The 56,907-nt window shown below is 60.3% G+C and carries 48 protein-coding genes and 5 pseudogenes (2 of these 53 running past the window's edge); 27 read left to right on the top strand and 26 right to left on the bottom strand.

The window, feature by feature from the left end; genetic code table 11:
- Both poxB and FHX09_RS29880 read right to left on the bottom strand, forming a co-directional pair.
- Positions 1–1,441 (bottom strand): annotated as a pseudogene (gene poxB / locus FHX09_RS13635) (ubiquinone-dependent pyruvate dehydrogenase); it reaches 291 nt to the left of the window's first position.
- A 204-nt stretch (positions 1,442–1,645) separates the two neighbouring features.
- A pseudogene (locus tag FHX09_RS29880) lies at positions 1,646–1,833 on the bottom strand (sulfite exporter TauE/SafE family protein); the annotation flags it as partial.
- Positions 1,834–1,907: 74 nt separating this feature from the next.
- Between FHX09_RS29880 and FHX09_RS13630 the strand changes: the two are divergent.
- The 10 genes from FHX09_RS13630 to FHX09_RS13585 all read left to right on the top strand — a co-directional run bounded on the left by FHX09_RS13630 (position 1,908) and on the right by FHX09_RS13585 (position 12,269).
- Entirely contained in the window at positions 1,908–2,057 is a 150-nt protein-coding gene (locus FHX09_RS13630; RefSeq protein WP_184450202.1) for a hypothetical protein, read from the top strand.
- Between the two features lie 527 nt (positions 2,058–2,584).
- Positions 2,585–3,793 carry an acyl-CoA dehydrogenase family protein gene (locus FHX09_RS13625; RefSeq protein ID WP_184450200.1) on the top strand — a complete coding sequence of 403 codons (1,209 nt, stop codon included), beginning with the start codon at positions 2,585–2,587 and terminating at the stop codon, positions 3,791–3,793.
- A gap of 37 nt (positions 3,794–3,830) precedes the next feature.
- Positions 3,831–4,664, top strand: a complete 834-nt coding sequence (locus tag FHX09_RS13620; RefSeq protein WP_184450198.1) for an enoyl-CoA hydratase-related protein — start codon at positions 3,831–3,833, stop codon at positions 4,662–4,664.
- A 34-nt stretch (positions 4,665–4,698) separates the two neighbouring features.
- A complete protein-coding gene (locus tag FHX09_RS13615; protein ID WP_184450196.1) occupies positions 4,699–5,925 on the top strand; it encodes a CoA transferase in 1,227 nt (408 codons plus the stop codon).
- A gap of 32 nt (positions 5,926–5,957) precedes the next feature.
- Entirely contained in the window at positions 5,958–6,743 is a 786-nt protein-coding gene (locus tag FHX09_RS13610) for an enoyl-CoA hydratase-related protein (protein WP_184450194.1), read from the top strand.
- 31 nt (positions 6,744–6,774) lie between these two features.
- Positions 6,775–7,683, top strand: a complete 909-nt coding sequence (locus FHX09_RS13605; protein WP_184450193.1) for a 3-hydroxyacyl-CoA dehydrogenase — start codon at positions 6,775–6,777, stop codon at positions 7,681–7,683.
- A gap of 23 nt (positions 7,684–7,706) precedes the next feature.
- On the top strand, positions 7,707–8,675 hold the full coding sequence (locus tag FHX09_RS13600) for a 3-hydroxyacyl-CoA dehydrogenase NAD-binding domain-containing protein (RefSeq protein ID WP_184450191.1): 969 nt from the start codon (positions 7,707–7,709) through the stop codon (positions 8,673–8,675).
- A gap of 213 nt (positions 8,676–8,888) precedes the next feature.
- Positions 8,889–9,830 carry a 3-hydroxyacyl-CoA dehydrogenase NAD-binding domain-containing protein gene (locus FHX09_RS13595; protein WP_184450189.1) on the top strand — a complete coding sequence of 314 codons (942 nt, stop codon included), beginning with the start codon at positions 8,889–8,891 and terminating at the stop codon, positions 9,828–9,830.
- 77 nt (positions 9,831–9,907) lie between these two features.
- A complete protein-coding gene (locus tag FHX09_RS13590) occupies positions 9,908–11,572 on the top strand; it encodes a fatty acid--CoA ligase (RefSeq protein ID WP_184450187.1) in 1,665 nt (554 codons plus the stop codon).
- 460 nt (positions 11,573–12,032) lie between these two features.
- On the top strand, positions 12,033–12,269 hold the full coding sequence (locus FHX09_RS13585; RefSeq protein ID WP_348649169.1) for a response regulator: 237 nt from the start codon (positions 12,033–12,035) through the stop codon (positions 12,267–12,269).
- Positions 12,270–12,385: 116 nt separating this feature from the next.
- On the opposite strand, the gene FHX09_RS13580 is transcribed toward FHX09_RS13585, so the two are convergent.
- Positions 12,386–13,375: an alpha/beta hydrolase gene (locus FHX09_RS13580; protein ID WP_246699437.1), complete on the bottom strand. Its 990-nt coding sequence runs from the start codon at positions 13,373–13,375 to the stop codon at positions 12,386–12,388.
- A gap of 68 nt (positions 13,376–13,443) precedes the next feature.
- The gene (locus tag FHX09_RS13575) at positions 13,444–13,671 is read right to left on the bottom strand and encodes a DUF1127 domain-containing protein (protein WP_184450183.1); all 228 of its coding nucleotides are present in this window, start codon (positions 13,669–13,671) and stop codon (positions 13,444–13,446) included.
- Positions 13,672–13,924: 253 nt separating this feature from the next.
- On the opposite strand from FHX09_RS13575, the pseudogene FHX09_RS29875 reads away from it, so the two are divergent.
- The 3 genes and pseudogenes from FHX09_RS29875 to FHX09_RS30345 form a co-directional block, all read left to right on the top strand.
- Positions 13,925–14,092: pseudogene (locus FHX09_RS29875) on the top strand (glyoxalase); the annotation flags it as partial.
- A pseudogene (locus FHX09_RS29870) lies at positions 14,086–14,454 on the top strand (IS30 family transposase); the annotation flags it as partial. The pseudogenes FHX09_RS29875 and FHX09_RS29870, both read left to right, overlap by 7 nt.
- A 146-nt stretch (positions 14,455–14,600) precedes the next feature.
- A complete protein-coding gene (locus tag FHX09_RS30345) occupies positions 14,601–14,729 on the top strand; it encodes a hypothetical protein (protein ID WP_274533069.1) in 129 nt (42 codons plus the stop codon).
- A gap of 41 nt (positions 14,730–14,770) precedes the next feature.
- On the opposite strand, the gene FHX09_RS13570 is transcribed toward FHX09_RS30345, so the two are convergent.
- Complete coding sequence (locus FHX09_RS13570; protein ID WP_184450181.1) at positions 14,771–16,555, bottom strand: APC family permease; 1,785 nt, start codon at positions 16,553–16,555, stop codon at positions 14,771–14,773.
- A gap of 243 nt (positions 16,556–16,798) precedes the next feature.
- Between FHX09_RS13570 and FHX09_RS13565 the strand changes: the two genes are divergently transcribed.
- Positions 16,799–19,168 (top strand): DUF1989 domain-containing protein, encoded by a 2,370-nt coding sequence (locus FHX09_RS13565; protein WP_184450180.1) that lies wholly within the window; start codon positions 16,799–16,801, stop codon positions 19,166–19,168.
- A 4-nt stretch (positions 19,169–19,172) separates the two neighbouring features.
- On the opposite strand, the gene FHX09_RS30340 is transcribed toward FHX09_RS13565, so the two are convergent.
- From FHX09_RS30340 to FHX09_RS13495, 14 genes are all read right to left on the bottom strand, one after another.
- Positions 19,173–19,772, bottom strand: coding sequence for a PAS domain-containing protein (locus FHX09_RS30340; RefSeq protein WP_184450178.1), 600 nt, complete (start codon positions 19,770–19,772; stop codon positions 19,173–19,175).
- 115 nt (positions 19,773–19,887) lie between these two features.
- Positions 19,888–21,225 (bottom strand): NAD(P)/FAD-dependent oxidoreductase, encoded by a 1,338-nt coding sequence (locus FHX09_RS13555; protein ID WP_132589723.1) that lies wholly within the window; start codon positions 21,223–21,225, stop codon positions 19,888–19,890.
- 68 nt (positions 21,226–21,293) lie between these two features.
- Positions 21,294–22,334 (bottom strand): DUF3445 domain-containing protein, encoded by a 1,041-nt coding sequence (locus FHX09_RS13550; RefSeq protein WP_132589725.1) that lies wholly within the window; start codon positions 22,332–22,334, stop codon positions 21,294–21,296.
- A 27-nt stretch (positions 22,335–22,361) separates the two neighbouring features.
- The gene (locus FHX09_RS13545) at positions 22,362–23,327 is read right to left on the bottom strand and encodes a PDR/VanB family oxidoreductase (RefSeq protein WP_184450176.1); all 966 of its coding nucleotides are present in this window, start codon (positions 23,325–23,327) and stop codon (positions 22,362–22,364) included.
- On the bottom strand, positions 23,324–23,929 hold the full coding sequence (locus FHX09_RS13540) for a dimethylamine monooxygenase subunit DmmA family protein (RefSeq protein WP_184450174.1): 606 nt from the start codon (positions 23,927–23,929) through the stop codon (positions 23,324–23,326). Before FHX09_RS13540 ends, FHX09_RS13545 begins: the two co-directional genes overlap by 4 nt.
- Positions 23,930–23,939: 10 nt before the next feature.
- On the bottom strand, positions 23,940–25,073 hold the full coding sequence (locus FHX09_RS13535; protein WP_132589730.1) for an aminomethyltransferase family protein: 1,134 nt from the start codon (positions 25,071–25,073) through the stop codon (positions 23,940–23,942).
- A 111-nt stretch (positions 25,074–25,184) separates the two neighbouring features.
- Positions 25,185–26,084 carry a bifunctional methylenetetrahydrofolate dehydrogenase/methenyltetrahydrofolate cyclohydrolase FolD gene (gene folD / locus FHX09_RS13530; protein WP_184450173.1) on the bottom strand — a complete coding sequence of 300 codons (900 nt, stop codon included), beginning with the start codon at positions 26,082–26,084 and terminating at the stop codon, positions 25,185–25,187.
- Between the two features lie 3 nt (positions 26,085–26,087).
- On the bottom strand, positions 26,088–26,972 hold the full coding sequence (gene purU / locus FHX09_RS13525; RefSeq protein WP_184450171.1) for a formyltetrahydrofolate deformylase: 885 nt from the start codon (positions 26,970–26,972) through the stop codon (positions 26,088–26,090).
- Between the two features lie 100 nt (positions 26,973–27,072).
- Entirely contained in the window at positions 27,073–28,380 is a 1,308-nt protein-coding gene (glnT, locus tag FHX09_RS13520; RefSeq protein WP_007788174.1) for a type III glutamate--ammonia ligase, read from the bottom strand.
- 79 nt (positions 28,381–28,459) lie between these two features.
- Positions 28,460–29,788 (bottom strand): FMN-binding glutamate synthase family protein, encoded by a 1,329-nt coding sequence (locus tag FHX09_RS13515; RefSeq protein WP_007788172.1) that lies wholly within the window; start codon positions 29,786–29,788, stop codon positions 28,460–28,462.
- Between the two features lie 15 nt (positions 29,789–29,803).
- Complete coding sequence (locus tag FHX09_RS13510; protein ID WP_132589736.1) at positions 29,804–30,490, bottom strand: GXGXG domain-containing protein; 687 nt, start codon at positions 30,488–30,490, stop codon at positions 29,804–29,806.
- 32 nt (positions 30,491–30,522) lie between these two features.
- A complete protein-coding gene (locus FHX09_RS13505; RefSeq protein ID WP_132589738.1) occupies positions 30,523–31,431 on the bottom strand; it encodes a glutamine amidotransferase family protein in 909 nt (302 codons plus the stop codon).
- Between the two features lie 91 nt (positions 31,432–31,522).
- Positions 31,523–32,206, bottom strand: coding sequence for a helix-turn-helix domain-containing protein (locus FHX09_RS13500; RefSeq protein WP_132589740.1), 684 nt, complete (start codon positions 32,204–32,206; stop codon positions 31,523–31,525).
- A gap of 76 nt (positions 32,207–32,282) precedes the next feature.
- The gene (locus FHX09_RS13495) at positions 32,283–33,242 is read right to left on the bottom strand and encodes a GlxA family transcriptional regulator (protein ID WP_184450169.1); all 960 of its coding nucleotides are present in this window, start codon (positions 33,240–33,242) and stop codon (positions 32,283–32,285) included.
- Between the two features lie 88 nt (positions 33,243–33,330).
- On the opposite strand from FHX09_RS13495, the gene FHX09_RS13490 reads away from it, so the two are divergent.
- From FHX09_RS13490 to FHX09_RS13475, 4 genes are read left to right on the top strand one after another with little or no spacing between them, the layout of a single operon-like run.
- Positions 33,331–34,581 (top strand): sarcosine oxidase subunit beta family protein, encoded by a 1,251-nt coding sequence (locus FHX09_RS13490; protein WP_184450167.1) that lies wholly within the window; start codon positions 33,331–33,333, stop codon positions 34,579–34,581.
- Positions 34,582–34,593: 12 nt separating this feature from the next.
- A complete protein-coding gene (locus tag FHX09_RS13485; RefSeq protein WP_183719565.1) occupies positions 34,594–34,872 on the top strand; it encodes a sarcosine oxidase subunit delta in 279 nt (92 codons plus the stop codon).
- A complete protein-coding gene (locus FHX09_RS13480) occupies positions 34,869–37,802 on the top strand; it encodes a sarcosine oxidase subunit alpha family protein (protein WP_184450165.1) in 2,934 nt (977 codons plus the stop codon). The genes FHX09_RS13485 and FHX09_RS13480 overlap by 4 nt, the downstream gene beginning before the upstream one ends.
- Entirely contained in the window at positions 37,795–38,367 is a 573-nt protein-coding gene (locus FHX09_RS13475; protein WP_184450164.1) for a sarcosine oxidase subunit gamma family protein, read from the top strand. The genes FHX09_RS13480 and FHX09_RS13475 overlap by 8 nt, the downstream gene beginning before the upstream one ends.
- Before the next feature lie 83 nt (positions 38,368–38,450).
- Here FHX09_RS13475 and FHX09_RS13470 read toward each other — a convergent pair whose 3' ends face one another.
- The 3 genes from FHX09_RS13470 to FHX09_RS13460 all read right to left on the bottom strand — a co-directional run bounded on the left by FHX09_RS13470 (position 38,451) and on the right by FHX09_RS13460 (position 40,757).
- A complete protein-coding gene (locus FHX09_RS13470; protein WP_132589752.1) occupies positions 38,451–38,693 on the bottom strand; it encodes a hypothetical protein in 243 nt (80 codons plus the stop codon).
- Between the two features lie 79 nt (positions 38,694–38,772).
- On the bottom strand, positions 38,773–40,128 hold the full coding sequence (locus FHX09_RS13465; RefSeq protein WP_183719573.1) for a GntP family permease: 1,356 nt from the start codon (positions 40,126–40,128) through the stop codon (positions 38,773–38,775).
- Positions 40,129–40,208: 80 nt separating this feature from the next.
- Entirely contained in the window at positions 40,209–40,757 is a 549-nt protein-coding gene (locus FHX09_RS13460) for a gluconokinase (RefSeq protein WP_132589756.1), read from the bottom strand.
- A gap of 181 nt (positions 40,758–40,938) precedes the next feature.
- Between FHX09_RS13460 and FHX09_RS13455 the strand changes: the two genes are divergently transcribed.
- The 3 genes from FHX09_RS13455 (at position 40,939) to FHX09_RS13445 (ending at position 43,482) form a co-directional block, all read left to right on the top strand.
- Complete coding sequence (locus tag FHX09_RS13455) at positions 40,939–41,955, top strand: LacI family DNA-binding transcriptional regulator (protein ID WP_132589757.1); 1,017 nt, start codon at positions 40,939–40,941, stop codon at positions 41,953–41,955.
- 295 nt (positions 41,956–42,250) lie between these two features.
- Positions 42,251–42,484: an AbrB/MazE/SpoVT family DNA-binding domain-containing protein gene (locus tag FHX09_RS13450; RefSeq protein ID WP_007788156.1), complete on the top strand. Its 234-nt coding sequence runs from the start codon at positions 42,251–42,253 to the stop codon at positions 42,482–42,484.
- Positions 42,485–42,711: 227 nt separating this feature from the next.
- Complete coding sequence (locus FHX09_RS13445) at positions 42,712–43,482, top strand: SDR family NAD(P)-dependent oxidoreductase (RefSeq protein ID WP_132589759.1); 771 nt, start codon at positions 42,712–42,714, stop codon at positions 43,480–43,482.
- Positions 43,483–43,598: 116 nt separating this feature from the next.
- Here FHX09_RS13445 and FHX09_RS13440 read toward each other — a convergent pair whose 3' ends face one another.
- A complete protein-coding gene (locus FHX09_RS13440) occupies positions 43,599–45,182 on the bottom strand; it encodes a Na+/H+ antiporter (RefSeq protein ID WP_184450162.1) in 1,584 nt (527 codons plus the stop codon).
- Between the two features lie 338 nt (positions 45,183–45,520).
- Here FHX09_RS13440 and FHX09_RS13435 point away from each other — a divergent pair, with 338 nt between their 5' ends.
- Complete coding sequence (locus tag FHX09_RS13435; RefSeq protein ID WP_184450160.1) at positions 45,521–47,176, top strand: Na/Pi symporter; 1,656 nt, start codon at positions 45,521–45,523, stop codon at positions 47,174–47,176.
- Positions 47,177–47,447: 271 nt separating this feature from the next.
- Here the strand turns inward: FHX09_RS13435 and FHX09_RS13430 are convergent.
- The 3 genes and pseudogenes from FHX09_RS13430 to putA form a co-directional block, all read right to left on the bottom strand.
- Positions 47,448–48,044, bottom strand: a pseudogene (locus FHX09_RS13430) (mobile mystery protein B).
- Positions 48,041–48,502 (bottom strand): mobile mystery protein A, encoded by a 462-nt coding sequence (locus FHX09_RS13425; protein ID WP_183719581.1) that lies wholly within the window; start codon positions 48,500–48,502, stop codon positions 48,041–48,043. Before FHX09_RS13425 ends, FHX09_RS13430 begins: the two are co-directional and overlap by 4 nt.
- A 422-nt stretch (positions 48,503–48,924) precedes the next feature.
- A complete protein-coding gene (gene putA, locus FHX09_RS13420) occupies positions 48,925–52,638 on the bottom strand; it encodes a trifunctional transcriptional regulator/proline dehydrogenase/L-glutamate gamma-semialdehyde dehydrogenase (RefSeq protein WP_210301548.1) in 3,714 nt (1,237 codons plus the stop codon).
- Between the two features lie 121 nt (positions 52,639–52,759).
- Between putA and FHX09_RS13415 the strand changes: the two genes are divergently transcribed.
- From FHX09_RS13415 to FHX09_RS13395, 5 genes are all read left to right on the top strand, one after another.
- Positions 52,760–53,230: an Lrp/AsnC ligand binding domain-containing protein gene (locus tag FHX09_RS13415; protein WP_132594629.1), complete on the top strand. Its 471-nt coding sequence runs from the start codon at positions 52,760–52,762 to the stop codon at positions 53,228–53,230.
- 140 nt (positions 53,231–53,370) lie between these two features.
- Positions 53,371–54,255 (top strand): dihydrodipicolinate synthase family protein, encoded by an 885-nt coding sequence (locus tag FHX09_RS13410; RefSeq protein WP_132594627.1) that lies wholly within the window; start codon positions 53,371–53,373, stop codon positions 54,253–54,255.
- Positions 54,256–54,260: 5 nt separating this feature from the next.
- Positions 54,261–54,938 (top strand): GntR family transcriptional regulator, encoded by a 678-nt coding sequence (locus FHX09_RS13405; protein ID WP_183719583.1) that lies wholly within the window; start codon positions 54,261–54,263, stop codon positions 54,936–54,938.
- Between the two features lie 52 nt (positions 54,939–54,990).
- A complete protein-coding gene (locus tag FHX09_RS13400; protein ID WP_132594625.1) occupies positions 54,991–56,322 on the top strand; it encodes a sugar ABC transporter substrate-binding protein in 1,332 nt (443 codons plus the stop codon).
- Positions 56,322–56,907, top strand: partial view of a sugar ABC transporter permease gene (locus tag FHX09_RS13395; protein ID WP_132594623.1) — the 5' portion only. It continues 356 nt past the right edge of the window; the window shows 586 of its 942 coding nt (coding positions 1–586); the start codon lies at positions 56,322–56,324; its stop codon lies beyond the right edge, outside the window. Before FHX09_RS13400 ends, FHX09_RS13395 begins: the two co-directional genes overlap by 1 nt.

Raw genomic sequence — 56,907 nt, 5'->3', positions numbered from 1 at the left:
CTCCAGGAGGCCGGACGCCTTCATCTCAAGTGCAACGAAGCCCAGTACGGAGTTGTTGAAGATGACGATCTTCACCGGAAGGTTCTGCTGAGCGAGCGTAAGAAAATCGCCCATCAGCATGGCGAAGCCTCCGTCGCCTGAGAGACTGATGACTTGCCTGTCTGGGAAAGGCAGCCTGCGCGCCTATTGCCTGCGGCAATGCATTCGCCATCGACCCATGCACCAGGGAACCTATCATTCTGCGCCGACCATTCATCTTCAGATAGCGTGCGGCCCATACCGTCGGCGTACCCACGTCGAACGTGAATACCGCGTCGTCGGAAGCGAGTTCGCTCACCAACTTGGCGAGATATTGCGGATGAATCGGCTTGCGGCCCGGCGTGCCGGTTGCGAGATCGTCAAGTCCTTCGCGAGCCTTTATATAATTGGACAGGCTTGTCGCCAGGTGGACCCCATCGGACTTCGGTTCGAGTTTGGGAAGTAGCGCTGACAGCGTCGCCTTTACATCGCCGACCAGGCCCATCGTCAACGGTGCCCTTCTCCCCAGATTTTCAGCCCGGAGATCGATTTGGATAATTTTGACGCCAGTCGGATAGAACTGCCGATATGGAAAATCCGTCCCGAGCATCAGCAAGGCATCGCAGGTGAGCATCGCATCGTATCCGGAAGAAAAGCCAATGAGTCCGGTCATGCCGACGTCGAACGGATTTTCCCACTCGACATGCTCCTTGCCGCCGAGCGCGTGAACGACCGGAGCCTTCAGACGTTCGGCCAGCGCCACCACCTCATCGTGTGCGCCCTCGCATCCTCGCCCGCATAGGAGCGTGGTGCGCTCGCTCTCGGCCAGCACACTTGCGAGCCTGTCCAGATCCGCATCCTGCGGAAGTATTACCGGCTCAGGTATCCGGATTCCCGCCGGATTGGAGATTGGAGCGGCGTAATCGGCAAGCGCGATGTCCCCCGGAATGACCACCACGGCGACGCCGCGCTTGGAAATCGCAGTCCGAACCGCGGTCTCGATCACGCCGGGAAGCTGGGCGGAATTGGAAACGAGTTCGCAGTAGTGGCTGCACTCTCTGAAAAGTTGATCGGGATGCGTCTCCTGAAAGTACCCGCGTCCGATTTCGACCGAAGGAATCTGTGCCGCGATCGCCAGGACCGGTACTCGGGAACGATGGGCGTCGAAGAGGCCGTTGATCAGATGAAGGTTTCCGGGACCGCAACTTCCCGCGCACACGGCAAGCTCTCCGGTAAGATGAGCCTCCGCTCCCGCGGCAAACGCCGCCGTCTCTTCGTGCCGCACATGAATCCAGTCGATGTCGCCGCGTCGGCGCATGGATTCGGTGATGCCATTCAGGCTATCTCCAACGACGCCGTAGATACGATGGACGCCGACGGAATGCAGGACCTCGGTGATGATGTCTGCTGCCTTTCGTGCCATTGCAGTCTCCTTGTCGTGCTTTGGTATTGACTGGGTTTCAACTGGCGACCGAATCAAGCGGGCAAGGCCGGCGACGGTCAGTCTGTTTGGAACTTAGGAGTTTCGTGGACATCGCCACCAGATCGACGATCGTACGTGCATCCATCTTCCGCACCATATGCCCGCGATGCCATTTGTTCTTGATTTCACTTATACCCGGGACAATCAAGCCAGATACCCGGCGAAACCGTCCCACAGAAGCTTCACAGCAGTCACCGCAAGCAGTACGTCGCATGCGCGGAAGATCTGGCGTTGATCGAGAAGTCCATGAAGTCGCCAGCCCATTCCGACACCACTCGGAATCGGAGCAAGCATATGGCCATTAGCACCAGGTCGGCGCCTTCCGGCCGCACCGGGCCGAACGAAACCGCTTCTGAATTACTATAGCGAGGCGGTGATCACGTCCGCGTTTGAAGCAGGCGGTAATATGCGAAAGCTGATCGGCGATGGAACGCTTGCCATCTTCAAGGTCTCACACGCGGAGGAATCCTGTGCAGCACCCTTGCGAGCCTACCACACGCTCCACAAGAACCTCTCCTCATCAACGACCGTCGCCATATCGAGGGCAGACCAGTGACAGATGTTTATCTCGGGCTGCATAACGGCGAGGTCCTATGGCAAGATCGGAAATCCTGTCCGACTGAACTTCACAGCGGTTTGCGAACCCTGAATGACGCCAGCCGGATTGCGAGTCTGTGTCATTCGCGCTCAAGCACGTCCTGATGTCGTGGAGAGTTTTCCAATCGCCCGATCGGTCCGATGACACCAATGTCTTGACGGGCTGCCACGGATTGCGCGGCTGTTTCGACAGCACATCATACAAAGTTTTGTTCCGAGATCGCGGAACGCCATAGGCCGCACTAATTGCCCGCGAGGCGAGGAGGATGCTCCCGATTATCGCGGCCCACCTCCGAAGGGCGCAACTATAGGGGACTATTGTTCCGAGTAAAACTGACACCTTGGTATCGATAGCGGAGGTTTTATTATGGATACCAAAGTGTAGTTGCCTCTCAAATCCCGCGTATTACTTTCAAGTCAAGCGACGCACTCATGCAAAGGTTTTTCTAGTGTCGTTTCCTGAAAGCAACCGAAAGGGATCATGATATGACCAACGCCCTCTCTCTCAAGCCTTCTACTCCCAAGCCACTTCCGGTAGCGAATGGCGATTTCTATGACATTGAGCATACGCTCAAGGCAGACGAATACGAGATTCTCATGAAGGTCCGTGCCTTCATGGAAGAGAAGGTAGCGCCGATCATCAACGATTATTGGGTCCGGGATGCGTTCCCGTTCGAGCTGCTCCCAGCGTTGAAGCAGCTCGACGTCGGTGGCGTCGGCATCGGCCGCGGTACCGCGACCCCTCATCTCATCGGCATGCTGATTATGGAAATGACCCGTATCGATCCGTCCTTCGCGACCTTCTTCGGCGTCCATACCGGCCTGTCGATGGGCTCGATCGCATTGTTGGGCTCGGAGGAGCAGAAAGAAAAGTGGTTGCCGGCCATGACGGCGTTCGACAAGATCGGCTGCTTCGGCCTGACCGAACCACTGGTCGGTTCGGGAACCGGCGGCGGTCTGCTGACGACGGCAAAACGCGACGGCGACACCTGGATTCTCAACGGAGAAAAAAAGTGGATCGGCAATGCCACCTGGTGCGACATCTCAATTATTTGGGCGCGGGATATCGATGACAACCAGGTGAAGGGCTTCATCGTCGAGAATAAGACGACCCCGGGTTTCAGCGTAGAGAAGATCGAAAACAAAATGGCGCTGAAGGTCGTTCAGAACGGTCACATAACGATGAAGGATTGCCGTATTCCTGAAGCGAACAGGCTCCAGAAGGCGAACACATTCCGCGACACCGCCTATGTCCTGCGCGAAACACGCTCGGGCGTGGGTTGGATGGCGACAGGGCTGCAGATGGGCGCCTTTGAGGCCGCCGTGAAATATACGCAGCAGCGCTTGCAGTTCGGCAAGCCGATCGCATCGTTCCAGATGGTCCAGGACCTGATAGCGAAGATGTATGCCAACCTCACCGCGTGCCAGTCCATGATGCTGCGACTGGCCGAAATCGAGGCTTCGGGCAGGCTCGAGGACAAGCATGCCTCAATGGCAAAGGCCTTCGCGACCCAGCGGATGCGCGAGACCGTCGCCTGGGCACGCGAGGTGCATGGCGGCAACGGCATCATCGTCGACTTCAACGTCGGCCGCCTCTTCTCGGATGCCGAGGCACTCTATTCCTACGAGGGCACGTTCCAGATGCAGAATCTGATCGTCGCCAAGGCTGCTACGGGGTTCAGCGCGTTCGTCTGAGCGCGCTCCACACCCGAACATTCACAGGAGATTTGATATGGTTACGCTCTCGGTGTCACCCCGGGCCGAGGACGCTCGTCCCTACGCCCTGGAACTTAGCAACCTGATCTACCAAAAAGAAGACGGCATCGCGTACGTGACCGTCAACCGTCCGCAAGTTCTCAACTCCCTTAACGGTGCCACATGGTCTGATTTGCGCAGCGCTTTCGAAGACGCCCGGGATGATCTTGCCATCCGTGGCGTCATTCTCACGGGGGCTGGCGAAAAGGCGTTCATTGCCGGCGCCGACATTGGCGAACTTGCGACACTGAGCGCGGTACAGGCAGAAGCCTCAAGCCGGTTTGGCCAAGGCGTGCTCGATCTGATCGAAACCCTCGGCAAGCCGGTGATCGCCGCGATCAACGGCTTTGCGCTCGGAGGTGGCTGTGAGACCGCAATGGCCTGCACAATCCGCATCGCGGTCGAAGCCGCACGCTTCGGCCAGCCCGAAGTTCGGCTGGGGCTGATCCCCGGCGGCGGCGGCACACAGCGGCTGCCGCGACTCGTCGGCAAGGGACGCGCGATGCAGCTCGTCCTCACCGGCTCGATGATCGACGCCGCAGAAGCTCGTCAAATCGGCCTGATCAACGAAGTTGTGCCAGCGTCAGAGTTGATGAACCGAGCCAAGACAATCCTGCGCCAGATCGCAGCCAATGGCCCGATCGCGGTCCGTTACGCTCTCGACGCCATAAACAAGGGGCTTGAGGCTGGTCAGGACGAGGGGCTCGCCATCGAGGCTGCATATTTCGGTCTCAGCGCCGGGACCGAGGACAAGAAGGAGGGCACCGCAGCCTTCCTCGAAAAACGCACGCCGCAGTTCCGCGGGCGTTGAGCCCGGTGCCCGCTACCCAATCAGGAGAAATCCAATGACTACCGACAATATCTTTTCGGGCTTGAAGGTCGTCGACCTGTCGAGCTTCATCGCAGGCCCTAGTGCCGCGGTCATCCTGTCGGATTTCGGCGCCGACGTGATAAAGGTCGAGCCGCCGCACGGTGATCCGTGGCGCAATGGACACAAGCTACCCTTTCAGCCAAAGTCGGACGCTGCTTATCAATGGCACCTCGCCAACCGCAATAAACGCAGCCTGACACTCGATCTCAAGAACCCCGCTTCCCATCAGGTCCTGCTCAAGTTGGTAGGCTGGGCCGACGTGCTGATCGTCAATACACCGCACGCAGCACGCAAGAAGCTTATGCTCGAATATGATGATGTTATCAAATCGAACCCGCGGCTGATCTATGCCGATCTTACCGGCTTCGGTGAGAAGGGACCGGATGCTGGCCTGCCGGGTTTTGACATCACGGCCTATTGGGCCCGCAGCGGTCTGTTGTCTTTGACCCGGGACGAAGGCGCGCCGCCGACCTGGCCAGTCAGCGGCAGCGGCGACAATGCGACCGCGGTTGGTCTTTACTCGGCAATCGTCACAGCACTCTATCGCCGTGAGCGCACGGGTAAGGGCAGCTATGTCACGACTTCGCTGCTCGCCGAAGGCGTGTGGTCGGCGAGCGTGTCACTTCAGGCCGAGTTGGCCAAGGCAGCATTCCCACCGCTGCACGACCGAGAGCATCCCTCCAACGCTGCGACGAACGTCTATCGTGCTGCTGACGGCACCTGGTTCATGCTTATCCTTCGCCCTGGTCAATTCGCCCCCGTGGCCGCGGCGATCGGCCGACCCGATCTGCCGAGCGACCCGCGCTTTACGGATCCCGAGCAGCTTATCGCCAACACGAGCGCGCTGACCGCAATCTTCGATGAAGTTTTCGCGACGAAGCCAATGTCGCACTGGCATTTACTATTCACCGAACTCGACGTCACCTTCGGCGAGGTCCGTGGGCCAAAGGAAGTCATCGCAGATCCGCAGCTTGTGGCAAACGAGATCGTTGTTCCGCTGGAAGGTGCTGGCGATGGGCTCACCGAGACCATCAGCAGCCCGATCAAGGTGCACGGCATCGACAAGGCGCCTGCCAGGCGCGCGCCTGCTCTCGGCGAACATAATGACCAAATCCTTCATGAGCTCGGGTTCGACCCCAAGACCGTCGCCAGCCTGCACGATAGCGGCGCGGTGTCCGCAGTCGAACAGCGCGCGGCCTGACGGTTCGAGGACACCAATAGAGGATGCAGGTAATGACCAACGTCAACACCGAATTAGCGAATGGCGTTCTTCGGGTGGAACTCAATCGCCCCGAAAAGAAGAACGCTCTTACCGGAGCAATGTATGATCGTCTCGCGCAAATATTGACCGAGGCGAATAAGAACGACGCCGTCCGTGTGATGCTCTGGCACGGAGCTGGTGATTCTTTCTGCGCGGGCAACGACATCGGCGATTTCCAGAAGAACCCGCCCCAGGCCGGCGGATCGCCACAGGCCAGGTTGACCGAAGCCTTCATCGGTTTCGAAAAGCCTGTCGTTGTCGCCGTCCACGGCGCGGCGGTGGGTGGCGGCACCACGATGCTGGCCCATTGCGATATCATCTATGCCGGCGAGAGCTCAAAGTTCCGCCTGCCATTCGTCGATCTCGCTCTGGTCCCGGAGTTCGCCTCGAGCTACTCGATCCCTGCGCTCGCAGGTTACATCCGTGCGGCCGAACTTTTCCTGCTGGCCGAGGCGTTCACGGCGGCACGGGCCGCCGAGTTGGGCTTGGTGACGCACGTCGTGGGGGATGAGGAAGTCTTCACCATGGCCGCGCTGACAGCAAAGAAGCTCGCAGCAAAGCCGGCCGGAGCCCTCATGGCAACGAAGCGGTTGACCAAGCGAGCGGCGCTCGACGGATACCGCGAGGCCGCGCGGGCGGAATCGAAGGAATTTGTTGAGCGTGTCCGCTCCGACGAGGCGCGAGAGGCTTTTGTGGCCTTTCTCGAGAAACGCACGCCCAATTTCAATCGCACGCCGCCGGCAGACGCAGCCAAATAGCACCGTGTTGCACCGACAAAAGGAGTTCCCCATGACTGAGCAACTAACGCGGACCGCACAGATCCACACGCTGACTGACCGGCTCTTTCTGCTCGAACTGAGCGGTGGCCGGATCCACACGCTAAACACTGACGGCTCAGACAACAAGGTCCTCGTGACCGGCGCCCGCAATCCCGACGGAATCGCCGTTGATGTCCAGGCTGGTCATATCTACTGGACCAACATGGGAGTACCCAAGAGCAACGACGGCTCGATCGAGCGCGCCGATCTCGACGGCGGCAATCGCAAGGTGATCGTGCCTTCCGGCGTCACTTTCACGCCCAAGCAGCTTCATCTCGATAAGCCTGGCGGCAAGCTCTACTGGTCCGATCGCGAGGGTATGCGCGTGATGCGCTCCAATTTGGACGGCTCGAATGTCGAGACTTTGGTTGAGACCGGGCGCGGCGACGTCGATCGACGCGACCAGTCGCGCTGGTGTGTCGGGATTACCGTCGACCCCGTCCAACGCAAATTTTACTGGACGCAAAAGGGTGGTGACAACGCCGGCGTCGGCCGCATCTTCCGCGCTGGTATCGACATGCTCCCGGGCGAAACTCCGACCGAACGCTCCGATATCGAGCTATTATTCGACGACCTTCCCGAACCGATTGATCTGGAGCTCGATCTCGACAATCGGGTCCTTTACTGGACCGACCGTGGCGATCCACCAAGCGGCAACACGGTGAACTGCGCCCCCATAGACGAGACCAATCCGCAACCAAAGATTTTAGTCACTCACTTGATGGAGGGGATCGGTCTTGCGCTCGACCTCCGTGGAAAGCGCATGTTCTTCACTGATCTTGGCGGCTCGCTCTACGCCGCCAAGCTCGACGGATCGCACCGGCGCGTCCTCCTCTCCGCGCAGGGCAATCTCGCCGGCGTCGCCCACGCCATAATCTGATTTCCTAACCTGGAGAAACGGACATGACCTACGACAAACCCATCAAACGCATCGCCGTCGTTGGCACCGGAGTCATCGGCGCTAGTTGGGCCGCGCAATATCTCGCTCGCGGCTTCGATGTGGTCGCGACGGACCCTGCGCCTGGAGCGGAAAAGCGTCTGCGCGATTATATCAACCGCGCGTGGCCCGACCTGAAGACGATCGGCCTGGCTGCAGGCGCGTCGCAAGATCGGCTCAGCTTCACCGCCGATATGTCGGCCGCACTCGTCGATGCGGACTTCGTCCAGGAGAACGGTCCCGAGCGTCCCGAATTCAAGCAGAAGCTGTTCGCCGAAATGGACGTGGCCGCGCCAATCGATACGATCATCGCGTCGAGTTCGTCTGGGCTGACGATGAGCAGTGTCCAGGTCGATTGCGTCCATCCCGAGCGCACCGTCATCGGCCACCCGTTCAACCCGCCCCACATCATCCCGCTCGTCGAGGTGGTGGCGGGCGCGAAAACCGCGCCGGATGCTATTGCGCGAGCAATGCGTTTCTACGCGGAAATCGGCAAGAAGCCGATCCTGCTGAAAAAGGAGTTGCCCGGCCATGTCGCGAACCGACTTCAGATCGCTCTATATAAGGAGATCACCTATCTCATCCAGGACGGTGTCCTTAGCGTCGCCGACGCTGACGATGCTGTAAGCTACGGCCCCGGTTTGCGCTGGGGCGTGATGGGGCCGAACCTGCAGTGGCACCTTGGCGGTGGCGAGGGCGGCATCCAGCACTTCATGGAGCATCTGATGCCACGAATGGTCGAGTCGATGAAGCATCTTGGCTCGCCCGATTTCGGTCCCACATTGGCCCAGACGATCGTCGATGGCGTCCTGGCCGAAGCCGCAGGCAAATCGGTCGATGAACTTGCGGCGGAGGAAAACCGCACCCTTATCGGACTCCTGGCGCTTCGGAACGTCTCTAAGGCGCGAGCTGCATCGGCTGTCGCGGCGGAATGAAGCGACGGTTGATGAGCATGACTTGGATCTCGCCGGATCTACCGGCGAGGCAGCCACGTTGCCGGCCGCGCCCGACGTAGATGAAGACAGCAAACCTGAGAAGCTGGTCGGGACCAGGGCGCCGATGATCGCCGCTGCGCGACAGCGCGTGCGATGGCATCACGTTGGACCTGTTGAGCGGCAATTTTTGCCTGTCACAGAGGAAGTATTCACATGTCCCATATCAAACCTATTCGCCAGGTTACAGTCATTGGAACAGGAGTGATCGGTGCTAGCTGGGCGGCACTCTTCCTGGCCAAAGGACTCGATGTCATCGCGATCGATGTTTCGCTGAACGCTGAATCCTCGTTGAGGAAGTTCGTACTTACCGCCTGGCCAGCGCTCGAAAGACTAGGGCTGACGCCCGGCGCCTCACCCTTGCGGCTGTTCTTTACGAGCGACCTTGCGGAGGCTGTGAAAGATGTCGACTTCGTCCAGGAGAGCGGACCTGAACAGCTCGATTTCAAGCAGGAACTGTACGGTCAGCTCGATGCTTTGTTGCCCCCAGACGTGATTATCGCGTCCAGTTCCTCCGGCCTCCCCATGAGCCAAATCCAATTGGGCGCAACCATACATCCCGAACGATGTGTCATTGGCCATCCCTTCAATCCGCCGCATCTCATGCCGCTGGTCGAGATCGTCGGCGGTCCACTTACCTCGGAAGCTACGATCCGGCGTGCGCAGGACTTCTATAGGTCGTTGGGCAAGCAGACGGTCCGCATCAACAAAGAAATGCCGGGCCACGTCGCAAGCCGCCTCCAGGCTGCGCTAGCACGCGAGGCGTATTATCTGGTTGCCGAGGGCGCGCTGAGCGCAGCCGACGTCGACACCGCACTCACCGCCGGCCCTGGCCTACGTTGGAGCGTCATGGGCAACATGATGCTCGACCACCTCAGCGGCGGGCCTGGCGGTATCGAGCACTTTTTGCAACATTTCGGAGCCCCGTTGACAGCATCTTGGAAGTCCCTTGGCTCACCAGAGCTGACACCGGAAGTACAAAGGAAGCTCAGCGAAAGCGTTCGTGCTGAAGTCGGAACGCGCACAATTGAGGAGCTTGAGGCTGAGCGCGATGACCGCTTGCTTGAGATCCTTGAGCTGCGCGCGAACGCCATTTGAGAAGCGACCCGCACGTCCTCGGCGATAATGCCCGGACCTGCCTTCGCTCCGTCATCGAGTTACAAAGGATAAATGCCATGCCAGGAAGGCTAATGGAGGGCACCAAGTCCGCATATCAGTATCCATTGCTTATTAAGCAGCTATGGCACGCACCGCTCCAGCAGGCGCCCGATCAGGTGATCGTATATCGGGACAGGAAGCGCTTCACCTATCGGCAATTACGTGAGCGCGTCGGTCGGCTGGCATCCGCTCTTGCGAAGCTTGGCGTCGACGCCGGCGACACCGTCAGCGTGCTGGACTGGGACAGTAACCGATTCCTTGAAGCCTACTTTGCCGTTCCGATGATGGGCGCGATCTTGCAGACCGTAAATGTCCGCCTGCCGGCAGAAGAGATCGCTTACACGATCAATCACGCGGGCTCGTCAATTATTCTGGTCAATGATGACTTTGTCCCGGTTCTGGAAGGCATAAGGCAACAACTGCCCAAAGTGAGAACATTGATCCTAGTATCGGATCGGACAACACCCCAAGAAGGCAGACTGACATTTGCCGGCGAATACGAGGCTTTGCTGGCCGCTGCCGAGTCCGACTACACTTTTCCCGACTTCGATGAAAACACCCTTGCCACCACTTTCTACACGACGGGCACAACTGGCTTACCGAAAGGCGTTTCTTTCAGCCACCGCCAGCTTGTTCTCCACACACTCGCCCAAGCAGCTTTTTCGGGCACGGCCGCAAAACAGGGCCGCTTCTCCCGCGACGACGTCTATATGCCGATCACCCCAATGTTTCATTCCCACGCCTGGGGGTTTCCGTGGACGGCGACTCTTGCCGGTGTCAAACAGGTGTATCCGGGGCGCTATGACCCGACCGTCCTCCTGACGCTTATCAAGGCCGAAGGGGTGACCTTCACACACGGCGTGCCGACGATCCTGCAAATGCTGCTTGATGCAGCCACAGAGGCGAACGTCAACCTCGCCGGCCTGAAGATGGCTATCGGAGGTTCGGAGCTACCGAGAGCGCTTGCCAAAAGAGCGCTCTCGTTGGGCGTCGATGTGTACGCTGGCTATGGAATGTCCGAGACCGCACCTTTGCTCACCACAGCACTCGTCCAGACTGCGGACCTGACCGGGGATCTCGAAAAGGAGATCGATATCCGGACCAAGGCTGGCATCTCAGCACCTCTGGTCGACATTCGTGTAGTCGACCAGAGCTTGAAGGAGGTCCCCCACGACGGCAAGACCAAAGGCGAGATCGTCGCACGTGCACCGTGGCTTACGCAGCGCTACACTGAAAACACCGAAGCATCCGAGCAATTATGGGCTGGCGGTTATTTGCACACCGGTGACATCGGCGTTTTGGATCCGAACGGCTATCTCCATGTCGTCGACAGGATCAAGGACGTCATAAAGACTGGCGGCGAGTGGGTGTCATCCCTTGAGATCGAGGATTTCATTTCCCAATGCAAGGGCGTATCGGAGGCAGCGGTTATCGGCATTGAGGACGACAAATGGGGCGAACGGCCATTGGCTCTCGTGACCAAGGACGAAAAGACGGGCGGCGGTCTCAGCGAGACTGAAATAAAGTCGCATCTGAAGTCCCTTGTCGATAGCGGTTTGATGTCCAGGTTCGGAATACCGGACAAAATCCTGTTCGTGGATTCGCTTCCCAAGACAAGTGTCGGGAAGTTTGACAAGAGGAAGCTCAGGGAAACCTACGGCAAGCCATCGCACCTCCCATAAGCAACCGCGGAGGAGCAACGATGAGTGCTCATATTAGGGCAGATCGCCTCTATCTCGAGATCTCAAGGCGGGTCAGCGCCTCGCCAGCGCCCGTCGTACGATCCATGAAAACACAAATCAGGGCATTTGACGCGCAATTCGATCCTCGTTTCACACAGACGAGGAGACAGGCGAAGGCAATCTCTTCAGAGGGCTAGTGGCAAGTGGTCGAGACACGCTTGAGCACCAATTGCTCGGCGGGGTAGCCGGCCATGAGCATTGATATTTTCGTGCCAGAGCCAGCCATTGACGTCCACGCGGCCCATCGTCTCGTCGTGACAAGTTCAAGAAATAATCACTTGCGGGCGCACATGAACGACGAAGTGACATTCCTGTCATGTCAAGACCGCTGCTGACGCTATCGGTTCTGCTTGTGAAAGCTCACATATAGGAAAGCCGGGATAAACCGATACTTAAGTGCATGGAGGCGCCGTTTACCGCCGTCGATTGCGTGTTGGCGGATATGACAATGGCGGGCATTGGCGGCATCGGCCTGCAGACGGCACTGAAGACCTATGCCAAGCATCCGCCGCTCATCTTTATGGCTGGCGGCTGGGATGAGCGACTGCGCCGCACGGCCATCGCCGGCGGCGCAGTCGCCTTTCTCGAAAACCCATTGACATCGACATTCTCGCCGACTGCCTCGAATCGGCGCTAAAGGCCTGATGGCAGGAGGCGCGGACGGAATGGCCGCACCTCGAAGGATTCTCAATCTCACCCTCACCGCGGCCCGTAGGACTGTGCCGTATCTACATCGGCTTCGGGCCAAGCAATTCAGGCGCGGATGAACGCGAGCAGATCAGCGTTGATCACATCGGCATTGACCGTGGCCATGCCGTGTGAAAAGCCCGGATAGATCTTGAGCGTACTGTTCTTGAGAAGCTTGGCCTGGAGCACGGCCGCATTCTGATAGGGCACAACCTGATCATCGTCGCCTTGCATGACCAGTATCGGCACTGTGATGGCCTTGAGGTCGTCGGTCTGGTCGGTCTCCGAGAACGCCTTTATGCCGTCATAGTGGGCCTTGGAGCCGCCCATCATGCCCTGGCGCCACCAGTTGTCGATGATGCCCTGCGACACCTTCGCGCCGGGCCTGTTGAAGCCGTAAAACGGTCCGGAAGGCAGGTCGCGGAAGAATTGCGGCCGGTTGGTCGCTACGGCCTGCCGGAAACCGTCGAAGACCTCGATCGGCATGCCGCCGGGATTGTTTGCCGTCTTGACCATGAGTGGCGGGACTGCGCTGATCAGGACAGCCTTGGCGGCGCGGCCCTCGGGCTGGCCATACTTCGCTACATAGCGGGCAACCTCGCCGCCGCCGGTGGAATGGCCGATGTGGACGGCGTTTCTAAGATCGAGATGCCTCACGACGGCCGCGGCATCCGCGGCGTAATGGTCCATGTCATGCCCGCTGCCGATTTGTGTCGAACGGCCATGCCCGCGCCGGTCATGGGCGATGACGCGAAAGCCCTGCGCCAGAAAAAACAGGAGTTGCGAGTCCCAGTCGTCCGAGCTGAGGGGCCATCCGTGATGAAACATCAGGGGCTGGGCGTCTCTCGCCCCCCAGTCCTTGTAGAAAATCTCGATACCGTCGACCGTTTTCACGGACGCCATGGCTTCGCCGCTCTGTTTCGGCGATGGCGCGCTCTTCGCCTTCGAGGCCGCATGAGCGGGGATGGCCGAGAGCAGCGGTACGGTTGCGGCAACACTGCCAATTGTCAGCATGTCGCGTCGCGAAATGGTTTTAGGATCGTTATCCGGGGCCATTTTGGATCTCCAATTGGGAATGAATCGGGGCTTCGTGTAGAAAGGGACTTCCAGCGGATCGGGCGCCGTCAAACCTGAAAGCGGCGCTTCATCTCGCGATAGGCATCCGCCCGCGAAAGGGCGAGGTCCTTCAATTGCTCATCGGTGAGCGCAAGTAATGCCACGCGCGAACGGCGCTTTTCCCTCTGCCAAATCAACTGTTCGAGCAGTGAAACGGCAGAGAAACAAATGCCAGTCAATGACAGAGGGCGATGATATCGCCGCTTGCGCGAGTACGTCATCCTGATTGTGGTCATTGTCCTATCCTCGATTTATGGCACCGCCGGGAGGGGCCGGATGGCTGGCCTATGCGGTTAACGTGCAAAGGATGCGCGGTCTATGCTGACGAAACCATAGGACAAAAGTATCGACTATACTTTGGTATGGCCACCACGGGCTCTTTAATACTTGGATTCATTGTGCGACCCACGCCGTCCCGCCAATTATACGACCGCCACACCGGCACCATGTACAATCGACAGTCACGGTAGCCGTGCTTAGGCTCATCTCGGACGGGATCCGGAGAGACGAAGCTACAGGACATACGCGACGTTCAAGGATCCGGACGGAAACGCATGGATCCTTCAGGAGATCACGCAGCGGCTCAAGGGCCGCCAGGGTGGCGAGGTCAAATTCTCGTCGGCCAGCGAAGTCGAAGGCGCGCTTCGCCGGGCCGCATGCGGCTGGAACGTCATCCGATCTCGGTGAGCCATGAAACGATCTACAAGTTCGCAAACTCGGCTGACTGGCCACGCTATGAAGGTCTGGCGGATTTGCCGGAGCAGCGTGCCAGGCGCAGACCATGACACGCCAGACGCAAGCACGGTCAACGCTTTAGCCCGGACTTGAAAATCTGCGCCGCCCAGCACGGTCGAGGAAATGGTTTTCGAGAGAGGTCGATCCACTGTCGGTCACAGACGCAGATCTGATCGAGATCTGCAACCACCTCAACGCGACGCCGCGCAAATGTCTTGGCTATCGAACGCCAGCCGAAGTCTTCCGCAAACAAACTGCTCGCCCGGATGAGACACGCCGGTTAGCTTGGGCAGCCCCGCAAGTCGCGCTTCAGCATGAACTCACACTCTTGCTGGTCTTGGATCGTTGGTAATCGTGCTGACTGGATGCGCGGGCAGTGCCAAAGCAGTTGCCGGGGCGCCCGGCCCTTTTGTGGCGCCCGATAAAGCTTATGACAGCAATGCTTGACCAGATCATTCCCCAGACCGGTGCCGGGGCGGTCATCCCCGGCAACCATTCGCGCAAGATCCCCATCCTCCCCGGTCCGGGCATCTACGAGATGCGCAACTGCCGAGGATAAATCAAGTGACGGGAAGATGCTGGTTCTGCCCTCGCCTTGCGCTATCCTGGCAGTTGGAAAAACCAATTGGCGATCAGCACGATTGCGAGGCCGCCGGCAAGCGCCAGATATGGCAGAATACCTGCCTTCTTCACACCTAGATCCAATCCGACCAGGCCCAGATCCTCCATCGCCCCAGCAGGGAACTTGCCGCCGTCGCGCACATAGTGCCTGTAGGCGAAAACCGGCAGGATCAACGCGGCGAAAGCGAAGCCGATCCAGAGCGCGTTTGCGTAACCCCAGACCTTGGCACCGGCACCGAGGAAGAGCGCATTGACGAAAGCGAGAACGGTGTTGAGGCCGATGAGCCAGGTCGGCGCCTTCCACGGACGCCCGATATGGCCGGAGTCGATGCGGTGGATCCAGCCGGAATTGAGATTGAGGAAGTTGAAGATGATGTAGCCGACGTTGGAGACGGCGAGCACGAAGAAATAGCCGCTGGTGTCAGATGCAATGGCGAGAAGGGCGAGGTTAAAGGCGAAGTCCGTCCACATTGCCCTGGTCGGTGCGCCATTCTCGTTCACATGGTCGAGATATTTCGGCAGCCAGCCGTCCTTCGAGCCCTGATAGAGCGTGCGTGAGGAACCGGCCATCGCGGTCATGATCGCGAGGAACAGCGCCAGGATCATCAGGATGACGAGCAGCTGCGTGACGATCCTGCCGGCGCCGATCAGGCCACCGAGCGCTTCGCCTACACCGGTGCCATCTACGATGCCCGGCGCCAACATGCCGGCATGGCCGAGCACGCCCTGGAAGGCGAAGGGCACGAGGAAGAAGAACAGGCAGCAGGCAAGACCGGAATAGAAAATCGCCTTGAACGTGTCGGTCTTCGGATTCTTGAGCTCGCGCGTATAGCAGACGGCGGTCTCAAAACCATAGGTCGACCAGGCAGCGATATAGAGGCCGCCGAGGAAGAGCGTCCAGCCACCATTGCTCCAGGTACCGTCGGTACCGGCATAGGCGGCTGTCGGCGGCACGAGGCCGGTGACGTTGGAGGCAATGATCTGGCCGCTGACGATCGGATAGACACCGATGATCAGCAACGGCACGAGAACGATGATCGCGAGCCACTTCTGCACGCTTGCCGTCTCAGAAATGCCGCGATGCTGGATCGCGAAGATGATCAGCATCAGGATCCCACCAATGAAGAAGGTGGCGTTGATGTTGGCGGTCGCGAGGAATGGAATGTTGAAGCTGACGAGAGACCAGTTGCGGATGGCTGGCGTCAGCGCGGCAACGCCATCGGCGCTGAGCAACGTGCTTACAGCATCCTGTGGCGACGTGCCGGCGTGAGCTGCAATATATTCAGCAACGCGCGGGCTATCGGCCGCTATAGACGTGGCATGCGCGCTGATCCAGGTGATGACGGCCTGCGAGTCCGCCGCCGGGATCGGGAAAAAGGCATTGAGAATATAGCCGGCTGCGATGGCACAACCCAGTGACAGCACCGGCGACCAGGCAAACCAATTGCACCAGACCGAGAGTGGCGCGATGAACTTCGAATAGCGCAACCAGGCAGTCGCACCGTAGACGGAGGCGCCGCCGGACTTGTTGGCAAACATGCCAGCAATTTCCGCGTAGGTGAAAGATTGCAGAAATCCCATGATCATCGAGATGATCCACACGGCGAAGGCGAGCTTGCCCGTTGTTCCGGCGATACCGCCGATGGAGAAAAGAACGAGCGGCGGCACGCCCGCAGCAACCCAGAACGCGCCCTTCCAGTCGAGCGCGCGTATAAGCTTACCTTCGGTGCCAGCGGAAACGCCGGCGTCCACAATATCAGTCATCGATGAAGTTCCCCGTTTTTGTTCCGAACGTAACTTTCGTACGTCTCCTTGAACGTGCCTCCCATGGCATTTCGGGCTTGCTGGAGGTTTTCGTGAGCCGCGTCTGCACGCGGATTTCCAGTCTAGGCCCTTTATAGAAAGTAAATATATTTTCTTTTTAGTCAACATCCCTTTACTTTCGGGAGGCGTTTTGTCAGCATGATCCGAGTGCCGGGAGGCACATCGTTCCGCCGAGAGGATTGCATGCGAGATCTCCATCCGACGATCGCCGGAGTGCGGCCCCCTTCGGCGAGCATGATCCGCTATCCGGGCATCACGACATTGCCGCCGAATACAGAACGCTACCGCTGCAAGGGTGGCGGATCGCTCGTTATGCGCGTCGAGCCCGGTGATCATATCACGGTGACCGACAGCGAGGGCGGACAGGCCTGCGAACTGTCCTTCCTCGATACGACGGGCAAGTTCCAGGCCGCCGGCTTGGGAACGGCCTTCACCCATGCTGCGGAAGGGCTGAAATCCATCCTCTCTTCCGGCGACGAGAGCGCGGCAAGAACCCGCGCAGCATTGCAACGCCGTGGCGCCGATCTCTCGAAAGCCGGGGCTCTTCGTATCCTTGGAACGGCATCGCCTGCCGGCAGCACGGCCGAGTTCACGATTGCGCTGACAGGCCTGTTGATCGTCACGGCACCGGGCGATGCCATGTCACCGGAGGCACAGGACACCACGACGCCGATCGAGATTAGAATTCGGCGCAGCCAATTCATCCGCGACTATGCCTCCGCCCTGCCGGAACCGCTGGCAGACCCAATCGAGGATATCCGTATCAGGGCGGCCACGGCGTCCGCCTACTTCGTGCGCGCCGGCGAATTCATCCAGATCATCGACGTCTACGGCCGGCAGTGCACCGACTTCCAGGCCTTTGCTGCCCGCAAGGTGGACAAGGGGTTGGATCTCGCGCTCGATGCCACCATCACCCGCACTCTGCTCGGCCGCAGCTATCCCGCGCCCGGCCTGCCCTCGAAAGCCTTCGATCGCGACTTCGAACCGCTGGTGGAGATCGTGCAGGATACGGTCGGGCGTCACGACGCCTTCGCGACCGCCTGCAATTCCCGTTATTATGACGATATGGGCTATCCTGGCCACGTCAATTGCACCGACAACTTCAACGCGGCGCTGGCGCCCTATGGCATTGCCGGCCGCAAGGGCTGGGAAGCGCTCAACTACTTCTACAACACCAATATCTCCCACAATAATCAGCTCTATCTCGACGAACCGTGGTCGCGGCCGGGCGACTATGTACTGATGCGGGCGCTGACCGATCTCGTCTGCGTCTCCTCCTCCTGCCCCGACGATATCGACGCGGCGAATGGCTGGGATCCGACGGATATTCACGTCCGCACCTTTTCCGGAAAAGAGAAATTCTCACGAGCGGTAGCCTATCGCATGACCCCTGACGCCGACGCCGAACTGACGCGCGAAACCGCGTTCCACCCTCGCCTCTGCGCACTGACGCGGGATTACACCGAATATCGCGGCTACTGGCTGCCGAACCGCTTTGCCGCCGAAGGCCCGGTCGAGGAATATTGGGCCTGCCGTGAACATGCTGCCGTCATCGATCTCTCGCCACTTCGCAAGTTCGAGGTGACGGGGCCGGATGCCGAAGAGCTGCTGCAATATTGCCTGACACGCGATGTCCGCAAGCTATCGACCGGCCAGGTCGTCTATTCAGCCATGTGCTATGAAAACGGCGGCATGATCGACGACGGCACGCTCTTCCGGCTCGGCGACAAGAATTTCCGCTGGATCGGCGGCGACGACTACAGCGGCATCTGGCTGCGCGAGCAGGCTGAGAAGAAGGGCTTCAAGGCCTGGGTACGCTCATCGACCGACCAGATGCACAATATCGCCGTGCAGGGACCTAAGAGCCGCGACATCCTGAAGGAGATCATCTGGACGGCGCCGCGCCAGCCGACGATCGGCGAACTGGAATGGTTCCGCTTCGCCGTTGGCCGCATCGGCGACTTCGAGGGCGCTCCCGTCGTCGTCTCGCGCACGGGTTACACCGGTGAGCTCGGCTACGAGATTTTCTGCCATCCCAAGGATGCTTTGACCGTCTTCGATGCCGTCTGGCAGGCGGGGCAACCGCACGGTCTGAAGCCCATGGGTCTCGAAGCCCTCGACATGGTTCGCATCGAGGCGGGACTGATCTTCGCCCATCACGAATTCACCGACCAGACGGATCCCTTCGAGGCCGGCATCGGCTTCACCGTGCCGCTGAAATCCAAGCAGGATGATTTCATCGGCCGCGACGCACTTATCCGCCGCAAGGAGAACCCACGCCACCTTCTGGTCGGGCTAGATGTCCAGGCCAATGAAGCGGTCGGCCATGGCGATTGTGTTCATATCGGCCGAGCACAGGTCGGCGTCGTCACCAGCGCCACACGCTCGCCGATCCTCGCCAAGACGATCGCGCTTGCCCGCATCGACGTGACTCATGCAGGCGTCGGCACCGCGGTTGAGATTGGCAAGCTCGACGGCCAGCAGAAACGCTTGCCGGCCGTCATCGTGCCCCTCTCACACTACGATCCGCAAAAGACGCGGCCGCGGTCCTAATCGGCTACTCCGTTTTGCGCTGCGCATTCGAGATCGCCCGTGCGGCCTCCTCCGAAGAGTTGGCGAGAGAGCGCATCTCCGCCGCCAGCACGGCAAAGCCGGACCCAGCCGTTCCGGCTCTTGCCGCCTCTATGCCGGCATTGACCGCAAGCAATTTCAGGTAGCGCAGAGACTGCAGAATTTCGCCGGTCTTGGAGGCGGTGACCCGCATATCCGCGGTCTGTTCGTCGATACGCCGATAGAGCGATTCGATATTGATGATGCTGCCTTCGAGATAGAGCAGCGCGCCCGCTTCATCCCATACGCCGCCGCCAGTCTCCGTGACCCAGATGAAATGACCGTCACTGTGGCGTATCCGATATTCCATCGTCCAGTCGCTGCGGCTCTCCAACGCCTTGCCGACAACCTCGTCCATGATCGGCACGTCCTCCTCGCACATGATGGAGGTGAAGGTCCGCGTGCGGTTGCCGATGATCTCGTCGGTGCGATAGCCGAAGACGCGCTCGATGCCATCGGTCATTTCCAGCATCGTATAGTTCTCATCGGCGCGGCAACGATAGAGAAAGCCGCTCATGCGGCCGAGAACGCTCGTTTGGAAATCCATGAAGACCATGCCCGAAGAAAAAGAGTTGCAGATCAAGGTGCTTTGTCTTGTTTCAAACACACCGGAAAGGGCCGCGACGAACGGCCCTTTCCGGTTATGAAGTCTTACGAGATCCTCAGTTACGCAGATATTCCTCCATCGAGTCGTCGAGCGCTTCGACCCAGGGCGTGTGATGCTTCGGCGACAGATTGCCGGTCATCAGTGAGCGATAGGCATGGTCGCGGAAACCCATGATGTTTTCCGCCTTGTGGTGCTCCCACTCCATGAAGGTCTTGTTCGTGCCTTCGATGTCAAAGCTCGGATAGTCGGTCTCGGCAAGCAACTCCTTCACATAGTCGCCCTGATACCAGATCATCTGCTCGGCATCTTCCAGCGTCTCCTCGCGGGCACGCCACATATCGAAATTCGCCTTCAGTTCCTCTTCCGGCGGCAGCTCGATGCGGCCCATCATGACATCGCGCGCCCACCAGGCCTGCACGTCGAACATGTTGAAGGTGTAAAACTGGTCCTGCATGCCGATATAGAAGAGCTGCGGATTCTTGTCGAAGATCACGCCTTTGTAGAGACCGTCGGCCCACAGCCGGTTGGCGGTCTTCAGGCGCAACTCGTCCGGCAGGAAAGGAAAATGGTGCTGGTATCCGGTGCACAGGATCAACGCATCGACCTGCTTGCTCGAACCATCGAGGAAATAAGCGGTCTTGTTTTCGAGCTTGGTCAGTAGCGGCCGTTCCTCGAAATTCTCCGGCCATTTGAAGCCCATCGGCTTCGAGCGGTAGCTCGTGGTCACCGATTTGGCGCCGTATTTCCAGCATTGCGAGCCAATGTCTTCGGCCGAATAGCTGCGGCCGACGATGAGGATGTCCTTGCCCTTGAATTCCAGCGCATCGCGGAAGTCATGGGCATGCAGCACACGGCCGTTGAAGGTCTTCACACCCTCGAAATAGGGAACGTTCGGCGTCGAGAAGTGCCCGGTGGCGACGACGACATAGTCGAATTCCTCGTCATACATGCGGTCTTCGACGCGGTCGTGCGCTGTTACCGTGAATTTCTTCGTTTCCTCGTCGAAACGCACCATGCGTACCGGCGTGCTGAAGCGGACCCATTTGCGCACATCCGCCTTCTCGACGCGGCCCTTGATATAGTCCCACAGCACGGCGCGCGGCGGATAGGAGGCGATCGGCTTGCCGAAATGTTCCTCGAACGAATAATCGGCAAATTCCAGGCATTCCTTCGGGCCGTTCGACCAGAGGTAACGATACATGCTGCCGTGAACCGGCTCACCATATTCGTCGAGGCCGGTGCGCCAAGTATAATTCCAAAGCCCTCCCCAGTCCGACTGCTTTTCGAAGCACACGACTTGCGGAATGTCGGCACCCTTCTTGGCAGCCGATTGGAAGGCCCGCAATTGAGCGAGCCCCGATGGTCCGGCACCGATAACGGCAACTCTTGTCATGAAGCATTCCCCTTCTCGATTCTATCGAAGTTCTTATCGCATGCAGTCATTTGGCGCGGCGGCCGGGATCAATCCGGGAAGATGCCGGGGCTTGTGGGAGCCCCGTCGTCATATGTCGAAAGCCAGTCGATCGTCGTCTGGCGGTAGCGCGTCAGGCCCTTGTAGTCGATGAGTTCCGGCGGCAGGGTGCGTAGCACGCGCGGAAAGCGGCGCGCCCACTTCGGCACGGTCACGAGCTCGTTCATGTTCATCAGATAGCAGCGGATGACGAAGAGAATGGCGTTCGAACGCGGCAGACGCCAAAGACTCTGCAACTCGACGCGCAGATGCACCTTCTCGCCGACATTCGCTGGCGTCACGGTCGTGCGGTCAGGACCCCATTTGGGATAGTTCTCAGGACTGGTATCGAGGCGGGGATTGATGGTCATCGTCCAGTTGAAGCGCCGCGTCGGCTTGCCCTGCTGTAGGTTCAGGAGGAACTTCAGCGCGCGGTCGAAGACGCCGATCTGATGGGCAAGCGGCACCGGCCCGTGCCATTCCATGAAATTCATGCCGATGTCGAAATCAAGCGACCAGTCGGCCTGCGTCGTCACCATGCCGGCATCCATCCACAGGTTGCCGTCGCGCTGGTCGACGATGCAGAAGTCACCCTGGGCCTGGCGGGTTATGTATTCGAAGGGCTCGTAGGGCAGCGTTGAAGCATCGCCGAAGGTGAAGCTATCGTCGATGCCGAGCGGCCGGTTGATCCAGCGCCACTGGTCGCCGTTCTTGATCAGCGTGAAATGCTCGGGGTAACCGGCGGCCTGCTCTTCCATCAGCAGCTCCAGCGTATCCCATTGCGCCGTCATCATATGCGGCAGCGCCTGATAGCGCAGCGGATCTTCCTTCAGCACCAGCGCCCGATCGTGCATCTCGGCGACATAATGCTCATCGACATCGATCAGGCTTTCGTAGACGGTGCCCGCCTGCCCCTTCACATGCGGTTCCATGTTGACGGAATACATGTACTCGTCGCGATCGAAGGGGAACGGAAAGCGCCGGATGTTTTCCGGACTGTTCCGGTAGCTGAAATCGTCCCGGAAGGTTTCCTGCTTGAAGGCGATTGCCATGTCCGTTCTCCTGGTTCGGCCCGATGCCTAGAGGTCGAGATGCAGCGTGTTTCCCTCGAAGCGGGAGACACAGATCATCACCTTGCGGCCGGAAGCCTTTTCTTCATCGGTCAGATAGACGTCGTGGTGCAAAAGCTTGCCCTCGCAGGCGGCAACCACCGTCTCGCACTGTCCGCAGGCTCCGCCGCGACAGAGGAAGGGCGCGTCGACACCCGCCGCCTCGATGGCGTCCAGCATGCTCTCGTGATGGCCGACATGCACCGTCTTGCCGGAGCGCGTCAGTTTGATCGAGAACGGCTTGCCGGGTCTTGAGGAGAGGAAACGTTCAGAATGCAGGTTCTGCTCTGGCCAGCCGGCCTCCAGACCCGTCCTTAGCACGCCATCGATCATGCCGGCCGGGCCGCAGACATAGAGATGCGTACCGAGCGGCTGGCTCTCGAGCAGGCGGGCAACGGGAATAAAATTGCGATCGGCGTCGCAATAGATCTTCACCCGCTGCGCGCCATAGCGCGCGACGAGGTCCTGGCAATAGGCTCCGCGATCGAGCGAACGCACCGCATAATGCAGCTCGAAATTGGCACCCTCGCGGGAAAACTGCTCCATCATGGCGATGAAGGGCGTAATGCCAATGCCGCCGGCAATCAGCAGATGCTTGCGGCCACGCCAATCCGGCTGGAAGAGGTTGACTGGATAGCTCACCCCGAGCTCGTGGCCTTCGCTGACCTTCTCATGCATGAAGCTGGAGCCGCCGCGCGAATCCTCGACATGCAGCACGCTGACCTCATAGCCCGAGCAATCATGCGGCGGCGACATCAACGAATAAGCGTTGCGTCTGATATGCCCCTCGTCGTTCATCGAGACGATCACGTGCGCACCGCCGGAGAAATAAGGCATCGGCTTGCCATCGGGGCGTTCGAAGCGGAAGCGTTTGATCCGATGCGCGATCGGCGTCACCTTCGTCACACGGACGGGAATTTCAGTACCACCGCTCATAGGAACAACTCCTCCGGATCAGGGGCGCTGCCCGGCTCTTCCGCATCGATGTTGACCCCCTGAAAGGCTCCGAGCCGGCGCGAATAATGGTCGCGCACCAAGAGCGGAAGCCCGCAGTGACCGCAGGCAAAGGGGCTGTGGGTGACATCCTCGCTAATGCCCTTGCAGTGGACGCACTGCACGCGACGCGCCAGCGAGCCACGATGCTCCGTCATGATCGAGGCATGGTCCATGCCGTAATCAAGCGCCACCATCATTGCCTGGCCGATAAAGCCTTCGGTGCCGGCAATATAAAGTCGCGTGCCCATACGGGCGGTGGCGAGCGAACCTTTGAGGCGAAAGAGCAGCGTCGCAATCGTCGGCGCTGCGAAGAACATATCGACGCCGAGCCTGCGCAGGAGCTCATCATGGCCCTTGCCCTGCGAGCCGCGCGCAACATAGAGGACTTCGCTGCGAGCAAGTCCCGTTTCGTCAAGCGCAGCCTGCTGCTCGATAAGAGCCAGCGCGCCCTCGCCTTCCAGAGCGAAAATATGCTTGCGTGCCGTTGGCTGGATGATCAGGCCCCTGTAGACGGGTCGGCTCTTAATGCCTTCAACAAGCATGGCGCGCTCCCTAACCGATCGCGGTCCGCTTCTTTTTTTCCGGATCGTCGAATGGCAGCGTGTGCGCAATTGCACCGGCTTTGACGTTCTTGCCACGAACCTCGAGCTTTGTGCCCTGCACGGCCTTATCGACGTCGAGACGGGCGATTGCCATGGATTTCCTGGTCAGCGTGGAATAGCTCGTGCAGGTGATGACACCGACCTTCTTTCCGTCGGCAAAGACCTCGTCCCCGAGGTCGGCGGGGCCGTCGGCATCGATCAGCATGCCGAAAATCTTGAAGCGTTCCTTCCCTTTCAGGCGCGCATGTTCCTCAGCGCCGCGGAAGCCGGTCTTGCCGGGGCTGACCGTGAAGTCGAGGCCGAGTTCCCAAAGACTGTCGCCGGGCGGCTGATCGGCAAAGGGATACATCTGAGAATTGTCGTAGGGATAAAAGAGCAGATAACTTTCGACGCGCAGCATGTCGAGGACGCTGAAGCAGCAAGGAATAATTCCCATATCTTCGCCTTCGGCGACGATCCGGTCCCAGACCATGACGGCATCCTGACCGCGCACGAAGATTTCATAACCGCGCTCGCCGGTATAGCCGGTGCGCGAGATCATCACAGGCGCGCCAAAGAGCGTGGTCTGCATATGGTGGAAATATTTGAGATCGCGAATGCCAGGTACATATTTGGCGAGATAATCGACCGCGACCGGCCCCTGCAGCGAAAGATCGTGCAGGTCGTCGTCGAAAAGCACGGCGCAATTGCGACCTGCCGCCTGCTTGACGATCTCTTCGTGGCCGGAGCCCGAGCCATGCACCAGCATCCAGGAATTCGGGCCAGTGCGATAGACAATGCAATCGTCTGTGAAATGGCCGCGGTCATTCAACATCGCGGCATAGACCGAGCGGCCGGGATAGATCTTCGTCATGTCGCGGGTGGTTATGTAGTCGAGGACGGCGATGGCATGCGGGCCGACGAGATGAACCTTTTTCAGCCCCGAAACGTCCATGATGCCGGCTTTTGTCCGGACCGCGACATGCTCTTCGGACATGTCCTTATCGTAGGTCCAGGCGGTGCCCATTCCGCTCCAGTCCTCAAGCTTCGAGCCCAGAGCGCGATGTCGGTCCGCCAAGGCGGAAAAACGCCAAGATAACGTCATTTCGTTCCCTCATTTTCTTCTATGGAATATTTATTTCCTGACTATAATCGGCTTTCGTGTCTTGGCAAGTCGACCCGAATGGTTTTTGTCGTCGTTTAGACGGATTTTCCCTCAAAACCTCGGCGGCTGCCTTCCCGCGGCGCGATGGGCGGCAACGACGGTATTGGCCATCAGCATGGCAATCGTCATCGGTCCGACACCGCCCGGCACCGGCGTGATCGCAGCGGCGACATCCGAGGCTTCCACATAGGCGACATCGCCCACCAGCCGGCTCTTGCCCTCGCCCCGCTCGGGTGCGGCAATGCGGTTGATACCGACATCGATGACCGTCGCTCCCGGTTTGATCCAGTCGGCCTTGACCATCTCCGGCCGTCCGACCGCAGCCACCAGGATATCGGCGCCGCGTGCCACAGTCGCCAGATCCTTCGTGCGCGAATGCGCCATGGCCACCGTCGCATTGGCGTGGAGCAGCAATTGCGCCATCGGCTTGCCGAACAGGTTGGAGCGGCCGATGACGACGGCATTCAGCCCCGACAGGTCCTCGCCATTGATGGAGCGCACGAGAAGCATGGCGCCGGCCGGCGTGCAGGAGATCAGGCCGGTTGTGAGATCGCCGGTCGCAAGCTTGCCGGCATTGACCACATGCAGACCATCGACGTCCTTCTCCGGCCGGATCGACTGGATGACCGCATCGGCATCCAGATCCTTCGGCAGCGGCAGCTGCACCAGGATGCCATGAATGGACGGGTCTTCGTTCAGCGACCGCACGAGGCCAGCAAGCTCGCCTTGCGTCGTCTCCGCCGGCAACGTGTGCTGGATCGAGGTGAAGCCGCACTCCTTGGCCATCTTGCTCTTGGAATTCACATAGGTGTGGCTGGCCGGATCGTCGCCGACGATGACGACGGCAAGGCCCGTCTTCACACCCGTCTCCTTTTCCAGCGCCGACGTTGCCGTCTTTACCGCATCAATGACCGAAGCCGCCACCTGCTTGCCGTCGATGACCTTGCCCATCGCTCACCCCATGCGCTCAGAAGCATAGCTTCCCGGGCTGGCTGGGAAGACGATGGTGCGGTTGCCGTTGAGGAAGGTGCGGTAGTGGATATGCGCATGGATGGCACGCGCCAGCACCTGGCTCTCGACGTCGCGGCCGATGGATACGTAATCGTCGGCGCTTTGGGCGTGGGTGATGCGCGCCGTATCCTGCTCGATGATCGGGCCTTCATCGAGGTCGGCGGTTACATAATGCGCCGTGGCGCCAATCAGCTTCACACCACGCTCATAGGCCTGCTTGTAGGGGTTGGCCCCCTTGAAGCTCGGCAGGAAGGAATGGTGGATGTTGATGATCCGGCCCGACATCTTCTTGCAGAGCGCGTCCGACAGCACCTGCATATAGCGGGCGAGCACGATCAGTTCGGTGCCGGTCTGCTCGACGAGCTCCAGCAGTTGCGCTTCGGCCTGCGGCTTGTTGTCCTTCGTCACCTTGATGTGGTGGAAGGGAATGTCGTGATTGACGACCACCTTCTGATAGTCGAAATGATTGGAGACCACGCCGACGATGTCGATCGGCAGCGCACCGATCTTCCAGCGATACAGCAGGTCGTTGAGGCAATGGCCAAAACGCGACACCATCAAAAGCACCTTCATGCGCTTGTGGGCATCGTGGATCTCAGCCTCCATCTCGAACTTGCCGGCGATCGCCTTGAAGCCGTCGATCAGTGTCTCGTGCCCCACACCTTCCTCGGAGAGGAAGCTCACCCGCATGAAGAACTTGCCGGTATCGAGATCGTCGAACTGCGAACTGTCGACGATGTTGCAGCCCTGATTGGCCAGATAGTTCGAGATCGCCGCAACGATCCCACGCGTCGAGCGGCACGATACGGTCAATACGAATTTCATCATGCTGTCTCTTCCCTTGCCATTTGAAGCGCGCAGACTGTCATTGGCCGGGTTCCCGGTTCCGGCCTTTTGCGTCGCGATTTTCAATCGTCGGGCCACTGGCTCAGACGTCAAGCGTAGTCTCGCGTTCCCACTGCGTGAAATGCGAGCAGTAGGAATTCCATTCCTGCTGCTTGAGCTTGAGATAGGCGGCGGAGAATTCGGACCCGATCGCTGCCTTCAGGCCCTCGTCGGCATCATAGGCGCGCAATGCATCAAGCAGGTTGAGCGGCAGGCGCGGCGCATCCTTCACCAGATGGCCCTCGGCATACATGTCGATATCGTGATGCGGGCCGGGATCAGCCTTGTTGCGAATGCCGTCAAGGCCGGCGGCAATGATGATCGCCTGGAGCAGGTACGGGTTGACCGCACCATCCGGCAGGCGCAGCTCGAAGCGGCCGGGGCCTGGCACGCGCACCATATGGGTGCGGTTATTGCCGGTCCAGGTGACCGTGTTCGGCGACCAGGTGGCGCCCGACGTCGTACGCGGCGCGTTGATGCGCTTATAGGAGTTGACCGTCGGATTGGTGATGGCGGCAAGCGACGAAGCATGTTTCATGATGCCGCCAAGGAAGTGCCTCCCCTCCGCCGAGAGGCCGAATTCCGCTTCCCTGTCGGCGAAGATGTTGGTCCTGCCGTCATTGCTCCACACCGAGATATGGCAATGGCAGCCATTGCCGGTCAGGCCCTTGAAAGGTTTCGGCATGAAGGTGGCGCGCAAGCCATGCTTCTCAGCAACCGACTTGACCATGAACTTGAAGAAGGAATGCTTGTCGGCCGTGCGCAGTGCGTCGTCATATTCCCAGTTCATCTCGAACTGGCCGTTGGCGTCCTCGTGGTCGTTCTGGTAGGGTTTCCACCCCAGTTCCAGCATGTAATCGCAGATCTCGGCAATGACATCGTAACGGCGCATAACGGCCTGCTGATCGTAGCAGGGCTTCTCGGCGGTATCGTATTCATCCGAGATTTTCCCGCCGTCAGCTGTGATCAGGAAGAATTCGGCTTCGACGCCGGTCTTGACCCGCTTGCCCTCGGCCCCGGCTTCCTTGACCAGCTTCTTCAAAACATTGCGCGGCGCCTGGGCGACCAGCTCGCCATCCATCAGCAAATCGGCCGCGACCCAGGCAACATCCTTCTTCCATGGGAGCTGGATGACGGAGGATGGGTCCGGCACTGCGAAGAGGTCCGGATGGGCGGGCGTCATGTCGAGCCAGGTGGCGAAACCGGCAAAGCCCGCGCCCTCTTCCTGCATGCCCGCGATCGCCTGCGCCGGCACAAGCTTGGCGCGCTGGCCGGAAAACAGATCGGTATAGCTGATCATGAAATATTTGATGCCCTTGTCTTTCGCAAAAGCAGCAAGGTCCAGTGTCATTCTCGTTCCCCTTTGGATTTCTTAGAGACACTTCGTTTTTGACGGGATGCCGCCGGGCATTTCTGCCCGGCGGTGAAATTCAGTAGCCTCCCTTGCCCGGATACCAGTTGGTGCCCGCAAGCGGGATCTGCGCCATGGCAGCAGCTTCCATGGTCAGCGCGCAGAGATCCTCCGGCTCCAGATTATGCAGATGGTTCTTGCCGCAGGCACGCGCAATCGTCTGCGCTTCCAGCGTCATCACCTTGAGATAGTTGGCAAGACGACGGCCAGCCGCAACCGGGTCGAGCCGCGCGGCAAGTTCCGGATCCTGGGTCGTGATGCCGGCCGGATCCTTGCCTTCGTGCCAGTCGTCATAGGCGCCAGCGGTGGTGCCAAGCTTCTGATATTCTTCCTCCCAGCGCGGATCGTTGTCGCCGATCGCGACCAGCGCTGCCGTACCGATCGCGACCGCATCGGCGCCAAGCGCAAGCGCCTTTGCCACATCCGCACCGGAACGAATGCCGCCGGATATGATCAATTGCACCTTGCGGTGCATGCCGAGATCCTGCAGCGCCTGCACGGCGGGACGGATGCAGGCGAGCGTCGGCATGCCGACATTCTCGATGAAGACGTCCTGGGTCGCGGCCGTACCGCCCTGCATGCCGTCGAGGACGACGACATCGGCACCGGCCTTCACGGCCAAAGCCGTATCGTAATAGGGACGCGCGCCACCGACCTTCACATAAATGGGCTTTTCCCAATCGGTGATTTCGCGCAGTTCCATGATCTTGATCTCAAGATCGTCCGGACCGGTCCAGTCCGGATGCCGGCAGGCCGAGCGCTGGTCGATGCCTTTCGGCAGATTGCGCATATTGGCGACGCGATCGGAAATCTTCTGGCCGAGCAGCATGCCGCCGCCGCCGGGCTTCGCGCCCTGGCCGACCACCACCTCGATCGCATCTGCACGCCGCAAGTCCCTCGGATTCATGCCGTAGCGCGAAGGAAGATACTGATAGACGAGCGTCTGCGAATGGCCGCGCTCCTCGTCGGTCATGCCGCCGTCGCCCGTCGTGGTAGACGTACCCGCAAGCGTGGCGCCGCGCCCGAGCGCTTCCTTGGCATTGCCCGACAGCGCGCCGAAGCTCATGCCGGCAATGGTAATCGGAGTCTTGAGCATGATGGGCTTTTTGGCAAAGCGGCTGCCGAGAACGACCGACGTGTCGCACTTCTCGCGGTAGCCCTCGAGCGGATAGCGCGAGATCGATGCACCGAGGAAAAGAAGGTCGTCGAAATGCGGCACCTTGCGCTTCGTGCCGGCACCGCGAATGTCGTAGATGCCGGTTGCCGCCGCACGACGGATCTCAGCAAGCGTATGGTCGTCGAATGTGGCGGACTTGCGCGGCGGCGTAAAGGGATTGTGATAGCTCATAGTGTCTGCCTCGCCTCAATACGCATCGGCGTTGTCGATGTTGAAATTATAGAGCTTGCGCGCCGATCCGTAGCGCTTGAACTCTTCCGGCCTGACGCCTCTCACGCCGGCCCTGTGGAGAAGCTCGGAAAGCTTTTCGAGATGCTCCGGGCGCATCTCCTTTTCAATGCAGTCCGAGCCGAGGCTCTTGACCGAGCCACGAACGAAAAGCTTGGCTTCGTAAAGGCTGTCTCCAAGGGCCTCACCGGCCTCACCGAGCACGACCAGATGGCCCGACTGCCCCATGAAGGCCGACATGTGGCCGATATTTCCATGAACGACGATATCAATGCCCTTCATGGAGATGCCGCAGCGCGAGGCGGCATTGCCCTTGATCACAAGGAGACCGCCCTGGCCGGTCGCGCCGGCATATTGGCTCGCGTCGCCTTCGATGACGACGGTGCCGGACATCATGTTCTCCGCGACACCCGGGCCGGCGGAGCCATGCACCGTGACGTTGCCGCCATCGTTCATGCCGGCGCAATAATAGCCGACGGATCCTCTGATATCGACGGTGACAGGAGCATCGATGCCGACGGCGACCGCATGATGGCCGCGCGGATTGACGACTTCGAAGGCGGTATCGTTGGCACCGGCTGCAAGGCTGTGAAGCATGCTGTTAAATTCGCGCAGCGAGGTAACGGATAGATCGAAAACTGGCATGAAAGAACTCTCTCGATTGCGCCAAGGCTGGATTAGGCGGCCTTTTCGTGATCCCAGAAATAGACGGTGGCCGGCTCCGGTTCCCAGATGCAGGCATTCTCGATGCCCGGCAGGTTTACGAGCGCACGATATTCGGAGCCGAAAGCGACATATTGATCGGTTTCGGCCATGACGGCCGGCTTGCAGGCAATGGGATCACGAACGACGCCAAAGCCGGACTTCGTGCCGACGACGAAGGTGAAGAAACCGTCGAGATCGCTGAGCGCACCGGTCAACGCCTCGCCGAGGTCCTTGCCCTTGGCCATCTCGGCCGTCAGATAGGCGGCGGCGACTTCGGAATCGTTCTGTGTTTCGAAGGTCATGCCCTCGCGCACGAGTTCACGGCGAAGATTATTGTGATTGGAAAGCGAACCGTTATGGACCAGGCATTGGTCTGATCCAGTTGAAAACGGATGGGCGCCAAGCGTGGTCACGGCCGATTCCGTTGCCATGCGGGTATGACCGATGCCATGCGTTCCGGACATGGAGGCTACACCGAAACGCGAGATGACGTCCTTCGGCAGGCCCGTCTCCTTGTAGATCTCGATGGCATCGCCGCTGCTCATCACCCGGACATCGGGCCGTAGCGTCGCGATCGCCGCCCGGCCCTCGTCGAGTTTTTCCTTCGCAAGCGCAATAACGGCATGCGTGCTCTTTACCTCGACCGACACCGACGTATCCAGCGCGCGCCTCAGCTCGTGCTCGAGGCCGTCGAAATCCTTTGCCGGGCTGGCCGACTGGATCGTGATCTTCGCCTTGTTGCCATTGGCGCCGCCGTAAATCGCGATGCCCGCGCTATCAGGCCCGCGATCAGTCATCGTGACAAGCATTGACGAAAGAAGCGAGCCGAGCTCCGGCTCGAGGCTTTTGTCTTTCAGGAAGAGACCCACAATTCCGCACATGATCAGACCCTCCATTTCGCGTCTGCAAAATGGCTATCAGGTCTATTTTTGGATTTCAACCCAAAAGAATATTTTTTTCTCTGGAGGCAAATTATTCGTTCTTGCCGCGCTGGGGATAGCTGATGATCGAGAGGTATTTGCTCGGCAATTTCACCAGCACTTCCGGGCCATGGGGTGCGTCCGCATCGAAGAACAGGCTGTCGCCGGGCTGCATGGGGTAAAGCTGATCGCCATGGCGATAGACCACCTCGCCTTCGAGCATGTAGAGGAACTCCATGCCCTCGTGCTGGAAGGTCGGGAACACATCGGAATCGGCCGAAAGCGTGATGAGATAGGGCTCGACGATGACGCCGCTGGAATTATTGTCGATGTGGCCGAGCAGATTATATTGATGGCCGGCGCGCGTGCCGCGCCGCTCCAGCTCCACGCCCTGCCCCGCCTTGACGAAGACGGCATTGCGCTGCTCCTCGAAGCGACGAAAGAACGCCGTCAGCGGCACGCCGAGGGCGCGGGAGAGCGATTGCAGCGTTGTCAGCGACGGCGAGATATTGCCGTTTTCGATTTTCGAAAGCATGCCAAGCGAAATTCCGGTTGCCGCGGCCAGATCCGTCACCGTGATGCCGAGCTTCTTGCGATAGGCGCGCACCTCGTGGCCGATCGCCATTTCAAGATTGTTTACCTTCGGTTCGCGAACCGCATGCGGATCCTGCAAGAATGCTGGCCGTGCGGTATGCGGATGGTCCTCGCTCGACGTTTCGTTCGGCTTGGTCTTCATTCACGATCCTTTTCCGATATTGCCCTATTGCAACAACTCTATCTTCGCAGTGAAATTTTCTCAACTACGGCGAAAGTCACGCCTGGCGGGTTTCACTTGGAGCGATGCCATAGAGATTGCGATAGGCTCGCGAGAAATGGGCGCCGCTGGAAAAGCCTGTCGCGATGGCGATTTCGGAAATCGAAAGCGGGCTTTGTTCGAGCAGCCGCCGCGCATGCTGCAGCCTGATGCGGCGATATTGATCGAGGAACGTCGAGCCCACATGCGCAGCAAACAGCCGGTCTAGATGGCGCGGCGTGACACCTGCAATTCGCGCCATGGCTGTGCGGTCGAGCGGCAGTTCGATCGTCTCCTCCATTTTCTCCAGCACGCTTAAAAGACCGGGATGGTGGACGCCGTAACGCTCGGCCAGAGACCCTCGCTGCGGCGCCGTCGGCTCCGCCACCTCTGTGTGCAGATACCAATCGCTGACGCGGCGGGCGAAATCCGGCCCCATACGTTCGGAGATCAGCACATGCATCATGTCGAGCGGGGCTATCCCGCCGCCGCAGGTAATGCGGTTGCCGTCGACGACGAAGCGGGCCTGACGCGGCGACAGGGCCGGAAAAGCCTCGAGCAGCGCGGGAGCGTGCTCCCAATGGATGGTGAAATCGCGCTCTGTCAAAAGACCGGCCGCGGCCAGCAGATAGGGACCGCCGGAAATGCCGCCGACACGCACCCCCTCACGCGCCAACTGCCTCAGACAGGCCAGCACAGCCGGATAATGCCAGTCGCGCGGCGAGCCGCCGGCACAAACGAAGACCGTTGCAAGCCCGGAGCCACGGCCGGGAAGCGGTGCCGCCGGCACGGGCACGCCACCGGACGACAATGCCGGCGCACCATCCGGCGAGAAGGTCGACAATCGATAGATCTCGCGTCCGGCCAGCAGATTGGCGGCGCGCAGCGGCTCGCTCGCCGAGGCATAAGACATCAGCGCAAATTCTGGGATCAGGATGAAGCCGATATGCTGGACGTTTCTCGCATCGATCGAAGACATGTCCCTTTTCTATCGAAATATGTCCTGAATAGGCAAGTCGGCAAATGGCGTTCTGCCATCATGAGCGCAATTCCACTCGGACGAATCCATGCGCTATTCCGCTCTCTCCATTTTCCTCAACGGTCTTCGCGGCAATGCCGGCTGGGCTCCGGCGTGGCGTCAGCCCGCGCCGAAGCCGCACTATGACGTCGTCATCGTCGGTGGCGGCGGTCATGGGTTGGCGACGGCTTACTATCTCGCCAAGACCTTCGGCATCACCAATGTCGCCGTGCTGGAAAAGGGCTATCTCGGTTCCGGCAATATCGGCCGCAACACGACGATCATCCGCTCGAACTACCTGCTGCCCGGCAACAATCCCTTCTACGAGCTATCGATGAAGCTCTGGGAGGGGCTGGAGCAGGATTTCAACTACAACGCCATGGTCTCGCAGCGCGGCGTGCTCAACCTCTTCCACTCCGACGCCCAGCGCGATGCCTATACACGGCGCGGCAACGCCATGCGGCTGCACGGCGTCGATGCCGAATTGCTCGACCGGGCGGCCGTACGCCTGAAACTCCCCTTCCTTGATTTCGACAATGCCCGCTTCCCCATCATGGGCGGCCTGCTCCAGCCGCGCGGCGGCACGGTGCGCCACGATGCGGTCGCCTGGGGCTATGCCCGCGGCGCCGACAGCCGCGGCGTCGACATCATCACTGGCTGTGAGGTAACTGGCATCCGCAGCGAGAACGGCCGCGTAACCGGTGTCGAGACCAACAAGGGCTTTATCGGCTGCGGCAAGCTGGCGCTGGCGGCCGCCGGCAATTCCACTGTCGTCGCCGACATGGTGGGCCTGCGCCTGCCGATCGAAAGCCATGTGCTGCAAGCCTTCGTCTCCGAAGGGCTGAAGCCGTTCATCGATACCGTGGTCACCTTCGGCGCCGGGCACTTCTATGTCTCGCAATCGGACAAGGGCGGCCTCGTCTTCGGCGGCGATATCGACGGCTATAATTCCTATGCCCAGCGCGGCAATCTTTCGGCCGTCGAGCATGTCGCCGAGGCCGGCGTCGCCCTGATCCCTGCCTTGACCCGCGTGCGCTACCTGCGCACATGGGGCGGCGTCATGGATATGAGCATGGACGGCTCGCCGATCATCGACCGCACCCATATCGACAATCTCTATCTGAACGCCGGCTGGTGTTACGGCGGCTTCAAGGCGACACCCGCCTCCGGCTACTGCTACGCCCATCTGATCGCCCGCAACGAGCCGCACGAGACGGCGCGGGAACTGCGCCTCGACCGGTTCCAGCGCGGTTACCAGATCGATGAAAAGGGCGTCGGCGCCCAGCCGAACCTGCATTGAGGATATGACGACATGGCAAGCCTGATTTCCTGCCCTCACTGTGGCATTCGTCCCAGGGAGGAATTTACCATCAAGGGCGACGCAAGCCTTGCTCGCCCGGCTCCCACTGCCGGTCCCGACGTCTGGTACGACTACGTCTATCTGCGTGACAATCCGAAAGGACGGCACAAGGAATATTGGCACCATTCCTCCGGTTGCCGCCGCTGGCTGGTCGTCGAGCGCGATACGGTTACCCACCTGGTCTACAGCGTCAGCGACGCAGCCCTTGCCAAGCTCGGAGATCAGGCATGACCAGTTTCCGCCTTTCTTTCGGCGGCCGGATCGACCGCTTCAAGAGCATCGGTTTCAGCTTCGACGGCGCGGATCTCACGGGCCACCCCGGCGATACGCTCGCCTCCGCCCTGCTTGCCAACGGGATCCAGCTCGTCGGGCGCAGCTTCAAATACCACCGGCCGCGCGGCATTCTGACGGCGGGTGCGGCCGAACCCAACGCGCTGGTGACCACCGGAGCCGGAGGCAGGACGGAGGCCAACAGCCGCGCCACGATGATCGAACTGCATGAGGGGCTGGTTGCGCGCAGCCAGAACCGCTGGCCCTCGCTTAGCTTCGATGTCGGCGCCGTCAACGGACTGCTCTCGCCTTTCCTCGGCGCCGGTTTCTACTACAAGACTTTCATGTGGCCGGCCGCCTTCTGGGAGAAAGTTTACGAACCGCTCATCCGCAAGGCCGCCGGCCTCGGTAAGGCATCCTATGAGACGGACCCCGATTCCTACGAGAAATGCTGGGCGCATTGCGACCTGCTCGTCATCGGCGCGGGGCCTGCGGGGCTCGCCGCCGCGCTGACGGCAGGACGCGCCGGAGCGCGCGTATTGCTTGCGGACGAAGGATTTGCCCTTGGCGGCAGCTTCCTTGCTGATCGTCAATCACCCCTTGGCGACATTCTGAACGAACTCGAAAGCCTGCCTAACATCCAATGCCTGCCGCGCACGACCGTCATCGGCTGGTATGACGACAACGTCTTCGGCGCCGTCGAGCGTGTGCAGAAACATGTCGCAACGCCGGATGCGCACCGGCCGGTCGAGCGCCTTTGGCGCATCATCGCCAGGCAGGCCATTCTTGCCACCGGCGCCGAAGAGCGGCCCCTCGTCTTCGGTGGCAACGACATTCCGGGCGTCATGATGGCGGGCGCCATGCGCAGCTATCTGAACCGCCATGCGGTCGCACCGGGCAAGCGGACCGTTGTCTTCACCACGAACCGGTCCGGCTACCAAACGGCAGCCGATCTCGAAGCGGCAGGTATCGAAGTCGCCGCCATCGTCGACAGCCGCGCTGGGCCAAACGACGCTTGGAGCGGCAAAGCCCCCTTGTTGTCCGGTGCCCGCATCATCGATGCGCAAGGCGGCAAGCGGCTGCGTCGGGTTGGCATTGCGACGGCCGCAGGAATACAACAGGTCGAAGCCGATGCGCTTGCCATGTCCGGCGGCTGGAGCCCGATCATTCACCTCGCCTGCCATCGCGGCGCAAGGCCGGCCTGGTCCGACAAGCATGCAGCCTTCCTCGCGCCGGAGCGGCAGGAGGGATTGCTAATCGCGGGTTCGGCTGCCGGTCTTGCCTCGACCGATGCGTGCCTAGGTGACGGCGCGCGCAAGGCAGTAGAGGCGCTGGAGGCCATCGGTCTCGCCAAGATCGAGCCTGCCTTCCTGCCGGTGGAAGATATGCAGGCTTCCGCCTCGCCGCTCTGGTCCGTCAAGGGTGGCAAGGGCAAGGCTTTCGTCGATTACCAGAACGATGTCCACCTCAAGGACCTCGGCCTTGCCGTGCGTGAGGGTTATGGGCATGTCGAGCTTGCCAAGCGTTATACGACGAACGGCATGGCGACCGATCAGGGCAAGCTCTCCAATATCAACGCGATCGGCATTCTCGCCGAGGCCCGTGGGGTGTCGCCCGCCGAAGTCGGTACCACGACATTCCGGCCCTTCTATACGCCGGTCTCCTTCGGCGCGCTTGCCGGTTCATCGCGCGGCAAGCACTTTCAGCCCGCGCGCAAATCACCTTTGCACGACTGGGCGAAGAAGAACGGCGCGGTCTTCGTCGAGACCGGGCTCTGGTATCGTTCCTCCTGGTTCCCGCGCGAGGGTGAAAAGAGCTGGCGCGAGAGCGTCGACCGCGAGGTGCTGAACATCCGCAAGAATGCCGGCATCTGCGATGTCTCGACGCTCGGCAAGATCGAGATTTTCGGCAAGGACGCGGCGACCTTCCTCGACCGCATCTATTGCAACGGCTTCGCCAAGCTTTCCGTTGGCAAGGCGCGCTACGGCATCATGCTGCGTGAAGACGGCATGATCTATGATGACGGAACCACCAGTCGTCTCGGCGAAGAACATTTCTTCATGACGACGACGACAGCCCTTGCGGCCGGCGTGCTGACCCACCTCGAATTCTGCGCTCAGACGCTCTGGCCTGAACTTGAGGTCTACTTTGCCTCCGCCACCGACCAATGGGCGCAGATGGCGGTCGCGGGGCCGAAATCCCGGGCGATCCTCTCCGAGATCGTCGATGAGGACATATCCGATGCCACCTTCCCATTCATGGGCGCACGCGCGGTGACGCTGTTCGGCGGCAAGCTCGAGGGCCGGCTCTTTCGCATCTCGTTTTCCGGCGAACTCGCCTATGAGCTCGGCGTAGCCGCTGCCTATGGCGAGTCCGTCGCCGATGCCATCATGCAGGCGGGGCAGAAGTACGAGATCTGCCCCTATGGTGCCGAGGCGCTCGGCGTCATGCGTATCGAGAAGGGCCATGTCACCCATGCCGAAATCAATGGCACCGTGACGCCGGGTGATCTCGGCTTCGCCCGTATGGTCTCCGCGACGAAGGCAGATTTCATCGGCAAGGCGATGCTTGCCCGCGAGGGTCTTCAGGCCACCGACCGCCCACGCCTCGTCGGCGTCAAGCCACTGGATCCGGCGACAAGCTTCCGCACAGGCGCCCATATCCTCGCGGACGGTGCGCCAGCAACGCTGGAAAGCGATCAGGGCTATGTGACGTCGAGTGCCTTTTCGCCGAGCCTTGGGCATACGATCGGTCTAGCGCTGGTCAAGAACGGGCCGGAGCGGATCGGCGAGAAAGTCTTGATCTGGAACGGCCTTCGAAGCGAATTCACCGAAGGGCAGCTCTGCAGCCCGGTCTTCATCGACCCTGAAAATGAGAAGCTCCATGCCTGATCTTCCTGAAAAAAGGTCGGTCCTTGCCGACAAAGCCATTTCGCAAGGTCCGGGCATCCGGCTCGAGGCCCTGCCCGAGGGCCATCTGCTGCACGTGATGGGAGCGACAACGACCGAAGGCCTCGAGGCCCATCTTTCAGCGGCTGGCATCAAGGACAGCGCCGTGCGCCCGGCCGGATACCGGCAATGGTTCATCGCCGGCAACGATATGCTGTCCAAGGCCCTTATTCAGGATTTCTCCAACGCTCTTGCCGGTAGCGCCTTCGTCTCTGACCAGAGCCATGGCCGCGTCCGCATCGGCGTCTCTGGCCCGCTTGCCGCCCAATTGCTGAGCAAGGGCACGGCGGTCGATCTTCATCCGTCAGCCTTCCCTGAGGGACACGCCGCGGTGACGCTCTTCGGCCACATATCAGTGCAGGTCGCACGCACCGGTGCCTGCGACTTCGAGCTGGTGGTGCTGCGCAGCTTTGCGCAATCTCTGTACGAGGAGCTCGAGGTGCTTGCTGCTATCGCTGGGTCGGGTACGGGTCAGTCCGACGTCACGCTTGTTGAAAAAGGAAGATGAAGTTGGAAATCAACTTTCACAAGTTCCAAAATAATGCTTACGCCATCTGCAATCCATGATTGCAGTTGTTGCACAAATACGTCTCATAAGGAAAGAAAAGCAACCTGGCACGGCATTGATCGGCAATGCTGTGCGCCGCCATTGGTAGCAACCACTCGTGTGTTTCCGTGCTGCAGCACCAGCAACACATTCCAGGCGTCGACCGCAACAAGACAGCCCGCAGCACTGGCAGCAGACCTTCCCTTTCGGTCAGCCACCGTGCGCCATTCCTCCAGCAGCAGGTTCTTGTCCTGCCCGGCGCGCCGCCGGGGCTTTTTTTCCTCCATGATTGCCTCTTGGGAGTGCGCAAGCACGGCGTCGAGGCGGCCCTTCTACCCGCCGCCTTCGATCAGGGTCAACCGCCGCTCACACGGCGAGCGACAGCAGCAGCACGAAGCCGAGACCGATCACGGAGATGATCGTCTCCATGACGCTCCAGGTCTTGAAGGTTTCGCCCACCGTCATGTTGAAGTACTGCTTTACCAGCCAGAAGCCCGCATCGTTGACATGCGAGAGTATGACCGACCCGGCGCCGGTTGCGAGCACGAGCAGCTCGCGGTTAACGCCCGGCACCAACGCCACGACCGGAGCGACGATCCCAGCACCGGTGATCGTGGCAACCGTCGCCGAGCCCGTCGCAATGCGGATCACGGCGGCGACGAGCCAGGCCAGAAGGATTGGCGATACGTCGGCCTGAACGGCCATTTTTCCGATGACATCGCCGACGCCGCTGGCAACGAGCATCTGTTTGAAGCCGCCACCGGCACCGACGATGAGCACAATGGAGGCCACCGGCGCAAGGCTCTCGTTCAGCAGTTTGGTGATCGTGTCGCGCGAGAAGCCGCAATAGGATCCGAAGGTATAAAAGCTGATGAGCAGCGCCACGAGCAGTGCGGTGATCGGGTGGCCGATCAGGTCCATCCAGACGCGCACGGCGTGGTGCTCGGGAAGAGAGATATCGGCGAGTGCCTTGAGAAGCATCAGGAACACAGGCATCAGGATTGTAATCAGCGTCACAGAGAAGCTTGGCAGCTTGGCTGTATCCACATCCTCGCGCACGAACTGCTCCATTAGCTCCGGCGACGCTTCACCCGGGATTCTCTTGGCGATGAAGGCGCCGAAGATCGGCCCTGCAATCGCAGCAGTCGGTAAGCCGACGATAAGACCGTAGAAGATCGTCTTGCCGATATCCGCGCCGAAGACGCTGATGGCGAGAAGCGGGCCCGGATGGGGTGGCACCAAGCCATGGACGACCGATAGACCAGCTAGAAGCGGTATACCGATCTTAACGATCGACACGCCCGACCGGCGCGCGACGATGTAGACCAGCGGTACGAGAAGCACGAAGCCGATTTCGAAGAAGAGGGGAAGCCCGACGAGGAAAGCAGCGAGCATCATCGCCCAATGTACCCGTTCCTTGCCGAAAGTGCGGATCAGGGTCTGGGCAATCTGGTCCGCGCCGCCGGATTCAGCCATGAGTTTGCCGAGCATGGTTCCAAGGCCAAGCACAATGCCTACAAATCCGAGAACCCCACCGAAGCCCTCCTGAAAGGACTTCATCACCAGCTCCGTCGGCATGCCGGACGTGAGGCCAAGGAAACCCGCGGCGATGGTGAGCCCGATGAAGGGGTGTATCTTGAAGCGGGTGATGAGAAGCACGAGGCCAACAATGGTCACGCCAGCATCCAGCAGAAGATAGGTCTCCCGCGTCAGTCCTAACATTGAAATTTCTCCATGAAAGCTTCTTGTTGAGGCAGGCGCCTGTGCGGCCCGCCGTCCGATTTCCGTTTTGAGCGAGCAGCTTATGCGCCTGTCGGCTGCATTGGCTGGCCGTCAGCAAGGGACGTGTGTTCCCACCATGCAACCGCCCCGCGCGCGATCTCCGCGATCGGCAAGGTCGCGTCTACAGCGTAAATGTTCGCCTCGCCGTGGGGTGGCTCGAGGGTCGCAAACTGGCTGTCGATAAGGCTTGCGGGCATGAAATGATCCGGCCGATGGCTAACGCGCTCGCCCGCCACCTCTCTCGTCAGCTCCAGAAACACAAACCCGAGGCCGGGCGTCTTGCTGCGCAGAATGTCGCGGTAGCTTTTCTTCAGCGCCGAGCATGCGAGCACCGGCCGCTCGCCGTTCTTGACCGCGTCCGACAGGATTGTCGCGAGGCTGTCCAGCCAGCCAGCCCGGTCCTCGTCGGTGAGCGGGTGGCCCGCGCTCATCTTCTTGATATTTTCTTCCGGATGAAAGGCATCGCCTTCGATCATCGTGCCGTTGACGGCATCCGAAATGGCCTGGCCGACGCTGCTTTTGCCGCAGCCCGAAACGCCCATGACCACAACGGCTGGCATTTTTTCCATTCTATCCTCCTCGAGATAGCGCTATCTCGCTTCTTTGAAAATAGATTGCCGGTCGAACCTTGGCCGATTCAAAACTCGCAAATCGACGCTGTTTTCTCCCGCAAAGACGCCAAAACGACTTTGAGATAGCGCTGTCTTACTAGTCGTTGTAGTAGGATTTGGCAAGTTGGAGGAAACTTTCATGAAACACACCCCGTCGCGAGCCACGGGCCGACCCACGCTTGCGCAGGTCGCAGCACGGGCAGGCGTGTCGCAGATAACGGCCTCACGCGCACTGCGCTCAATTGCAACGGTCGACCCGCAGCTTGCAATCAGGGTGCACGACGCCGCCAAGGCGCTCGCCTATGTGCCCAACCCGGCGGCGCGCACACTTGCTTCGGCGCGCAGCCACTCGATCCTTGTGCTTGTTCCCGCCTTGTCGAACCATCTGTTTATCGAGACCCTGGAGGCGGTGCAGGATGTGCTGCGCCCACGCGGATTTGAGGTCCTGATCGGCAACTATCACTACCGACAGGATGAGGAAGAAGAGCTGATTCGGAACTATCTCTCGTTTCAGCCGTGCGGCATTCTGCTTACCGGCTTCAATCGTAGCGAAACCGCAGCACAGCTTTTGACAAATGCCGGGGTGCCTTGCGTATACATGATGGAACTGCGGGAGGAAGAGGGCATCGTCTGTGTCGGCTTTTCGCAGGAAGCGGCCGGGGCCAAGGTTGCGGACCACCTTCTATCGCGCGGACGGCGAAAGCTGGTCTTTGTCGGGGCCCAGCTTGATGCGCGCGTCCTTCAGCGTCGCGACGGCTACCAGCAAGCGATTGCCAGGGCTGGTCTTTCTCCGGCGATCGAGATCATGACGCCGGAACCGTCCTCAGTGGAACTTGGCGGCGATCTCTTCAATCAGCTTTTGGCCGCGCATCCCGACACAGACGGGATCTTCTTTTGTAACGACGATCTTGCCTTCGGAGCGTCATTCGAGGCTCTGCGGAAAGGGGTGGCAATCCCCGAGCGGATTTCGGTGGTCGGATTTAACGATCTACCGGGGGCGGGCCAAATGGTCCCGCGACTGACCTCTGTTCGCACGCCCCGTGCCACCATTGGCCAGCAAGCCGCAGCCAGCCTTCTCAAGCTTCTCGATGGCGAAACGCCCGAGATCCCGGCGCTGGATTTGGGTTTCGAACTGATGATCAGGGAAAGCAGTTAGCGCCGTCCAGACATTGAGGCTAAGGGCCGCGCCGGCCGTTCGAGCCGGCGAGTATCCCATTCGCCGGTCGCGTGGCTGAAAGAAGGCGTGACGCGACGGCGGTGGAATCTCTCTCGGTGCAGCATAAGTTGCCCGCCGAGACGATGCAGGAAGAGCTTGCCGCACCAGGTCGGTGCCAAAGGGCTCACCTGCCCTCGCACTCTAAGTTCTGTCGGACTGCTCTTCGCCCAATTCTCCTGAGAACCGGGCCGCGAAGTAATACCTTTAAAAAATCATTCCTAACAATGGTTCGACAATGGCGACGACGGTTACAGCCAAGGGGCAGGTTACGATCCCCAAACCAGTACGCGACCTCTTGGGCATAGTGCCTGGGAGCAAGGTTGATTTCCGTCGCGCGCCGGATGGAAGCATAGTGCTCGTCCATGCCGCCAAAAAACAGCAGCCCAGCCGCTTCGCAAATCTGCGAGGGCACGCCGGCAAAGGGCTGGATACTGACGCGATCATGGCCCTCACGCGTGGCGAACCATGATACTCGTAGACACGAATGTTCTTCTCGAGTCGTAACCGATGATCCGACATGGGCCGATTGGTCCAAGCGCAACTCGAAGACGCAAGTCTTGGGGGGACACTGTGGATCAAGAGGATCGTCCGATAAGGGGGACGGCGTGACAAGCGCGCTCATGTCTCTGGAGGGGTGGCCCACCGAGCGCTCCCGCCTATCTCTTTGCCATGACAACAAGCTAGCAGGCGACCACCATGAGCCGTGTCTTCATTACAGGATCCACCGACGGTCTCGGATTGGCTGCGGCGCGCACCTTGATGGACGACGGGCATGAGGTCGTGTTGCATGCTCGCTCCAACGACAGGGCGTTGGCCGTGGCCGGCCTGCGCCGCAGAGCTTTGGCGCTCGTCGTCGGCGATCTTAGCAGCGGCGTGGAGACGCGTTCCATCGCGGAACAAGTCAACGAGATCGGGCAGATGGACGCCGTCATCCACAATGCCGGCATCTACTCCGAAAGACGTCGTGGGGGCACGCCCGAAGGTCATGCGAAGATTCTGGCGGTCAACACGTTGGCACCATACCTGCTCACGGCCTTGATCGATCGACCCAATCGCCTGGTCTATTTAAGCAGCGGCATGCACCAAAGCGGTGGTGGGTCGATTGACGACATCGACTGGAAAAGGCGCGCTTGGAATGCAAGCCAGGCCTATTGCGAAAGCAAGCTCCATGTCGCCACCATCGCGGCGGCCGTTGCGCGGTACTGGCCTGGGGTCCTCAGCAATGCTGTGGATCCCGGCTGGGTGCCCACGAAGATGGGCGGGCCTGGAGCGCCCGATGATCTAGAGATGGGCTATCAGACCCAGACCTGGCTGGCGACAAGCGACGACGAGGCCGCGAAGATAAGCGGTGCCTACTGGTATCACCGCCGCCAGCGTCAACCAGCCGCAGAAGTCACGGACGCGGCCTATCAGGACAGGCTTATGGACAAGCTGGCAGATCTCACGGGCGTCAGGCTATTTGACTGAATATCAAGCCGATTGCCTTGATATTAGGTTCAATTGACCTGAGTGGCGGAATCCTGGTCCACTCTCCGGCAGCACTTGTTGCAAAATAGCGCAAAATAGAAACTCAGGTCACGGTCTCACGCCTTTGCGGAGATCGCGCTCAGTTCCTCGAGGTCGAGGTCCCGTTCAAGTTCCTGCAACGTTTCATCATCGATCTCACCAGCACGATGAAGGCGGATGAGTTCCCGGCGTCCGGATGCTACTGCTTCAAGAACGACGTCGAAATGGGCATGGAGGACCGGCACGTAGTGTTCGGTCCGTGCGGCGTAGTCGACGATCGCCGTTGCCCTGCGCTGATACTGCTCCAGCAGTCGAGGATGGATGAGTTTTCCTTCGGCGTCGTATGCCAGACTTTGTATGGTCGTCAGTTGCGCCTGGGCCATTGCGGCTTCGGCCTGACTCATTGTGAGGCGTGCCTTTTCCGCGTCGTGTTCGGTCAGCTTCGCCCAGGCGATGACGCGCCCCAGCGTCGTGCCCTGCACGAGCACCGTTCCCAAGATCGCGGCGAATGATGTTACCAGGATAAAGTCGCGGCTAGGAAATCCCTCCGGCAAGCTGAGGGCAAGGGCGAGCGTGACGACGCCGCGCACGCCCGCCCAGCTCAGGACGGTCGCACCACCGACGCCGAGAGGCTGCGTTCGGGCCAGCCCCGAGGCAGTGCAGAACTTGATGACAAGATCGGATCCGAAAACCCAGGCAAAGCGCGCGACGACGAGCGTGACCAGAATCGCAATAGCCGGCAGTCCCATTGTCGCAACGACCGTGCCAAAGCCACCACCGCGCTCGACGACGTCCCGCAGGGACAGGCCGATCAATATGAAGACCGCAGCCTCCATCAGGAAGACCATGACGGTCCAGAACGACGTCCCTCGCATGCGCGTCGCTGCCGAAAGTACGGTGTGCTGGTGCCAGGTCGCGATCAGGCCGGTGGCGACGGTGGCGATGACGCCTGAAACGTGAAGCAGTTCTCCAAGCAGATAGGAAATCCAAGCGAGCAGCGTCGTGGCCGCAATGATGAGGTATTCGTCGCCGAGACGGCGGACGAACTTCACCCATGCGGCACCGACAACGACGCCGACGACCGCACCACCAACCGCCAGCAGGAGGAAGTTGCCAACCGCCGCCACCGAACTGAAGGTACCTGTCGCGACGGCGGCAACCGCAAAACGGAAAAGCACCAGGCCGCTCGCATCGTTCAGGAGGCTCTCGCCTTCCAGCAGAATCTGGAGCCGACGGGGCAGCCTTACGCGCTCCAGCACGGCGCGGGCGGAAACGGCGTCGGGCGGCGATACGATCGCGCCAAGTGCCGCGCAGGCAGCCCACGGAAGCGACGGGAAAAGGAGATGGGTCACCACGGCCACGACGGCGCAGGTGAAGAACACCGCCCCCACGGCGAGCGACGCGATACCGATCATGTGACGGCGCAGTCGTTCCACAGCGATGGACCAAGCGCCGTCGAGCAGAAGCGGCGGGAGGAAGATGACGAGCACCAGCTCTGGATTGACGGTGATTGCAGGCAGACCCGGCAAGAACGCGAGTGTCGCCCCGCCAGCAAGCAATGCGACTGAGGGCGGCAGTCCCAGTCTGTGGGCCGCGTAGTGGAGAGCGATGATCGCAAGAAACATTGCGATCACCAGTTCAAACAAGTGAGTTCCATCCATGCTTACCCCCGACATGGTCCCCGTCTCGAGGGGCTCATCAAAGGACTTGTCCAATCAAAGCGCAACACCGCACGTCGATCGGACGCAGATTGCTGAAGACTCCATTGCCTTCAGCGAGGATCGAAGACCGGAATCCTCAAGGAGGTCTTGGTCAGGTCTCCGCCGTATTCTCCCAGGATCGTTCGGCTAACTTTGAACAAACAACCGCTAACGTGACATCATACCGGTGCCCGTGTCTTGGGACGCACAACCTGCAAAGGGCGGTTTTGGACAATCGTATCTGCGATGCTATGACTTAAGAGCGATCAGAGGCGAAGCGCACACGGGGCGGAGCGCGCATGTCGACGGCAGTTGCTATTCTGGGGGGTATCGGGCTTTTCCTGCTCGGTATGACCGTCATGACTGACGGTCTAAAGGCGCTGGCGGGATCTGCACTGCGTACTGTTCTCGGCAAGGCCGCGGCAACGCCGCTCTCAGGGGCCTTCTGGGGCGCCATCGTCACACTGCTCGTACAGTCGTCGAGCGCGGTAACGATGACGACGATCGGCCTCGTCAGCGCCGGGCTCTTGACGTTTCCGCAGGGGCTTGGCCTCGTGTTCGGCGCGAATGTCGGCACGACGGGAACGGCCTGGCTCGTGGCGCTGATTGGTGTGCGCGTCTCGCTTTCAACCTACGCCCTACCGATTATCTTCTTTGGCGCGCTGGCCAAGTTGGTGGGGGGTAGGCTAATCGCGGCGGCGGGCGGCGCGCTCGCAGGATTTGCGCTGGTACTCTACGGGCTGACCACCCTACAGCAGGGCATGGGAGGTCTTGCCGAAAGTCTGCACCCGTCCGACCTGCCCGCCGTCCTCGGCACGCCGGGTGTCGGCTGGATGGAGGGGTCGGTCGGTCTCATGAGCTTGATCGTCGTTGGCTTGGCGATGACCGCAGTCATGCAGTCATCGACAGCTTCGATCGCCGTTACCATTTCGGCTTTCTACGCCGGTGCGGTGGGCCTCGAGCAGGGCGCAGCCCTGATCATCGGTCAGAACATCGGAACGGCGACGAGCTCCGCATTGGCAGCCATAGGTGCCAGCACAACGGCCAAGCGCCTGGCTCTTGCCTATGTGCTATTCAAGCTCATCGCAGCGCTTATCGCAATCGTCGCCTTTCCGATCACGGCCTCAGTGATGAAGGCCTTTACCACTTCGCTCGATGGGATGACGCTCCTTGCCGCCTACCACACGGCCTATAACGTGGTGGGTGTCGCAGTGCTCCTTCCGGCAACACAGTGGTTTACCCGTATCGTGGAGCGGCTCCTGCCCTCCAGGCAGACGGCGCTTCAGCGAGCTCTCGATCCAAGCGCGCTTGCCAGTCCCGTGATTGCGGTAGAAACCGCCCGGCGTGTCATTGCCGGCGTGCTCGGGAGGACTGCGGCTTGCGTTTCCGCAATGCTTTCTGGTGGAGCCGTCCCGTCGGCCCAGGCCGCTGAGGCGAAGGCCGCACTTCAGGAAGTACGGGCTTTCCTGTCCGAGTTAAGGGAAGGGCCTGAGACAGATGCCGAGCGCCTGCGTATGACGAGCACGCTGCACGCACTCGACCACGCCTCGCGTCTCGTGGAAATCTTAGCCGACGACAGTTCGCCTGGACACCCGGCTCAGGCCACCGGCGACCTGCGGGCTGCGGAGCTATGCGCACGGGCCATGCGTGCGGCACAGGCGACAGGTGGCTCCATCACCTCGGAGTCTGCTCTTAGCACAAAAGCCGCCTCCATCGGTTGGAGCGTTTCGACCGAGGTCGCCGCAGCGCTCGATGAAGCAGGGGCAGCATCGTGCGAGCTCGAGGCTCTGCAGCGCAACCATCGCGCCGCGGCCCTCGCCTCCGTTGCGCAGGGGGAACTGACTGCTGCGGATGCCCTTATGCGGATCGAGGCTGCCCGACGGCTTGACCAAATCGCCCATCATGCCTGGAGTTCGGCTGCCCACCTGCTCGGCCGAGGTGTTAATGCCGATTGAGGCTTGCGGCGAGCCCCAAGAGCAGATGTGCTTATGACATTTTCCACCGTGCCGCTTTGCTAGCAGATTGTTAAAGTCGCGCGGCCAACGCTTCGCCTTTGTCTTCTCGACGGCTTGAAATCTCCTCGTCGTACAGCATCACAACCGCTCAGGCCTCGCCCGACATTCGCCCGCATCCGCGCCGGGGCGCGTGGAAGGCCGTGACAGGCGCGCTGGATGGCTGGCAGGTCGACCGCAGAGGCGCAAATTGGAAGTCAAAGGGACCGGCCGGTCAGCTGCGCGCAAATTCCAGCAGTGGCCCGATGTCATGATTATCCGCAGTGCGTAACGCGGCAACGTAACGTGCTCGCAGTTCACCGACATCGGCCAAGCTGCCGCTGCCCCAACTGAAAGGCTTGCTGCCGAGCCGTTCAATCAGAAGATCAGCAGCCAACCGCGCGTGACGGCCGTTCCCATTTGAAAACGGGTGAATAGCGACAAGGCGATGATGGAATCTGATCGCGATCTCGTCCGGTGGAAAGGTCTTCTGCGCAATCCAGGAGCGGATGTCGCTCGACAGGTTCGCTAGCTCTGTTCCGATGCGATAAGCCTGTATGCCGATGTTGCGCTCAGTTGTTTTGAATGTTCCTGCCCATTGCCAAACTTCCCCAAACATCCGCGTGTGCAATGCTCGCATGAAGTCTGCGCTAAGCAGCCGCTCAAGCGGCACACGTCGTCGGCCACGTGCTCACGCCGCACCCCCAACGATGTTTTCTTGTTCGGCCTCGTTAATATCCCGGCGGTGCGTAATCCAGGTCTGAAGCAAACCCTCTCGCTCCTGGGGCTCAAGCGGCGTCGCGTCTTCGGGCTCTTGAAAGAGATCTGTCATATCTCGTTCCAGAGATCGCGGTCCGAGAGCCTGTCGCGGATATATGCCACCACGCGCGATTCGAAATCTGTATCATCGGTTCCCTGAGCTTCAAGCCGCATTGTATGGGCAACGCGCTGAAGGTCACGTTTGGCTATCTTGCGTGCGCGGGCTTCGACTGCAGCTTCAAGCGAACTGTTTGGAACAAGGGCGTAGACGAGCGTGCAATCCAACGCCTCGGCGGCTCGGCGCAACGTGTTAAGCTGGATGGTTCCCGCAGCCTCAGACTTTTCGATCGTTTCAATCGTTTGGGGCCTGACCCCAACTCGCCCGCCGAGCTGCGCACCGGTCATGCCAAGCGCATCACGTAGCGCGCGGACCCATCCCTTCGGAGGGGCTTTGAACCGGTCTATCGGTTGGAGTGCCCGAAGCCGTTCGTCGAGCTGCAGTCTCGCTCGCTTGCGATTGTCGTTCTTCATTATCAGCCCATAGCCTGAGGCTGATTTTCAACGGCACAGTATCAGCCTATAGCATGATGCCTTAAGCGTAGAATCAGTTCATAACATGACCAGCGTGCAAAAATCTCAGTCCACAGCCTGAGTCCGTCGGCCGACGATAGCGTCGCGCGCCTTAACTTCGTGGGGCACGGGTTGGGTGGGACGCCGATCTCGCGCAGGACCATGCAGATCTCCTCCGAGGTCGAGGACAGTCTGCCACCGACCCTCGATCCGCGGACCATCGATCTGCCTTCGAGCCAGCTATGAGCTCGCATGCCAACAAGCCGAAATCGTCGCCAGGCGCCCAGGGGGGCAAAGTTCTCAGTTTGCGCTCACTGACTATGAGCGCCGAGTGGTCTGGACATGCCCGTCAGCGACGACATGGCGCTGCTGCAGCCGATCGCCTACCCTATCGACATCAGGCTGGCATTGCCTCCGGCTGCGGCGGTGTTAATGGAGGTGGATACCTCCTCCAGCAGCCAGTTGAGGCAGTAAGCATCTGGATCGCGTTCAAGCTGCTCGGTCGGGGCGGACTGGGTGAGCAGCAAAGGACCAGGCATGGCGGCGAGTTTTGCGAGCATGGCCGAGACCCGCTCGGCGTCACCTTCGATCAGAGCGCCGGCCATTGGGTTGGGATGGGCTGATGCCTCCCGCCAGGAAATCCGCTGCGCGACACTGACGGGAACGCCGTTCAACGTCGAACGGAGGCTGTCGTCGCCATCGATGACCGCGCTGTTGCCAGTCGCGAGAGCCGCCGAGATCTGGCGAATGAGGCCGGTCCGAGAGGCCGGAGCGCACAGGATTGCGCCGCGGGCATGAAGCGCATAGAGGTTGCGCTCACCGACGGGACCGGCAAGTTCGGTTTCGAGCCCGAGGGCCGACTGGCTGCCGAGATGGCGTGCCATTTCCGCGTCTTCCGAAAGGCCCTGTTGGTCCAGCCACTTGGCAAAGTCTGAAAGAGCGGGATCGCTATAGACGGAGCTATGTTGCGGGGGAATCGGCGGCGTCTTGACCAGCCGCCCCAGATAGAGGGGCCCCCCTGCCTTGGGGCCGGTGCCGGAAAGACCGCGGCCGCCAAAGGGTTGGACGCCGACGACGGCGCCGATGACGTTGCGGTTTACGTAGAGATTGCCGGCCTTGACCTGCGAGGTAACGATGGCGATCGTTTCATCGAGCCGCGTGTGGAGGCCGAAGGTCAGGCCGTAGCCGGTCGCGTTGATCTCGTCGATCAGGCGGCCGAGGTCCTGGCGCCGCCACCGGATGACGTGCAGGACGGGACCGAAGACCTCGCGCTTCAGCTCCGAAATCTTGTTGATCTCGATGATCGTTGGCGCCACGAAGGTTCCGTTCTTGGTCGCATCCGGCAGTTCGACGCGCTCGACAGCGCAGCCGGCAGCGCCCATGGCGGCGACGTGCGCCTCGATGATATTCCTGGCCTCGGCGGTGATCACCGGGCCGATATCGGAAGCAAGCCGGTTGGTATTGGCGATCGAAAGCTCGCGCAGCGCGCCCTTCAACATGGTCAGCGTGCGATCGGCGACATCTTCCTGCAGGCACAGGATACGGAGTGCCGAGCAGCGCTGTCCGGCGCTGTCGAATGCCGAGGCGATCACGTCGCCAACGACCTGTTCGGCAAGCGCCGAGGAGTCGACGATCATGGCGTTCTGACCGCCGGTTTCGGCGATCAACGGGATCGGCTTGCCGTCCTTTGAGAGGCGCTTGGCAAGTTCCGCCTGGATGATGCGGGCGACCTCGGTCGAGCCGGTGAACATGACAGCAGCGGTTTCCGGCGCTGCGACCAGGGCGGCCCCTACCCTTCCGTCCCCTGGAACGAGCTGGACGACGTCGGAGGGAATACCAGCTTCGTGCAGGATCCGAACCGCCTCGGCGGCAATCAGCGGTGTTTCTTCCGCGGGCTTGGCAAGAACCGGGTTGCCTGCGACAAGAGCGGCAGCGACCTGCCCGGTAAAAATTGCCAGCGGGAAGTTCCAGGGGCTGATGCACACGACCGGTCCGAGCGGCGCATGCGAGAGCCCAAGCGTGCGGCGGGTCTGCTCGGCGTAGTAGCGCAGGAAGTCGATAGCCTCACGCACTTCGGCGACCGCGTTCAACAGCGATTTGCCGGCTTCGCGGATGATGAGGCCCAAGAGGGTCTCCATTTTCGCCTGCATGATATCGGCAGCGCGATCAAGCAATGCTGCCCTTTCCACCGGCGAGACTGATGCCCAGGACGACGCGGCTCCCAGCGCGATCGCGACTGCTGCGGCAGCCTCGCCGGCGGTCGCTTCGCGCACGGTGCCGACAACGTCTCGGCTATCGGCCGGGTTGAGAACGTCGCGGGCCGTTGGCCCCACCTCGGTCTGGCCCGTCGGTGCAGCCGTCCACACGATCGTGGCGCTCGCCTTTAGGATTTCTGCCAGCGCCTGCAGGGAGGCTTCGTTGGAGATATCAAGGCCGGCAGAGTTGCGGCGTTGACCGTAAAGGTCGCAGGGAAGCGCGATCTTGTCGTGCTTCTGACCGGGCACCTGCATTTTGGCGACGATCTCGACAGGATCGGCAACAAGCTCATCGATCGAGACATTGGGGTCGGCGATCCGGTTTACGAACGACGAGTTGGCGCCGTTTTCAAGAAGACGGCGCACGAGGTAGGCAAGCAGGGTTTCATGGGTGCCCACGGGCGCGTAGATGCGGCACGGACGGTTGAGGTTCTGCCGGCCGACGACCTCGTCGTACAGCGGCTCACCCATGCCATGCAGGCACTGGAACTCATACTTGCCGACATAGTAGTCGGAGCCAGCCATGTGGTAGATGGTGGCAAGCGTCTGCGCATTGTGGGTCGCAAACTGCGGGAAGACCGCATCGGTTGCAGCAAGCAGCTTCTTGGCGCAGGCGATGTAGGAGACGTCGGTATAGATCTTGCGGGTAAAGACGGGGAAGTCTTCAAGGCCATCGAGCTGCGCGCGCTTGATTTCGGCGTCCCAATAGGCGCCCTTGACGAGGCGAACCATGATGCGGCGACCCGCGCGGCGGGCAAGATCGATGATATAGTCGAGCACGAAAGGACAGCGCTTGCCATAGGCTTGGACAACAAAGCCCATTCCGTTCCAGCCGGCAAGGTCTTCATCGAGGCACAGCGTCTCGAGGATATCGAGCGATAGTTCCAGCCGATCCGCCTCCTCGGCATCGATGTTAAGGCCGATGTCATAGGACTTGGCGATCATGGCAAGCGCCTTCACCTTCGGCAGCAGCTCGCTCATGACGCGCGCGCCTTGAGCTCTCGAATAACGTGGATGCAGGGCCGAAAGCTTGATCGAAATGCCGGGACCTTCATAGATGCCGCGTCGGTCGGAAGCCTTGCCGATGGCATGGATCGCAGCTTCGTAGTCCTTGTAGTAGCGTTCGGCATCCGCGCCCGTGGTGGCGGCCTCTCCGAGCATATCGTAGGAATAGCGAAAGCCGCGCTGTTCCAGAGGCTTGGCCCGCTGCAGCGCCTCGTCGATCGTCTCGCCGGTGACGAACTGCTCGCCCATCATGCGCATCGCCATGTCGACGCCGCGGCGGATGACAGGCTCCCCGCAGCGTGCGATCAGGCGGGTGAGCGCGGCTGACAGGTTACGATCGTTGACCGTGGAGGTGAGTTTGCCGGTGACGACCAACCCCCAGGTCGCGGCATTCACGAAGAGCGAACGACCGCCGCCCAGATGCGACTTCCAATCGCCTTCGGCGATCTTGTCGCGGATCAGGGCATCGCGCGTCGCCGTATCGGGAATGCGCAGCAGCGCTTCGGCGAGACACATCAGCGCAACGCCCTCCTGGCTCGAGAGCGAATATTCGTGAACCAGGCCCTCGACGCCGGTGCCCTTGTGCTTGGCGCGAAGCGCCTCGATGAGCTTGCGAGCGGTTGCGGCGGCGCCCTGCCTGACCTTTTGCGGAAGCGTTGCGGCGTCAACGAGGCGCGGGACACAAACGGTCTCCGGCGTACGGTAGGCCGCTGTAATAGCGCGGCGCAGATCGCTTTGCGGTCGGATCTCCGGCGCAAAGCCCTCGAAGGGATTTGCAGTGCCGCTAGACTGCGCGTTAACGGTTTCGTTCGCCACCGGATCGTTGGTGATCGTCATGTCTTTGCTCCAGAAAAGGATAATGGTCGAACATAGCAGCTCCCATAAAGGTGATTTCACTTGAAATTGGCTTTAGGGGAATATATTTGCCTAATTTAGGCGAATAAACAGAGGCAATATCGTGAACATTACCGCAAATGGAAGGGAAATCGACCAATTCGATCACAAGATCATCGAGGCCCTTGTCGCCGATGGCCGCATGTCCATTACCGACCTCGCCAAAAAGGTCGGCCTGTCAAACACGCCCTGCCAGGTCAGATTAAAGAGATTGATCGAAGATGGCTATATTCTTGGCTTTCGCGCGATCGTCGATGTGAACAAACTCGGGAAGAATCACGTCGCATTCACTGAAGTAAAGCTCTCCGACACGCGTGAGCATGCGCTGAAGGCCTTCAATATCGCCGCGCGGAAGCTGCAGGAGGTCGAGGAGTGCCACATGATCGCCGGCGCTTTCGACTATCTCTTGAAAATTCGCACGTCAGACATCGCCAATTACCGTCTCGTGCTCGGCGAGAAGATATCCAGCCTTCCTTTCGTCGCCAGCACGTCGACTTTCGTGGCCATGGAAGCCGTAAAGGAAAGCGGCCACTGACGATGGACCTGTTCTCCTAAGGCCCTTCCCCTTCAAGCCGTCTGTCTGTTGGAGAGCAATAAGCGCGCACCTAAATATTACCCATTTACAACTAACATGTCAGTCTGCTACGTCTAACACATCGACTGGGAGAATTGACATTGACTGAGAAGTTCGGGCTTTCCGTTGCGCTTGCCACACCGTTCGACGCCAAGGGCGAGATCGCTGTTAATGTGATGATTGCACAGGCAAAACAATGCCTTGCATCAGGATGTGAAAGCGTCACGCTATTTGGCACAACCGGCGAGGGATCCTCGATAGGGACGCAGGAACGTGAGCATATCCTCACCGCATTTCTCAATGCCGGTATCGCTCCTGAAAAGATCATCATGGGCGTGCTGGTCGATGCTGCCGAGGATGCTGCGGCTCAGGCCGGAAACGCTCTTTCGCGCGGTGCGCGCAACATTCTGTTGGCCCCGCCCTCCTACTTCAAGAATGTCAGCGACGACGGCCTCTTCAAGTGGTTCTCTGCTGTCTTTGCGATCCTGGGCGACAAGGCGCGCGACGTCATCGTCTACAATATTCCGTCGGTAACCATGGTGCCCCTGACTGTGTCGCTGATCGGGCGTTTGCGTACAGCTTTTCCGACGGTCGTCGCCGGCGTCAAGGATTCGTCCGGCGACTGGCCGTTTACCGAAAGCCTGCTGCAAGCCCACGGCGACCTCATTATTCTGATCGGCGATGAGCGCCACCTTGCAAAAGGCGTACGCCTCGGCGGCCAAGGCGCGATCTCCGGTATGGCGAACTTCCTGCCCGGCGAGGTGAAGCTGATGGCGCAAGAAGGCAGAGATGATGCCCGCGTAGAAGGTTTTGTCGCCGAGCTTCTGAAATATCCGGTTACCGCGGCCGTCAAAGCTATGGTGGCTCGCCTCAGCGACGACGAGATGTGGCTTGCGGTTCGTGCGCCGCTCGTTTCAATTTCCACCGAGGGACAGGAACAGCTTGCTCTTGCCTTCGATGCGCTTTTCCGCTCCAAAGCAGCATAGGCGCCATGTACGAGGGGGAGGCAATGGACGGAATGGACGAGCAGCCGACGCTGCGGGAAAAGGCGTATGAGAGCTTCACACGCCACCTGCTGGCTCGCGACGTGCGTCCCGGTCAGTTCGTCTCCCAGCGTCGCCTTGTCGAACTGACCGGACTGACGCTTGCGGCGATCCGTGAACTTATCCCGCGGCTTGAGGCGGAAGGGCTGATCAAAACGGTCCCGCAGCGCGGCCTGCAGATCGCTCATATCGATCTCAACCTCATTCGCGAGGCTTTCCAGCTTCGGCTATTCCTGGAGAAGGAGGCGGTCGCACTCTTCACGCGCTCCGCGTCCGATGAGGCGATCGCTGAGCTCTTGAAGCAGCATCGCGATATCGCCGACGCCATTGCCAATGGCGACGCCTCCCATGAGCTGGAAGTGCGTGCTCAAGCTGTCGACTGGGGCATGCATGACGCGTTTATCGACGCGCTTGGCAATACGATCATTTCCAACGCCTACCGGGTTAATTCAATCAAGATGCGCTTGATCAGTCAGGAGCGCTTCCGCATCGATGGACGTGTTGGCCCGGTCATGGGAGAGCATTTGAAGGTTCTGGAGGCGATCGAAAGGCGGTCGGCCGAGGATGCGGTCAACAACCTCGCCGCCCACATCAACCACGCGAGGGATCGCGCGCTGAAGATCTAGTCGACAACAAGCCGGCGATGAGGAGATCGGCGGCAACAAGAGGAGGAGTTACATGCCATCATCATTCCTGAATCCCACCCGGCGCGGCTTTCTCGCCGGTACCGCAGCCCTCGGTGCCAGCAGCCTCATGGGCATTCGATCGGCATCGGCAGCGGTCGACTGGAAGCGCTTTGCCGGCACGACGCTGGAAGTCAACCTGGTTAAGAGCCCGCGCAGCGAGACGCTCATCAAGTACATTCCCGAGTTCGAAGAGCTAACGGGCATCAAGGTCAATGCCGAGGCGACGCCGGAGCAGCAGCAGCGCCAGAAGACCACGATCGAATTGAGCTCGGGCAAGCCGAGTTTCGACGTCGTGCATATGAGCTATCACGTCCAGAAACGACAGTTCGAAAAGGGCGGCTGGCTTGCCGATATCAGCGGCTTCCTGAAGGATCCTTCCCTCACCGATCCGTCGCTGGTCGAAAGCGACTTTGCCGAGGCCGGCATGACCTTCGCCAAGGATTCCGATGGCGTCCTGCGCTCCCTGCCCTTCTCGGTCGACTACTGGATCGTTTACTGGAACAAGGCACTCTTCGAGAAGAAGGGCGTTTCTTACCCAACCACGTTCGAAGAACTGGCAAGTGCTGCCGAGGCACTGACAGATCCCTCGACCAACACCTATGGCTTCGTCGCCCGTGGTCTCAAGAATGCCAATACCCCGGTTTGGACGACGCTGCTGCTCGGCTACGGATCGAGCCCGCTTGGGCCGGACGGCAAGCTGCGCACCAATTCTGTGGAGGCCGTTGAAGCGGCCAAGCTCTACCAGCGCCTGATGACCAAGGCGGCTCCTCCCGGTGTGTCCGGCTTCAATTGGGCCGAAGCCCAATCGGCCTTCCTGCAGGGCAAGATCGGCATGTGGCTTGATGGCGTGGGTTTTGCGCCGCCGATCGAGAACCCGGAAAAGTCGCGTGTCGTTGGCCAGGTCGGATACGGCATCATGCCGAAGGGACCGAAGGCGCAGGCGGCTGCAACCACAGGAGATGGTCTCGGCGTCGTGGCAGCAAGCCAGAAGAAGGAAGCCGCATATCTCTTCTGCCAGTGGGCGATTTCCCATGACATGGGTGCGCGCCTGCTTCAGGCCGGCGCCGGTGTTCCGTTCCGCCAATCGGTCCTTGAGGATCAGAAGGTGCGCGAAGGCGTGAAGATGCCGCCTGCGTGGCTGGACGCTGTCGCGGGTTCGGCGAAAGTGTCGCAGCTCGCCCTGCCAATCATCATCCCGGTCACCGAGTTCCGCGACATCTATGGCGTCGGCCTCACCAACATGATCGGCGGCGCCGATCCAGCCACGGAGCTGAAGACTGCCACAGCTCAGTTCGAGCCGGTCCTGGCACGAAGCGAGGGATAATGGCTTCGGTGAGCATGGAAACCGCAACCGCGGTCAAGGCCAAGGCAAAGCAGAGGAGCAAACCGGGCCGGTTTGCTCCCAATTATTGGCCTTTCGTCATTCCCGCCCTGGTCGTCGTGGCGGCTGTCATCGTTTTTCCCTGGGTCTTTACCCTGTGGATGAGCGTCAACAGTTGGACACTTGGCCAGGCGCAGGTCTTTGCCGGGTTGGACAATTACCTCCGCCTGGCCGTTGACCTGCGCTTTTGGGACTCGTTGTGGCATACCGTGCTCTACACGACCTTGTCGGTCGTCGCCCCGTTGTTTCTGGGAACGCTGGCGGCCCTCATCTTCGATGCTCAGTTTCCACTGCGCGGGATTCTGCGCGGAATATTCGTGATGCCGATGATGGCGACTCCCGTCGCCATCGCGCTCGTCTGGACGATGATGTTTCATCCGCAGCTTGGTGTCTTGAACTACCTGCTTTCCTATATTGGTGTCGGTCCGCAGGAATGGATCTACAATCAGACAAGCGTCATTCCCTCGCTGGTGCTGGTCGAAACCTGGCAGTGGACACCGCTCGTCATGCTGATCGTGCTTGGCGGCT

The sequence above is a fragment of the Rhizobium sp. BK538 genome, from assembly GCF_014197575.1.
Taxonomy (GTDB): domain Bacteria; phylum Pseudomonadota; class Alphaproteobacteria; order Rhizobiales; family Rhizobiaceae; genus Rhizobium.
This window is presented reverse-complemented; position numbering and strand designations above follow the sequence as displayed.

What these genes read in the sequence shown, in the direction of transcription:
- FHX09_RS13475 (WP_184450164.1), top strand. Translation starts at nt 37,795, where the DNA reads ATGCCTGATCTTCCTGAAAAAAGGTCGGTCCTTGCCGACAAAGCCATT.
- FHX09_RS13615 (WP_184450196.1), top strand. Translation starts at nt 4,699, where the DNA reads ATGACTACCGACAATATCTTTTCGGGCTTGAAGGTCGTCGACCTGTCG.
- FHX09_RS13625 (WP_184450200.1), top strand. Translation starts at nt 2,585, where the DNA reads ATGACCAACGCCCTCTCTCTCAAGCCTTCTACTCCCAAGCCACTTCCG.
- FHX09_RS13470 (WP_132589752.1), bottom strand. Translation starts at nt 38,693, where the DNA reads ATGGAGGAAAAAAAGCCCCGGCGGCGCGCCGGGCAGGACAAGAACCTG.
- FHX09_RS13570 (WP_184450181.1), bottom strand. Translation starts at nt 16,555, where the DNA reads ATGACTGATATTGTGGACGCCGGCGTTTCCGCTGGCACCGAAGGTAAG.
- FHX09_RS13575 (WP_184450183.1), bottom strand. Translation starts at nt 13,671, where the DNA reads ATGACCACAATCAGGATGACGTACTCGCGCAAGCGGCGATATCATCGC.
- FHX09_RS13405 (WP_183719583.1), top strand. Translation starts at nt 54,261, where the DNA reads ATGTACGAGGGGGAGGCAATGGACGGAATGGACGAGCAGCCGACGCTG.
- FHX09_RS13445 (WP_132589759.1), top strand. Translation starts at nt 42,712, where the DNA reads ATGAGCCGTGTCTTCATTACAGGATCCACCGACGGTCTCGGATTGGCT.
- FHX09_RS13450 (WP_007788156.1), top strand. Translation starts at nt 42,251, where the DNA reads ATGGCGACGACGGTTACAGCCAAGGGGCAGGTTACGATCCCCAAACCA.
- FHX09_RS13425 (WP_183719581.1), bottom strand. Translation starts at nt 48,502, where the DNA reads ATGAAGAACGACAATCGCAAGCGAGCGAGACTGCAGCTCGACGAACGG.
- FHX09_RS13480 (WP_184450165.1), top strand. Translation starts at nt 34,869, where the DNA reads ATGACCAGTTTCCGCCTTTCTTTCGGCGGCCGGATCGACCGCTTCAAG.
- FHX09_RS13585 (WP_348649169.1), top strand. Translation starts at nt 12,033, where the DNA reads ATGGAGGCGCCGTTTACCGCCGTCGATTGCGTGTTGGCGGATATGACA.
- FHX09_RS13540 (WP_184450174.1), bottom strand. Translation starts at nt 23,929, where the DNA reads ATGCTTGTTGAAGGCATTAAGAGCCGACCCGTCTACAGGGGCCTGATC.
- FHX09_RS13435 (WP_184450160.1), top strand. Translation starts at nt 45,521, where the DNA reads ATGTCGACGGCAGTTGCTATTCTGGGGGGTATCGGGCTTTTCCTGCTC.
- FHX09_RS30345 (WP_274533069.1), top strand. Translation starts at nt 14,601, where the DNA reads ATGACAGCAATGCTTGACCAGATCATTCCCCAGACCGGTGCCGGGGCG.
- FHX09_RS13495 (WP_184450169.1), bottom strand. Translation starts at nt 33,242, where the DNA reads ATGTCTTCGATCGATGCGAGAAACGTCCAGCATATCGGCTTCATCCTG.
- putA (WP_210301548.1), bottom strand. Translation starts at nt 52,638, where the DNA reads ATGACGATCACCAACGATCCGGTGGCGAACGAAACCGTTAACGCGCAG.
- FHX09_RS13600 (WP_184450191.1), top strand. Translation starts at nt 7,707, where the DNA reads ATGACCTACGACAAACCCATCAAACGCATCGCCGTCGTTGGCACCGGA.
- FHX09_RS13485 (WP_183719565.1), top strand. Translation starts at nt 34,594, where the DNA reads ATGGCAAGCCTGATTTCCTGCCCTCACTGTGGCATTCGTCCCAGGGAG.
- FHX09_RS13565 (WP_184450180.1), top strand. Translation starts at nt 16,799, where the DNA reads ATGCGAGATCTCCATCCGACGATCGCCGGAGTGCGGCCCCCTTCGGCG.
- FHX09_RS13605 (WP_184450193.1), top strand. Translation starts at nt 6,775, where the DNA reads ATGACTGAGCAACTAACGCGGACCGCACAGATCCACACGCTGACTGAC.
- FHX09_RS13455 (WP_132589757.1), top strand. Translation starts at nt 40,939, where the DNA reads ATGAAACACACCCCGTCGCGAGCCACGGGCCGACCCACGCTTGCGCAG.
- FHX09_RS13590 (WP_184450187.1), top strand. Translation starts at nt 9,908, where the DNA reads ATGCCAGGAAGGCTAATGGAGGGCACCAAGTCCGCATATCAGTATCCA.
- purU (WP_184450171.1), bottom strand. Translation starts at nt 26,972, where the DNA reads ATGATGAAATTCGTATTGACCGTATCGTGCCGCTCGACGCGTGGGATC.
- FHX09_RS13440 (WP_184450162.1), bottom strand. Translation starts at nt 45,182, where the DNA reads ATGGATGGAACTCACTTGTTTGAACTGGTGATCGCAATGTTTCTTGCG.
- FHX09_RS13595 (WP_184450189.1), top strand. Translation starts at nt 8,889, where the DNA reads ATGTCCCATATCAAACCTATTCGCCAGGTTACAGTCATTGGAACAGGA.
- FHX09_RS13620 (WP_184450198.1), top strand. Translation starts at nt 3,831, where the DNA reads ATGGTTACGCTCTCGGTGTCACCCCGGGCCGAGGACGCTCGTCCCTAC.
- FHX09_RS13500 (WP_132589740.1), bottom strand. Translation starts at nt 32,206, where the DNA reads ATGAAGACCAAGCCGAACGAAACGTCGAGCGAGGACCATCCGCATACC.
- folD (WP_184450173.1), bottom strand. Translation starts at nt 26,084, where the DNA reads ATGGGCAAGGTCATCGACGGCAAGCAGGTGGCGGCTTCGGTCATTGAT.
- FHX09_RS13535 (WP_132589730.1), bottom strand. Translation starts at nt 25,073, where the DNA reads ATGACGTTATCTTGGCGTTTTTCCGCCTTGGCGGACCGACATCGCGCT.
- FHX09_RS13460 (WP_132589756.1), bottom strand. Translation starts at nt 40,757, where the DNA reads ATGGAAAAAATGCCAGCCGTTGTGGTCATGGGCGTTTCGGGCTGCGGC.
- FHX09_RS13630 (WP_184450202.1), top strand. Translation starts at nt 1,908, where the DNA reads ATGCGAAAGCTGATCGGCGATGGAACGCTTGCCATCTTCAAGGTCTCA.
- glnT (WP_007788174.1), bottom strand. Translation starts at nt 28,380, where the DNA reads ATGACACTGGACCTTGCTGCTTTTGCGAAAGACAAGGGCATCAAATAT.
- FHX09_RS13550 (WP_132589725.1), bottom strand. Translation starts at nt 22,334, where the DNA reads ATGGCAATCGCCTTCAAGCAGGAAACCTTCCGGGACGATTTCAGCTAC.
- FHX09_RS13610 (WP_184450194.1), top strand. Translation starts at nt 5,958, where the DNA reads ATGACCAACGTCAACACCGAATTAGCGAATGGCGTTCTTCGGGTGGAA.
- FHX09_RS13545 (WP_184450176.1), bottom strand. Translation starts at nt 23,327, where the DNA reads ATGAGCGGTGGTACTGAAATTCCCGTCCGTGTGACGAAGGTGACGCCG.
- FHX09_RS13400 (WP_132594625.1), top strand. Translation starts at nt 54,991, where the DNA reads ATGCCATCATCATTCCTGAATCCCACCCGGCGCGGCTTTCTCGCCGGT.
- FHX09_RS13580 (WP_246699437.1), bottom strand. Translation starts at nt 13,375, where the DNA reads ATGGCCCCGGATAACGATCCTAAAACCATTTCGCGACGCGACATGCTG.
- FHX09_RS13465 (WP_183719573.1), bottom strand. Translation starts at nt 40,128, where the DNA reads ATGTTAGGACTGACGCGGGAGACCTATCTTCTGCTGGATGCTGGCGTG.
- FHX09_RS13515 (WP_007788172.1), bottom strand. Translation starts at nt 29,788, where the DNA reads ATGAGCTATCACAATCCCTTTACGCCGCCGCGCAAGTCCGCCACATTC.
- FHX09_RS13505 (WP_132589738.1), bottom strand. Translation starts at nt 31,431, where the DNA reads ATGTGCGGAATTGTGGGTCTCTTCCTGAAAGACAAAAGCCTCGAGCCG.
- FHX09_RS30340 (WP_184450178.1), bottom strand. Translation starts at nt 19,772, where the DNA reads ATGGATTTCCAAACGAGCGTTCTCGGCCGCATGAGCGGCTTTCTCTAT.
- FHX09_RS13490 (WP_184450167.1), top strand. Translation starts at nt 33,331, where the DNA reads ATGCGCTATTCCGCTCTCTCCATTTTCCTCAACGGTCTTCGCGGCAAT.
- FHX09_RS13510 (WP_132589736.1), bottom strand. Translation starts at nt 30,490, where the DNA reads ATGCCAGTTTTCGATCTATCCGTTACCTCGCTGCGCGAATTTAACAGC.
- FHX09_RS13555 (WP_132589723.1), bottom strand. Translation starts at nt 21,225, where the DNA reads ATGACAAGAGTTGCCGTTATCGGTGCCGGACCATCGGGGCTCGCTCAA.